The 56712-nt window shown below is 63.5% G+C and carries 51 protein-coding genes (1 of these 51 only partly in view); 25 read left to right on the top strand and 26 right to left on the bottom strand.

Annotated elements, in window-relative coordinates; translation table 11 throughout:
• The 6 genes from APH25_RS15745 to APH25_RS15720 form a co-directional block, all read right to left on the bottom strand.
• Positions 1-156, bottom strand: the 5' portion of a protein-coding gene (locus APH25_RS15745; protein ID WP_060482546.1) for an HAD family phosphatase. The gene continues 498 nt to the left of window position 1, outside the view; only the first 156 of its 654 coding nucleotides appear in the window; its start codon is at positions 154-156; its stop codon lies off the left edge, out of view.
• A 12-nt stretch (positions 157-168) separates the two neighbouring features.
• Positions 169-1158 carry an ABC transporter ATP-binding protein gene (locus tag APH25_RS15740; RefSeq protein WP_028634657.1) on the bottom strand — a complete coding sequence of 330 codons (990 nt, stop codon included), beginning with the start codon at positions 1156-1158 and terminating at the stop codon, positions 169-171.
• Position 1159: 1 nt separating this feature from the next.
• On the bottom strand, positions 1160-1954 hold the full coding sequence (locus APH25_RS15735; RefSeq protein ID WP_177331189.1) for an ABC transporter permease: 795 nt from the start codon (positions 1952-1954) through the stop codon (positions 1160-1162).
• Positions 1944-2783 carry an ABC transporter permease subunit gene (locus APH25_RS15730; protein WP_060482544.1) on the bottom strand — a complete coding sequence of 280 codons (840 nt, stop codon included), beginning with the start codon at positions 2781-2783 and terminating at the stop codon, positions 1944-1946. Before APH25_RS15730 ends, APH25_RS15735 begins: the two co-directional genes overlap by 11 nt.
• On the bottom strand, positions 2780-3586 hold the full coding sequence (locus APH25_RS15725) for an alkaline phosphatase family protein (protein WP_060482543.1): 807 nt from the start codon (positions 3584-3586) through the stop codon (positions 2780-2782). The genes APH25_RS15730 and APH25_RS15725 overlap by 4 nt, the downstream gene beginning before the upstream one ends.
• Positions 3587-3916: 330 nt before the next feature.
• Positions 3917-4978 carry an ABC transporter substrate-binding protein gene (locus APH25_RS15720; RefSeq protein ID WP_060482542.1) on the bottom strand — a complete coding sequence of 354 codons (1062 nt, stop codon included), beginning with the start codon at positions 4976-4978 and terminating at the stop codon, positions 3917-3919.
• Between the two features lie 326 nt (positions 4979-5304).
• Between APH25_RS15720 and APH25_RS15715 the strand changes: the two genes are divergently transcribed.
• Complete coding sequence (locus APH25_RS15715; protein ID WP_028634662.1) at positions 5305-6018, top strand: UTRA domain-containing protein; 714 nt, start codon at positions 5305-5307, stop codon at positions 6016-6018.
• A 26-nt stretch (positions 6019-6044) separates the two neighbouring features.
• Here the strand turns inward: APH25_RS15715 and APH25_RS15710 are convergent, their stop codons facing one another.
• From APH25_RS15710 to minC, 7 genes are all read right to left on the bottom strand, one after another.
• Complete coding sequence (locus APH25_RS15710) at positions 6045-8198, bottom strand: mechanosensitive ion channel family protein (RefSeq protein ID WP_028634663.1); 2154 nt, start codon at positions 8196-8198, stop codon at positions 6045-6047.
• 44 nt (positions 8199-8242) lie between these two features.
• Positions 8243-8410 (bottom strand): hypothetical protein, encoded by a 168-nt coding sequence (locus APH25_RS25700; protein ID WP_169338822.1) that lies wholly within the window; start codon positions 8408-8410, stop codon positions 8243-8245.
• 112 nt (positions 8411-8522) lie between these two features.
• Positions 8523-9812 carry a M18 family aminopeptidase gene (locus APH25_RS15705; protein WP_028634664.1) on the bottom strand — a complete coding sequence of 430 codons (1290 nt, stop codon included), beginning with the start codon at positions 9810-9812 and terminating at the stop codon, positions 8523-8525.
• 101 nt (positions 9813-9913) lie between these two features.
• Positions 9914-10549, bottom strand: a complete 636-nt coding sequence (locus APH25_RS15700) for an RluA family pseudouridine synthase (RefSeq protein WP_060482541.1) — start codon at positions 10547-10549, stop codon at positions 9914-9916.
• A 156-nt stretch (positions 10550-10705) separates the two neighbouring features.
• Positions 10706-10960, bottom strand: a complete 255-nt coding sequence (gene minE / locus APH25_RS15695) for a cell division topological specificity factor MinE (RefSeq protein ID WP_028634666.1) — start codon at positions 10958-10960, stop codon at positions 10706-10708.
• A 3-nt stretch (positions 10961-10963) separates the two neighbouring features.
• Complete coding sequence (minD, locus tag APH25_RS15690) at positions 10964-11776, bottom strand: septum site-determining protein MinD (RefSeq protein WP_028634667.1); 813 nt, start codon at positions 11774-11776, stop codon at positions 10964-10966.
• Between the two features lie 99 nt (positions 11777-11875).
• Positions 11876-12634 carry a septum site-determining protein MinC gene (gene minC, locus APH25_RS15685; protein ID WP_028634668.1) on the bottom strand — a complete coding sequence of 253 codons (759 nt, stop codon included), beginning with the start codon at positions 12632-12634 and terminating at the stop codon, positions 11876-11878.
• A 111-nt stretch (positions 12635-12745) separates the two neighbouring features.
• On the opposite strand from minC, the gene APH25_RS15680 reads away from it, so the two are divergent.
• Complete coding sequence (locus tag APH25_RS15680; RefSeq protein WP_028634669.1) at positions 12746-13681, top strand: lipid A biosynthesis lauroyl acyltransferase; 936 nt, start codon at positions 12746-12748, stop codon at positions 13679-13681.
• A 45-nt stretch (positions 13682-13726) separates the two neighbouring features.
• On the opposite strand, the gene APH25_RS15675 is transcribed toward APH25_RS15680, so the two are convergent.
• Positions 13727-14554 carry a VacJ family lipoprotein gene (locus tag APH25_RS15675; RefSeq protein ID WP_082428327.1) on the bottom strand — a complete coding sequence of 276 codons (828 nt, stop codon included), beginning with the start codon at positions 14552-14554 and terminating at the stop codon, positions 13727-13729.
• Entirely contained in the window at positions 14547-15845 is a 1299-nt protein-coding gene (locus APH25_RS15670) for a serine/threonine protein kinase (RefSeq protein WP_028634671.1), read from the bottom strand. The genes APH25_RS15675 and APH25_RS15670 overlap by 8 nt, the downstream gene beginning before the upstream one ends.
• 189 nt (positions 15846-16034) lie before the next feature.
• Here APH25_RS15670 and APH25_RS15665 point away from each other — a divergent pair, with 189 nt between their 5' ends.
• A complete protein-coding gene (locus APH25_RS15665) occupies positions 16035-16388 on the top strand; it encodes a hypothetical protein (RefSeq protein WP_060482540.1) in 354 nt (117 codons plus the stop codon).
• Positions 16389-16401: 13 nt separating this feature from the next.
• Here the strand turns inward: APH25_RS15665 and APH25_RS15660 are convergent, their stop codons facing one another.
• Positions 16402-17964 carry a hypothetical protein gene (locus APH25_RS15660; protein WP_060482539.1) on the bottom strand — a complete coding sequence of 521 codons (1563 nt, stop codon included), beginning with the start codon at positions 17962-17964 and terminating at the stop codon, positions 16402-16404.
• A 195-nt stretch (positions 17965-18159) separates the two neighbouring features.
• Between APH25_RS15660 and APH25_RS15655 the strand changes: the two genes are divergently transcribed.
• From APH25_RS15655 to APH25_RS15645, 3 genes are all read left to right on the top strand, one after another.
• Positions 18160-19020 carry a glycine betaine ABC transporter substrate-binding protein gene (locus tag APH25_RS15655; RefSeq protein ID WP_028634675.1) on the top strand — a complete coding sequence of 287 codons (861 nt, stop codon included), beginning with the start codon at positions 18160-18162 and terminating at the stop codon, positions 19018-19020.
• Between the two features lie 244 nt (positions 19021-19264).
• A complete protein-coding gene (locus APH25_RS15650; protein ID WP_028634676.1) occupies positions 19265-19576 on the top strand; it encodes a DUF485 domain-containing protein in 312 nt (103 codons plus the stop codon).
• Complete coding sequence (locus APH25_RS15645; RefSeq protein WP_028634677.1) at positions 19573-21237, top strand: cation acetate symporter; 1665 nt, start codon at positions 19573-19575, stop codon at positions 21235-21237. Before APH25_RS15650 ends, APH25_RS15645 begins: the two co-directional genes overlap by 4 nt.
• Before the next feature lie 52 nt (positions 21238-21289).
• On the opposite strand, the gene APH25_RS25025 is transcribed toward APH25_RS15645, so the two are convergent.
• Positions 21290-21442, bottom strand: coding sequence for a DUF3309 family protein (locus APH25_RS25025; RefSeq protein WP_009682861.1), 153 nt, complete (start codon positions 21440-21442; stop codon positions 21290-21292).
• Between the two features lie 227 nt (positions 21443-21669).
• Here APH25_RS25025 and APH25_RS15640 point away from each other — a divergent pair, with 227 nt between their 5' ends.
• The gene (locus tag APH25_RS15640) at positions 21670-22479 is read left to right on the top strand and encodes an SDR family oxidoreductase (RefSeq protein WP_060482538.1); all 810 of its coding nucleotides are present in this window, start codon (positions 21670-21672) and stop codon (positions 22477-22479) included.
• A 130-nt stretch (positions 22480-22609) separates the two neighbouring features.
• Entirely contained in the window at positions 22610-22798 is a 189-nt protein-coding gene (gene csrA, locus APH25_RS15635; RefSeq protein ID WP_028634679.1) for a carbon storage regulator CsrA, read from the top strand.
• Between the two features lie 4 nt (positions 22799-22802).
• Here csrA and APH25_RS15630 read toward each other — a convergent pair whose 3' ends face one another.
• From APH25_RS15630 to mnmC, 5 genes are all read right to left on the bottom strand, one after another.
• Entirely contained in the window at positions 22803-23030 is a 228-nt protein-coding gene (locus APH25_RS15630; RefSeq protein WP_060482537.1) for a YheU family protein, read from the bottom strand.
• Between the two features lie 116 nt (positions 23031-23146).
• Positions 23147-24328, bottom strand: a complete 1182-nt coding sequence (locus tag APH25_RS15625) for an osmoprotectant NAGGN system M42 family peptidase (RefSeq protein ID WP_028634681.1) — start codon at positions 24326-24328, stop codon at positions 23147-23149.
• A 94-nt stretch (positions 24329-24422) separates the two neighbouring features.
• On the bottom strand, positions 24423-26168 hold the full coding sequence (ngg, locus tag APH25_RS15620) for an N-acetylglutaminylglutamine synthetase (RefSeq protein ID WP_060482536.1): 1746 nt from the start codon (positions 26166-26168) through the stop codon (positions 24423-24425).
• 3 nt (positions 26169-26171) lie between these two features.
• A complete protein-coding gene (locus APH25_RS15615; RefSeq protein WP_060482535.1) occupies positions 26172-27959 on the bottom strand; it encodes an N-acetylglutaminylglutamine amidotransferase in 1788 nt (595 codons plus the stop codon).
• Between the two features lie 142 nt (positions 27960-28101).
• Positions 28102-30072 (bottom strand): bifunctional tRNA (5-methylaminomethyl-2-thiouridine)(34)-methyltransferase MnmD/FAD-dependent 5-carboxymethylaminomethyl-2-thiouridine(34) oxidoreductase MnmC, encoded by a 1971-nt coding sequence (gene mnmC, locus APH25_RS15610; protein WP_060482534.1) that lies wholly within the window; start codon positions 30070-30072, stop codon positions 28102-28104.
• Between the two features lie 184 nt (positions 30073-30256).
• Between mnmC and pap the strand changes: the two genes are divergently transcribed.
• Both pap and APH25_RS15600 read left to right on the top strand, forming a co-directional pair.
• The gene (gene pap / locus APH25_RS15605; RefSeq protein WP_028634685.1) at positions 30257-31750 is read left to right on the top strand and encodes a polyphosphate:AMP phosphotransferase; all 1494 of its coding nucleotides are present in this window, start codon (positions 30257-30259) and stop codon (positions 31748-31750) included.
• A 239-nt stretch (positions 31751-31989) separates the two neighbouring features.
• Positions 31990-32952 carry a DMT family transporter gene (locus tag APH25_RS15600; protein ID WP_060482533.1) on the top strand — a complete coding sequence of 321 codons (963 nt, stop codon included), beginning with the start codon at positions 31990-31992 and terminating at the stop codon, positions 32950-32952.
• A gap of 5 nt (positions 32953-32957) precedes the next feature.
• On the opposite strand, the gene APH25_RS15595 is transcribed toward APH25_RS15600, so the two are convergent.
• Positions 32958-34352 carry a class II fumarate hydratase gene (locus tag APH25_RS15595; protein ID WP_060482532.1) on the bottom strand — a complete coding sequence of 465 codons (1395 nt, stop codon included), beginning with the start codon at positions 34350-34352 and terminating at the stop codon, positions 32958-32960.
• Positions 34353-34506: 154 nt separating this feature from the next.
• On the opposite strand from APH25_RS15595, the gene APH25_RS15590 reads away from it, so the two are divergent.
• From APH25_RS15590 to APH25_RS15560, 7 genes are all read left to right on the top strand, one after another.
• Positions 34507-35031 (top strand): DUF2059 domain-containing protein, encoded by a 525-nt coding sequence (locus tag APH25_RS15590; RefSeq protein WP_060482531.1) that lies wholly within the window; start codon positions 34507-34509, stop codon positions 35029-35031.
• Positions 35032-35041: 10 nt separating this feature from the next.
• Positions 35042-35338 (top strand): BolA family transcriptional regulator, encoded by a 297-nt coding sequence (locus APH25_RS15585; protein ID WP_028634689.1) that lies wholly within the window; start codon positions 35042-35044, stop codon positions 35336-35338.
• Between the two features lie 120 nt (positions 35339-35458).
• Positions 35459-36391: a rhodanese-related sulfurtransferase gene (locus APH25_RS15580; RefSeq protein ID WP_028634690.1), complete on the top strand. Its 933-nt coding sequence runs from the start codon at positions 35459-35461 to the stop codon at positions 36389-36391.
• A gap of 3 nt (positions 36392-36394) precedes the next feature.
• On the top strand, positions 36395-37027 hold the full coding sequence (locus tag APH25_RS15575) for a DsbA family protein (RefSeq protein WP_060482530.1): 633 nt from the start codon (positions 36395-36397) through the stop codon (positions 37025-37027).
• A gap of 1 nt (position 37028) precedes the next feature.
• Positions 37029-38852, top strand: coding sequence for an ABC transporter ATP-binding protein (locus APH25_RS15570; RefSeq protein WP_177331190.1), 1824 nt, complete (start codon positions 37029-37031; stop codon positions 38850-38852).
• 110 nt (positions 38853-38962) lie between these two features.
• The gene (locus APH25_RS15565; RefSeq protein WP_060482528.1) at positions 38963-41419 is read left to right on the top strand and encodes an EAL domain-containing protein; all 2457 of its coding nucleotides are present in this window, start codon (positions 38963-38965) and stop codon (positions 41417-41419) included.
• Between the two features lie 30 nt (positions 41420-41449).
• A complete protein-coding gene (locus APH25_RS15560; protein WP_060482527.1) occupies positions 41450-42235 on the top strand; it encodes a TenA family transcriptional regulator in 786 nt (261 codons plus the stop codon).
• A gap of 44 nt (positions 42236-42279) precedes the next feature.
• Here the strand turns inward: APH25_RS15560 and APH25_RS15555 are convergent, their stop codons facing one another.
• From APH25_RS15555 to ubiG, 3 genes are all read right to left on the bottom strand, one after another.
• A complete protein-coding gene (locus tag APH25_RS15555; protein WP_028634694.1) occupies positions 42280-43020 on the bottom strand; it encodes a YciK family oxidoreductase in 741 nt (246 codons plus the stop codon).
• Between the two features lie 174 nt (positions 43021-43194).
• Complete coding sequence (gene mupP, locus APH25_RS15550; RefSeq protein WP_028634695.1) at positions 43195-43866, bottom strand: N-acetylmuramic acid 6-phosphate phosphatase MupP; 672 nt, start codon at positions 43864-43866, stop codon at positions 43195-43197.
• Positions 43867-43868: 2 nt separating this feature from the next.
• Positions 43869-44567 carry a bifunctional 2-polyprenyl-6-hydroxyphenol methylase/3-demethylubiquinol 3-O-methyltransferase UbiG gene (gene ubiG / locus APH25_RS15545; protein ID WP_028634696.1) on the bottom strand — a complete coding sequence of 233 codons (699 nt, stop codon included), beginning with the start codon at positions 44565-44567 and terminating at the stop codon, positions 43869-43871.
• A gap of 202 nt (positions 44568-44769) precedes the next feature.
• Between ubiG and mtnA the strand changes: the two genes are divergently transcribed.
• From mtnA to APH25_RS15505, 8 genes are all read left to right on the top strand, one after another.
• Positions 44770-45846 carry an S-methyl-5-thioribose-1-phosphate isomerase gene (mtnA, locus tag APH25_RS15540; protein ID WP_028634697.1) on the top strand — a complete coding sequence of 359 codons (1077 nt, stop codon included), beginning with the start codon at positions 44770-44772 and terminating at the stop codon, positions 45844-45846.
• Positions 45847-46117: 271 nt separating this feature from the next.
• The gene (gene gyrA / locus APH25_RS15535; RefSeq protein WP_060482526.1) at positions 46118-48883 is read left to right on the top strand and encodes a DNA gyrase subunit A; all 2766 of its coding nucleotides are present in this window, start codon (positions 46118-46120) and stop codon (positions 48881-48883) included.
• 148 nt (positions 48884-49031) lie between these two features.
• Positions 49032-50117, top strand: coding sequence for a 3-phosphoserine/phosphohydroxythreonine transaminase (serC, locus tag APH25_RS15530; RefSeq protein WP_028634699.1), 1086 nt, complete (start codon positions 49032-49034; stop codon positions 50115-50117).
• A complete protein-coding gene (gene pheA, locus APH25_RS15525) occupies positions 50117-51211 on the top strand; it encodes a prephenate dehydratase (protein WP_028634700.1) in 1095 nt (364 codons plus the stop codon). Before serC ends, pheA begins: the two co-directional genes overlap by 1 nt.
• 85 nt (positions 51212-51296) lie before the next feature.
• A complete protein-coding gene (locus tag APH25_RS15520; protein ID WP_060482525.1) occupies positions 51297-53537 on the top strand; it encodes a bifunctional prephenate dehydrogenase/3-phosphoshikimate 1-carboxyvinyltransferase in 2241 nt (746 codons plus the stop codon).
• Positions 53534-54220, top strand: a complete 687-nt coding sequence (cmk, locus tag APH25_RS15515; RefSeq protein ID WP_028634702.1) for a (d)CMP kinase — start codon at positions 53534-53536, stop codon at positions 54218-54220. The genes APH25_RS15520 and cmk overlap by 4 nt, the downstream gene beginning before the upstream one ends.
• Positions 54221-54344: 124 nt before the next feature.
• The gene (rpsA, locus tag APH25_RS15510) at positions 54345-56021 is read left to right on the top strand and encodes a 30S ribosomal protein S1 (RefSeq protein WP_003252673.1); all 1677 of its coding nucleotides are present in this window, start codon (positions 54345-54347) and stop codon (positions 56019-56021) included.
• A 208-nt stretch (positions 56022-56229) separates the two neighbouring features.
• Positions 56230-56685 carry a transposase gene (locus tag APH25_RS15505; RefSeq protein ID WP_060482524.1) on the top strand — a complete coding sequence of 152 codons (456 nt, stop codon included), beginning with the start codon at positions 56230-56232 and terminating at the stop codon, positions 56683-56685.
• Positions 56686-56712 lie beyond the last annotated feature (27 nt).

The following is a 56712-nucleotide window of genomic DNA, read 5'->3' as shown; positions in this document are numbered from 1 at the left end:
CAGGTGGCCCTTGCCGTAGGCATCCATCAGTTGCTGGTCGCGGCGCAGAAAGGCCTCGCCATCCACCCAGCCCAGGCGGGCCATCTGCTCGCTCCACAGCGACGCGCAGTCGCCATGGATGAGGGTTTCGTCCAGATCGAAAATGGCCAATGCCATGTATGAATCTCCTTAAGCCACTTCCCTAAGCGCCGTCGGGTCGATCGACACGCTCACCCGTTGGCCGTCCGCGTGCAGGTCGGCCGGTGAGCGGTTCAGCACATCGACCACCAGCTCAACCTCGCGCACTTGCACACGATAGCGGATTACGTTGCCCAGCAGGCTATGGCTGCGCACTTCGGCATCCAGCTCGCCTTGCAGGCCCAGCGTGATGGACTCGGGGCGGATCGCCAGGCGGCTGGCTACCGGGCGCTGCAGCAGGCGGCTGGCAGTGTCGGCATCAAGCAGGTTGTAGTTGCCGATAAAGCCTGCGGCAAACAGGTCGACCGGTGCGGTGTAGAGGGTTTCGGCGTCGCCGCTCTGGACGATGCGGCCCTGGTTCATCAGGAAGATGCGGTCGGACATGGTCAGCGCCTCTTCCTGGTCGTGGGTGACGAAGATGGTGGTCAGGCCAAGCTCGCGCTGGATGGCGCGAATCTGTTCGCGCAGGTGCTTGCGGATGCGCGCATCCAAGGCTGAAAGCGGTTCGTCCAGCAGCAACAGGCGCGGGCGGGTGACCAGCGAGCGGGCCAGGGCCACGCGCTGGCACTGGCCACCCGAGAGCTGATGCGGGTAGCGCCCGGCAAAACTGCCCAGCTCTACCAGCTCCAGCGCCTCACGCACACGCGCCAGGCGCTCATCGGGCTTGACCTTCTGCATGCGCAAGCCAAATGCCACGTTCTGCTCCACGGTCATGTTGGGGAACAGCGCGTAGCTCTGGAACACCATGCCGATGCCACGTTTTTGCGGGCTCAACGGCACGATATCGGTGCCATCGAGCAGGATCTGCCCGCTGTCCACTGGCGTCAGGCCGGCGATGCAGCGCAGCAAGGTCGACTTGCCGCACCCGGAGGGGCCCAGCAGGGTGACGAACTCACCCCGCTCGATGTGGCAGTCGATGTTGCTGAATACCGGGTTGCCGGCATAGCTTTTTTGCAGGTTCTGTACGCTGACGAAGCTCATGTCAGGTCTTATCCTTGTTCAGGCGGTTGGCGACCCAGGTGAGTACCAGTACGAAGGCGAAGTACGAGATCACCAGTGCGCTGTTGAAATGGCCACTGCTGTTGCGCATGTTGTTCAGGTACACCTGCAAGGTTTCGTAGCGGGTGCCCACCAGCAGGTTGGCAAACACGAACTCGCCAAACAGGAACGAGAACGACAGCAGCAGCGCCACCATCAGGCCCTTGCGCAAGTTGGGCAGTACCACCAGCAAGGCTGCCTGCCAGGTACTGGCCCCCAGCAACTGGGCGGCGTCCATCAGGTCGCGCAGGTTGATGGCCTGCAGGTTGTTGGTAATGGCGCGGTACATGAAGGGCAGGGCGATGGTGAAGTAGCAGCCGATCAGGATCCACGGCGTGCCCACCATCGCCATCGGCCCGCTGCCGTACAGGTTCAGCAGCCCCACGGATGACACCACGGGCGGCACTGCGAAGGGCAGCAGGATAAGTACGTTCATCAGCGCATCAAGCCGGGGGAAGTGGTAGTGCACCACGAACAGCAGCGGCAGGATGACCACCACCGAGAGCACCAGCGCGCCCACGCACACCAGCAGCGACTGGCCGAATGCTGCCAGAAAACGCGGTTCGCTCCACAACGCCACGTACCATTTGAAGGTGAGGCCGCTGGGCAGCAACGTGGCTGACCAACTGGTGGCCAGCGAGTAGAGCAGGGTGCCGGCCAGGGGCAGCAGCAGGATGAGGAACAGCAGGTAGACCACCGCGCGGTGGTACCACCCGGCGTTGTTGGCTTCAGCGCGCATGATAGCTCCGTTTCAACAGCCATTGATGCACCACCGTGACCACCGTCATCAGCCCCACCAGCACCATCGCCAGGGCGCTGGCCAGGTTGGGGTCCAGGCTGATGTCACCGGCCACCAAACCGGCAATGCGGATGGGCAGTACGTTGAAGTTGCCGGTGGTCAGGGCGTAGACGGTAGCGTAGGCGCCCAGGGCATTGGCCAGCAGGATCACGAAGGTGCCCAGCAGTGCCGGGGTAAGCACCGGCAGGCCGATATGCCGCCAGTACTGCCAGTGGCTGGCACCCAGCAGCGCCGCCGACTCGCGCCAGTCTTCACGCAGCGCGTCGAAGGCCGGGTACAGCAGCAGTACACCGAGGGGGATCTGGAAGTAGGTGTACACCAGGATCAACCCGCCCTTGGAATAGATGCTGAAGTCCTCCAGCAGCCCGGCCTGTTTCAGCAGCAAGGTGAGCGCGCCATTGAAGCCCAGCAGGATGATGAAGGCGAACGCCAGCGGCACGCCGGAGAAGTTGCTGGTCATGTTGGCGAAGGCGCTGACGAAATCCCGCAGCCTGGAGTCCACCTGGCGCAGTGAATACGCGCCCAAGGTGGCGATGACAATGCCGAACAGGCTCGACCAGAAGCTGATTTCCAGGCTGCGCTGCAGGGCCTGCAAGTAGAACTTGGAGGCAAACACCTTGCCGAAGTTGTCCAGGCCCCAGCCTGCATCCGACTGCAGGCTGCCGATCGCCACCCAGGCCAGCGGGGCAATCTGGAAAATGACGAAGACAATGGCGAAGGGCAGCAGGCAGAGCACGGCGAGGTAGCGACTACGGGTGCCATTGTTCACTTGAGCAGCTCCCGGCACACAGGTTTGTCGTGAGCGGCGCCAAGCAGCTCGCAGATGGTCCCGCACAGTTCGGTCTGCAGCGGCTTGGCTGCCGGGTCAAGGCTGAAGGCGTCGCCGAACACGAACAGCGGGACCTCGCGCTCTTCGGTCAGCAGCCCATTGTGTGAGCGGTCGTTGTTCATGCCATGGTCGGCGGTAACCAGCACCTGGTAACCCTCTTCGAGCCAGCCAGGCAGGTAGTCAGCCAGCAGAATGTCGACGCTGCGGGCTGCGTTGCGATACTGGCTGCTGTCCAGGCCGTGATGGTGGCCGACATCGTCGATGCTCATCGGGTGTACCAGCAGAAAGTTGGGGGCGTGGCGGCGGCGCAGGTATTCACCGTCGGCCAGCAGGTGCGAATCGGGGTAGCGGTCGTCCCAGTAGAACAGGCCATGCTGGATCGGCAGCTTGGGTGCGTGGGTATGGCGGTCGCGCTGGGGGTCGAAAGGTGAGCGGTTGTACAGCTCGCTCATCCAGTGATACGCCGCAGCCGCAGTGCCCAGGTTGGCTTCGCGGGCGTAGTGGAACACGCTGCGCTGGTTGGACAGCCGGTTGACGTTGTTGTGCACGATGCCACTGTCGATGGGGGGCACCCCGGTAAGGATGCACTCGTACAGCGGCCGGGACAGCGACGGCAGCTCGCACTCCACCCGATAGAGCGCCGCACGGTCGGCCTCGACGTAGGCGTGCAGGTGCCCCATGGCATGGCGGGCGACCTGGAAGTTCAGGCCGTCGAGCAGGACCAGGATGACGTTGCGTTGCATGGTGACTCCAAAGGTGAACCGCGTTGGCCTCTTCGCGGGTGAACCCGCTCCCACAGGATCAACACAAGGCTACGGCCTGTGGTGCTCCAGCAGGATCAACACAAGGCTACGGCCTGTGCTGCCCCAGCAGGATCAACACAAGGCTAAGGCCTGTGGAGCCCCAGCAGGATCAACACAAGGCTAAGGCCTGTGCTGCCCCAGCAGGATCAACACAAGGCTAAGGCCTGTGCTGCCCCATCAGGATCAACACAAGGCTAAAGCCGGTGTTGATCCTGTGGGAGCGGGTTTACCCGCGAAAGGGCCCGTTCAGGCGCCAGATAGCCCAGCCCCTCACTCCATCTCGATGATGACCTGCTCCTGCCACAGCTGCGGCAGCTTCTTGGAGGTGGCCTCCCAGGCATCAGCATTCTTGATCGGTTGCGCAGTCAGATACTGCTCGTTAGGCAGCAGCTTGGCCTGCACCTCAGCCGGCAGCTTCAGGTGCTCGGCGCGGATCGGCCGGGCGTAGCCGCTGGCCAGGTTGATCTGCCCGGCGTCGCTGAAGATGTACTCACGGGTCAGCTTGGCCGCATTCGGGTGCTTGGCGTACTTGTTGATGATGGTGGTGTAGCCCGAGGTGACCGAGCCATCCGCAGGGATCAGCACTTCAAAGCGCTTGGGGTCGATCTGGTCACGGTAGCTCAGGCCGTTGAAGTCCCATACCACGCCCACTTCCACTTCACCCTTCTCAAGTGTCTGGATGGTCGGGTTGGCCAGCGACAGGCGCTTCTGCTGGGCCAGCTTGGTGAACAGTTGCAGGCCAGGTGCTACGTTGCTTTCGTCGCCCTTGTAGGCAATAGCGGCCGCCAGCACGCCGTTTGCAGCCTGGGCGGCCGTACCGACGTCCCCGATGGCAACCTTGTACTTGCCTTTTTCCAGGTCGTGCCAGGTAGTGGGGCGGTCACCTTCCTTCACCAGGTCCTTGTTGATGATGAAGGCGATGGTACCGGTATAGGCCAGCGCCCAATGGCCGTCCTTGTCACGGGCCCACTCCGGGATCTGGTCCCAGGTGCTGGGCTTGTACGGCTGGCTCACGCCCTTGGCGATGGCGATGGGGCCGAAGGCGGCGCCAACGTCGCCGATATCGGCACTGGCGTTGTCCTTCTCTGCTTCAAACTTGGCAATTTCCTGCGCCGAACTCATGTCGGTGTCGCTGTGCTTGAGCCCATACTTGCTGGCCAGGTCCTGCCAGGTGCCTTTCCAATTGGCCCAGGCATCGGGCATGCCCACGCTGTTGACGGTGCCTTCCTTGCGGGCGGCTTCTTCGAGTGCCTTGAGGTCTTCTGCGGCCATGGCCGTGGTGCAGAATGCGATGGCCGAACCGAGCAGTGACGCCATGAACAACTTTTTCATCCGTAGCTCCTTGGGTGGGTGCCTGCAACCGAACGTTGTTATGAGTGAAGCCGTTGTCTGCAGCCTTTGGTCTAGGTCAGCAAACCTTGAGCCAAGGTAGGCCGCTTGCGTGACAATTTGATGTAGGGCCCGGCCTGGGTATTTGGCGGCGAACCCCTGGCACTACAGCGTAGACCAGTTCCTGCCGGCGTCCGGGCGGCCCTGGCCCGATTCTGGCAACGTCGGCGCACAGCCTGTCACAGGATGTTCATCCGCCCTGCATAGGCTTGCAGCACGTGCCAGATGCCCCGTTGTGGGGCTGGCCTAGTCCAGATAGGTAACCTTTGATGCAGCCGATGCCACCACGGGCGGTAACAGCCATCTGCCACGCCCTGCAAGAGCAGATCGAGCATGGCCTGCTGATGCCCGGCGGCAAGCTGCCGGCAGAACGCCGCCTGAGTGAGGTGTTTGCCACCACGCGCATCACCCTGCGCGAGGCCCTGGTGCAGTTGGAAGCCCGAGGGCTGATCTACCGTGAAGAACGCCGCGGCTGGTTCGTCGCCCCCCAACGCCTGACCTACGACTTGATCGAGCGCAGCCATTTTCACGCCATGGTGCGTGAACAGGGGCGGGTGGCCAGCACCGAGTTGCTGTCTGCGCGGCTGCAACCGGCTTCGGCCACCATCTGTGCGCGCCTGCAGCTGCCGCCGTTGTCCAGTGTGGTACGCATTTGCCGGCTAAGGCGGATCGACGGCAGGGCGGTACTGTATGCCGAGCACTACCTCAACCCGCAGTATTTCCCTGACGTGCTGCAGCAGGACCTGGGGCGTTCGCTAACCGAGATCTACGAGCGGGTCTACGGGCTGCGCTACGGGCAGGTGTGCTTCGAGATTCTGCCAACCGCCTTGCCCACCGAGGCGGCCGGTGCGCTGAAAGTTTCCGTGGGCAGCCCGGGCTTGCACATCACCCGGGTCAACAGCGACCAGCACGGTCACCTGATCGACTGCGACCTCGAGTACTGGCGGCACGATGCAATCCGCATCCGTGCTCAAGCCGGCTGACCCATGTGCTTGCCAGCGGCAGTACCCTAGCTGGACGCCGCCGTGTCAGCCATGGCACCGCCACCGGCCGTCACCACCTGCACCGACAACCGTGGCGTTGCCAGGTCCAGCCCAGCCTCATCCAGCTGGCGCTTGAGCGCCAGGTTGAAGGCCCGGGACACTTCCCATTGCTTGATTGGCGCAGTCTTGAAGCGCGCCCGCAAGATCGCCGACCCCGACTCGAAACTCTCCACGCCCTGCAATTCCAGCGGTGACCAGATGTTGCGGCGCATCAGCGGGTCGCTGCGCAATTTTTGCCCCACTTCGCGGATCAGCGTGATGGCCTGGTCGATGTTCATGCTGTGCGGGATGGCCACGCGGAAGATGGCGTAGCCGAACTCGCGGGAGTAGTTCTTGATGCTCTTGATTTCACTGAACGGGATGGTGTGCACAATGCCATCGATGTCCCGCAGGCGCACGGTACGGATGGTAAGGCCTTCTACCGTGCCCAGGTGGCCGCCTACATCCACGTAGTCGTCGATAGCCAAGGAGTCTTCGATGATGATGAACAGGCCCGTGATCAGGTCGGCGACCAGCGACTGGGCACCAAAACCGATCGCCAGGCCGATCACACCGGCACCGGCCAGCAGCGGGGTCACGTTCATGCCCATGTTGGCCAGGGCCACGATCACCGCGATGATGAAGATGAACACGAACATCACGTTGCGGATCAGCGGCATCATGGTTTGTGCACGGGCGTTGGCCAGGCCGCGGCGCGAGCGCACCAGGGCATGGTGCACGGCGGTGTCCGCCAGGATCCACACCAGCCAGGCCACGATCAGCGTGGTCGCCAGGCCCAGCAGGCGCAGGCTGATGTCATGGCCGTCACCTTCGGCGAAGCTGAGCATCGACAAGCCCCACACCCGCAGGCCCAGCTCGATGAACACCAGCCAGATGAACAGGTGCAACAGCAGGTAACCAAAATTGCGCAGGCGCTCGGCATACACGGCCTGGCGCTTGCTGGCACGCTTGGGGTTGGCGGCATGCCGGCGTACCAGGCCGTTGAGCACCATGCACACCACCACCAGCACCGTGCACATCAGTGACTGGCGCAATGCGGTGCTGGTGTCGCCCGCCGACACGAAGGTGGCGAACAGCGAGATGGCCACCAGGATCAGCGCGGGCACGAACCAGAAGCTGCCCAGAATCTCGATGGTGTCGCTGAGGGTGCGCCGGGTAAGGCGGCGCGACAGCGGCTGGTTGCGGATCAGGTGAGCGATAGGCCGGCGGAAACGCAGGATGAACAAGCCGGTGCATACCGCTGCCACCACGTTGGCCAGCGTGGCCACGCCATGGGCCAGGTGCGTGCCCAGTGCTGCCGTGAGCCGTGGGTCGCCCATGGCTTCGCCGAAGGCGGCAAAGCTGCCGATCATCCACAAGGGGCGGAAGGCGCGGTGCCGCAGGATGTGCAGGGCACGGTGGCGGTGCGGGCCATCCAGCAGCGAGAAGGCGATCACGCAGATCGCCGAGAAGCAGGTACCCACCACCAAGGCATAGGCCAGCACCATGGCCAGCGACTTGCCCAGTGACGGGGGCAGCACGAAGCTCAGGTACACGGTGAACACCAGTGCCACCAGCCACGGGCCAAGCTTGCGCAGGGCAAAGCGCACCAAGTCCCAGGTACGTGGGTGCTGTGGCAGTTCCTCGCTCAGCCCAAAGCGCAGGCGAACCCGGTGGCCCACCCAGTTGAAGGCGAAGGCGAGCACGCTCCACACTGCAATCACCGCAGCAAAGCCGAACAGAATGGCCGGCCATTGGTGTACCGGCACTACCAGCTCGGCCAACTCCGCCTTGGCCTGTTCGATCTCCAGGCCCCAGCGCTGGAACGGGCTGGCGTCGCCACTGAACTGCGCCTCGAAATCATGCAGGGCGCCCCCGATCAGGCCGAGCACCCCTTGCTCGACACTGGGCTGGGATTGCCGTGTGGCGTCGCGCAGCTTTTTCAGGTCGGCCAGCAGCTTGGCCCGCTGCTGGTCGTTTTCAAGGTTCTTGATCACCTCGTCCAGCGACTTGCCCAGCGGCTCGGTGGCCTGGGGTTGCGCAGGGGCGCTGCCACCGAGCAGGCCGGGCAGGCCCGCGGCGTGGGCCGGGGTGAAAGACAGCAGAAGCAACAGCAGCAGGTAACGCAGAAGGGCAGGCACTGGCAAATCGACCTCAGGTCAAACGATTGACCGAGTGTAGAGGTTTATGTCGGCAGTTTCTCCAGGATCTTCCAGCAGGTCAGGCCAAAGATGCCCAGCGTGCCCAGCCACATCATCAACACGCCAACGTTACGCTCGCGCATGCCGAAGCCGAGGGTGAGCAACAGCAGAAAAACACAGACAGGCAGGAAGAGGGACAGAAACGGTGACATGGGCGACGATCCTTGTGCAGTGAAACCTTGAAGCAAGCATAGCGCGTTACCGCCCTGGCGGGTTGACCCCGGGCATGCCCCAAGCCAAATGCCAAGGCATGCCCAGTGCAGATCAAGGCAGTTCGCGGCTGCGGTAGAACGCTGTGAGGACTTTCACCAGGTGCGCCAGGTCGTGGCTGCCGCACAGTTCCCTGATCGAGTGCATGGCGAAGGTCGGCAGCCCGATGTCCACCGTGCGCACGCCCAGGTGGCTGGCTGCAATCGGCCCGATGGTAGAGCCGCAGCCCATGTCGCTGCGCACCACGAAGCTTTGCACCGGCACTTCCTCGGCCATGCACAGGTGGCGGAAGAACCCGGCGGTTTCGCTGTTGGTGGCGTAGCGCTGGTTGTTGTTCACCTTGATCACCGGCCCGGCGTTCAGCTTGGGGCCGTGATTGCCGTCGTGCTTGTCGGCATAGTTGGGGTGTACGCCGTGGGCGTTGTCGGCCGACACCATCAGCGAGCGCTGGATGGTGCGCACATAGGCGTCGCCGTCAGGCAGCAGGCGCTGCAGGGTCTGCTCCAGCATCGGGCCGTCGGCGCCACAGGCCGAGCTGCTGCCCACCTCTTCGTGGTCATTGCACACCAGCACGCAGGTTTCATCGCTGTCGGCGGCCAGCAGCGCCTGTAGCCCGGCGTAGCACGACAACAGGTTGTCCAGCCGTGCGCCGGCAATGAAATCACCCTGCAACCCCACCTGGGCGGCGGCCTGGGTGTCGTAGAAGCTCAGCTCGTAGTCCAGCACCACATCCGCGTTCAGTTGGTGTTCGCGGGCCAGTTGCTCGGTGAGCACGGCGCGGAAATCGAGGCGCTCATCGCCGGCCACCTGGGCCAGGATCGGTGGCAGCTCGTTCTGCGGGTTGATGGCCCAGCCTTCATTGGCCCCACGGTTAAGGTGAATGGCCAGGTTGGGGATCACCGCAATCGGCAGCGCGAAGTCGATCAGCTGGCTTTCGACCTTGCCGTCACGGCGATAGGTAACGCGCCCGGCCAGCGACAGGTCGCGGTCGAACCACGGCGCCAGCAGGGCACCGCCGTACACCTCCACACCCAGTTGCAAAAAGCCCTGGCGTTGCAGCTCTGGCTGCGGCTTTACCCGCAGGCAGGGGCTGTCAGTGTGGGCGCCGACCATGCGGATACCGTTGAGCAGCGGCGACTGTTTGCCCAGCTGGATGGCGATGATCGACGAGTCGTTGCGGGTGACGTAGTAGCGCCCACCGGGTACCACCGCCCAGCTGTCGCGCTCATCCAGGCGCTGATAGCCGCCCGCCTCAAGGCGCTGGGCCAGGCTGGCAGTGGCATGGAATGGGGTAGGGGAGGCCTTCAGAAATTCGATAAGGCCTGAGTTCAGTACATCGCGCATGGCTTACTCCGGGTCAAGCGGCTGGCAGCAAGCTGCAAGCTTCAATAAAAACCCGCTCAGGGGCAAGCCCCAGGCGGCCTGCCTGTGTGTTCACCGGCCGTTCAGAAAGGGGCGGGGCACTCGAATTTCAACCGCTGCCCGGATACCGGGTGCGTAAAGCTCAGCATCGAGGCGTGCAGGCACAGCCGCGGGTGGGCTGCCAGGGCTTCGGGGTTGGCGTACAGGCGGTCGCCCAGCAGCGGGTGGCCGATAGACAGCATATGCACCCGCAACTGGTGGGAGCGGCCGGTGATGGGCGTCAGCTCCACGCGGCAGTGGTCGCCGCAGCGTTCGAGGATGCGCCAGAACGTCAGGGCATGCTTGCCCTGCTCATGGTCGACCACATGGCGGGGCTTGGTAGGCGGGTCGTAGCGCAGCGGCAGGTCGATGCTGCCGCTGTCCAGTGTCGGCTGGCCCCAGCACAGTGCGGTGTAGGCTTTTTCGGTTTCCCGGTCATGGAACTGACGCGACAGCTCGCGGTGGCTGTCAGCATCGCGGGCCAGCAGGATGATGCCGGAGGTTTCCCAGTCCAGGCGGTGCACGATCAGCGCATCGGGGTAGCCGTTTTCCTGCAGGCGGGTGATCAGGCAATCCTTGTTGTCATCCGCCCGGCCGGGCACGGACAGCAGCAGGGTGGGTTTGTTGATCACCAGGATGGCGGCGTCTTCGTGCAGGATCTGGATAGTGGACAGCGGCATTGCGTGGTCTCGGTTGAGTCGGTGAAAAGCAGTGGGGCCGCTGTGCAGCCCATCGCCGGCAAACTGAGCCCCGCAGGCATGTGCATGACCTGCAAGAGCCGGTTTACCGGCGACGGGCTGCAAAGCAGCCCCAATAACCCACTCGTGCTCGCGGTATCAGCGATCAGGCAGGGTGATGTTCAGCTCCAGAATCGAGCAACTTCCCTGGTTTTCCAATTCGATGTGCACGTCATCGTTGCCGATGTTCACGTACTTGCGAATGACTTCCAGCAGTTCTCTTTGCAACTCCGGCAGGTAGTCCGGTTCGCTGCGTTGGCCGCGCTCGTGCGCCACGATGATCTGTAGACGCTCTTTCGCCACCGACGCGCTGGTCTGTTTTTGTCTGCCACGAAAGAAGTCAAAAAGGTTCATGGTTTATTTGCTCCCGAAAATGCGCTCGAAGAATCCCTTCTTCTGTACATCGATGAAGCGCATCGGCTTCTCTTTGCCCAGCAGGCGGTCTACCGCGTCGCTGTAGGCCTGGCCGGCATCGCTCTGGTCGTCGAGAATGACCGGGATACCTTGGTTGGATGCCTTGAGCACCGCCTGCGATTCCGGGATCACGCCCTTGAGCTTGATCGACAGGATTTCTTCGACGTCGGCCACGCTCAGCATCTCCCCCTTTACCACGCGCTCTGGGTGGTAACGGGTGATCAGCAGGTGTTCCTTGATCGGCTCTTCGCCGTTTTCGGAGCGGCGCGACTTGCTCGACAGAATACCCAGCATGCGGTCGGAGTCACGTACCGAAGACACCTCAGGGTTGGTGACCACAATGGCTTCATCGGCGAAGTACATGGCCAGGTGGGCACCTTTCTCGATGCCGGCCGGCGAATCGCAAATTACGTACTCGAACTGTTCTTTCAGTTCCATCAGTACCTTTTCAACGCCTTCCTGGGTGAGGGCGTCCTTGTCACGCGTCTGGCTGGCGGCCAGTACGTACAGGTTCTCCAGGCGCTTGTCCTTGATCAGGGCTTGCTGCAGGTTGGCTTCGCCGTTGACGACGTTGACGAAGTCGTACACCACGCGGCGTTCACAGCCCATGATCAGGTCGAGGTTACGCAGCCCCACGTCGAAGTCGACGATGACGGTCTTGTGGCCACGCAGTGCGAGGCCGGTACCAATGGCGGCGCTGGTGGTGGTCTTGCCCACACCCCCTTTGCCGGAAGTAACCACGAGAATTTTGGCCAAGGTGTTTCACCCCTAAAATGATCGGGACGCAAGTCCCTGCAAATAACTGAAGTAACGGCAACGGTAAAAAGTTGCGCTAAAAATGCTGGCAAGTATCCGTTAAAGACGGGTGATGTTCAACACGTCGCCAGACAGGCTGATTTGCACGCCGGTGCCCCACAGCGGGTCGCGGCGCAAGTCTTCGCAGACTTTGTACTGGCCGGCAATGGAAACCATCTCGGCGGTCATTTGCTGGCAGAAGATACGCGCCTTGGTATTGCCCTTGATGCCGGCCAGGGCCCGGCCGCGCATGGCGCCGTACACATGGATGTTGCCATCGGCCAGAAGTTCCGCACCCGGGCTGACCGAGGTGGTCACTACCAGGTCGCCGCCCTGGGCGTAGATCTGCTGGCCGCCGCGCACCGGCGAGGTGATGATGCGGGTGGGCCGCACCTCAGGCTCCACCACCGGTGGCGGGGTGGGCGCAGGCTCTGGCTTGCGCACTTCCGGCTCAGGCTCCAGTGGCCGTTCGCGGGCACCGGACGGCGGCAGCACAGGCAGGTCAATGGCAATGGCGGCCGCAATGTCCTCGATGCGATTGGCGCGGATGGCCAAGGTACGCAGGCCGTGATGACGGCAGATCCGCATCAAGCCGGGCAGGTCGATTGCGCCTTCGCCAGCCGGCAGCTTGTCCAGCGCCAGCACCAGCGGCGTGTTGCTGAAGAAGTTGGGTGCCTGGGCGACCTTGGCTGCCAGTTGGCGGTCAAGGGCTTCAAGGTCATTGCGCGCCAGTTCCAGTACGGTGATGGCGAGCATGCTGCCCTTGAGCTGGAACACGGAGGCGGTGTCGGGTGTGTGGTTTTGGCTCATGGTCTGCATAGACGGCTTGTTGCGGAAAAAGTGCCCTGACTTATAACGATAAGACCGGTTGCCCGCAACTTGTGCTGATCCGTTGTAGAATGCGCGGCCTTTGTCTTACCGGAAGCTTCAATGGAACGCCCGCGTTTTCGCCCCTATTTCCTTCACCCCAAGTTCTGGGGCCTGTGGCTGGGCCTGGGCCTGTTGTGGCTGGTGGTTCAGTTACCGTACAAGGTGCTGCTCAAGCTGGGTGCCGCGCTGGGTGCGGTCATGTATCGCTTTGCCGGCGAACGCCGCCGCATCGCCGCGCGCAACCTGGAGTTGTGTTTCCCCGAGCTGTCGGCTGACGAACGGCAGCGCTTGCTCAAGGCCAATTTCGCCTCCACCGGCATTGCCTTCTTCGAAATGGCCATGAGCTGGTGGTGGCCCAAGGCCAGGCTGGCGCGCCTGGCCCACGTCGAGGGCCTTGAGCACTTGCAGGCGGCGCAACAGGCCGGCCAGGGCGCCATCTTGATGGCGGTGCATTTCACCACCCTGGAAATCGGCGCGGCGCTGCTGGGCCAGCAGCACACCATCGATGGCATGTACCGCGAGCACGGCAATGCGCTGTTCGACTTCATCCAGCGCAGCGGCCGTGAGCGCCACAACCTCGATTCGCTGGCCGTTGAGCGCGAAGACGTGCGCGGCATGCTCAAACTGCTGCGGGCAGGCCGCGCCATCTGGTACGCACCTGACCAGGACTATGGCGCCAAGCAAAGTGTTTTCGTGCCGCTGTTCGGCATACCGGCCGCCACGGTGACCGCCACCACCAAGTTCGCCCGCCTGGGCAGGGCGCAGGTGATTCCGTTCACGCAAAAACGCCTGGAGGACGGCAGTGGTTACCGCCTGGTGATCCACCCGCCGCTGGCAGGCTTCCCGGGTGAAAGCGAAGAGGCCGACTGCCTGCGCATCAACCAGTGGGTGGAGGGGGTGTTGCGCGAGTGCCCGGAGCAGTACCTGTGGGCACACCGCCGGTTCAAGTCACGCCCGGAAGGGGCGCCCCGGCTGTACGACAAGAAAAGCCGTTGACCGGTATTGCGCCACTGCCCAGCGGGTGGCAGTGGCGCAGCGGTTTCAGTCGGCGATCTGCAGCTTGCGCGACTGGGTATACACGTAGCGAACTTTCTCGTATTCGAACGGCGAGTTCAGCTGGCCATAGCGGAAGTTGGTGGTGTAGCGCTTGTCCACCACGCGCAAGGCGAAGATTTCCGGGTGCTTCTTGCTGGTATCGGCCACGTCCAGGTAGTTGACGGCCTGTTCGCCGGCATAGTCCACCACCAGCCCGGTGGTATCCCGCAGGTTGGACGGGCCCAGCAGTGGCAGCACCAGGTACGGGCCTTCCGGCACGCCGTAGAAGCCCAGCGTCTGGCCAAAGTCTTCGCTCTGGCGCGGTAACCCCATGCGGGTGGCCGGGTCCCACAGCCCGCCCACGCCAATGATGGTGTTGAACATCAGGCGGGCGGTGATTTCTGCCGAGCGCTTGGCCTTCAACTGCAGCACGCTGTTGAACAGGTTGGGTACATCGCCCAGGTTGTTGAAGAAGTTGGTCACGCCACTGCGCACGAAGCGCGGGGTGATGTACTGGTAACCGTTGACCAGCGGCAGCAGCACCCATTGGTCCAGCCGGTAGTTGAAGTGGTACACGCGCCGGTTCACCGATTCCAGCGGGTCGTATACGTTCAATGCCTCCAGGGTGGAGCGCTCGAACTCGCGCTGGTCCAGCCCCGGGTTGAATTTCAGCTCGCGCAGCGGGTCGAGAAAGCCGTCTGCCTCTGGGACCAGGGGCGCGGTGCCGATCACCTGCGGGTCGCCCTCGACCACGCTGGCCCGTGGGGCGGTTTCTGCGGCCAGGGTATGGCCTGCGGCCAGTAGCGCCGCGGCAAAGAGGAGTTTGTTAACCACGGAAGAACTCCAGCATGGCGTCACTGTTGACGCGATAGTTGAGGTTGCCGCAATGGCCGCCATGGGGGTAGAGGGTCAGGCGGTCGCCGAACACCTTGCGCAGGAAGCCGATGTCGCCTGGGCCCAGGATGACGTCGTCGGCGTTGTGCATCACGGCGATCTTCTTGCTGTTTTGCAGGTAGTCCTTGAGCGCGTACAGGCTCACCTGGTTGGTCAGTTCCAGAATGGTGCCGCCACCGGTGCGCGCCCGCCACATGGGGATGACCTGCTCGGTCATGTAGCAGTCGAAGTCACATTGCAGGGCCCGCTTGAAATAGGGCGTGAGGCTGGTGCCTTCGGTGATCGGCTGCTTGGGCGGGATGATCAGGCCGCGGCGGTTGATCAGGTCGGAGGTAAAGGCGATGTCGGCCGCCGAGAACCGGAACGAAGTACCGATCAACATGGCCATCTGTTCGTTGGACAGGTGCTGACGGGACTGCTGGAAGTCGTACAGCAAGGCCTCGTTGAGGTCGATATAGCCTTTTTCCTGGAAGTAGCGGGTCAGTTTTTCCAGCATCAGCTCGTAGAAGGTGGTGCTGCGGTCAATGCCTTTCACCTGGGTCTGCACCAGTTTGTCCAGGTTGTTGATGGACGTGTACAGGTTCACCGGCGGGTTCAGCAGCAGCACGCGCTTGAAGTTGAAGCTGCGGCGGGTTTCGTCCAGGTGGCTGACGAACGCGGCATCCAGCGCACCGAGGCTGTACCCCGTGAGGTAGAAGTCGGTGACCGGCAGCCGTGCATGCTGGGCCCGAACCGCCTGCATCACGCGGTACATGTCCTGGGCATCATCCTGGCTGATGCCGGGGGTGGCGAAGCGCGAGGCAGCGCTGATGAAGTCGAAGCTGGTGGGCGACGACAGCTGCACCACGTGGAAACCGGCCTGGTAGAACAGCTTCTTGAGGTATTCGTTGATGCTGCTGCTGTAGGAGGCCCCGGTGCCGGCGATGATGAAGATCAGCGGCGCGGCGTGGTCCTGGCGAGCCAGGCGGTATTTGAGCTTTTTCACCGCCCAGAAGTTGTCGGGCAGGGTGAATTCGCGCTCTGGGCGCAGGGTGAGGCTGTAGTCGGACTGGTCGATTTCATCGTCGCTGGGCAGCATTGGGCGCTGGTCTGGCGGCGTGGTGGCGATGGTCGCCTCGAACGGGTTGGTCAAGGGGTAGCCATAGCTCGCGGCGTCGATATCCCGCGCAGAAGCGGCCACAGCCATGAGCAAGCTGCCGAGAACGGCAGCGAGGCGCATAAATCGAAGCATGTAATCCCCCAAAAGAACGCAAGGTGGCGCGTGTGCAGGCTAGGACCACGGCGCCCCAGGCAAAGTTGCCGGGCGTGATGGCCTTTGGTGTACCTGTTATCTGCAACATAGCTGCAGGCCTGGCATTTTGCCTTGAAATGGGCCCTGCGCCATCATGCGCGTTTTCTATGACCACTGCTGGAGAGATGGATGACGCGTACATGGCCGGCTGTATTGACGGTGTTGTTTGTCGGGCTGTGGCTTGCGGCCAGCTATGGCGTGCGCTACGGGCTGATGGAGGACGGGCAGTGGGTGGGCCTGTGCACGCAGCCTGCGGCGTACTGGCAATGTGAGGTGCGCGCGTTGCTGGGGCTGGGCATTCACTATCAGGTACTGGCCTGGTGTGGGTTGGCGTTGGCGCTGCTGGGGCTGGTGGTGCGCGGGCGTGCCGGCGCGTGGCTGGCCGGCTTGGCCTTGGTGTTCGCAGTGCCGGCGTTGGTGCTGTATACCGCCAGCATGGCGGTGTTCGCGTTGGTGCTGGCGGGGTTGCGGTTGGTGCGTTAGCGAGCCTGGGCGGTTACCGGGCGAGACGCAGGCTGCGCCACAGGGCCGCCGTCATCACCACGCTCACGGCCGCCCAAACCCAGGCTTGCTGGTTGTGAGCGCCCTCGATGAACAGTTGTGGCACTACGCCAGCACCGACGATGCACGCCAGCAGCGTCACTTCGCGGCGCCGCACCGGCACCGGCCGCAGCACATAAACCAGCGCCGGGAGCGCCAGTGCGGCGCTGGGGAAGCTGCGGTAGCGCGGGTCGAACACCATCGCCAGCATGCTCACCGCTGCCGCAACGCCGGCCACCAGCAGCACCCTGCCTGCCTGCGCCTGCAACCCGGCGAACAGCCGCTGGCGCCAGCCGGCCCGTTGCGCCAGTGCCAGGGCCCCGTGTGCCAGCACCACAAGGTTCAGCCCCGCCAGCAGCACGGCCCACACCCATTCCGAAGCGAACCGCGCATGGGTGCGCATCAGCTCACCCCACAGCCCCAGGCAACCCGCGCCGAATGCGGCCAGCAACGGCAGCGCGACGGCGGCCTGTGTGCCGCCGGGCCGCCCGGCCAGCAGCAACATCAGACCCATCAGCACGGCGCTGGCCACCCACCATTGGGGCCAATCGGGCAGGTTGCTGACTGGCCCCTCCAGCACGCCCTTATCCAGGCGGTTGGCGTCATACAGCCCCCAGTAGCCGCCAACAGCGCCTTCGTTGGCGCGCTTCCAGGGCTGATCGAACGCTTCGATCAGGTTGTATTGCCAGCCGTTCTGCTCGGCCATGGCAACGAACCCGCGGATGAAACGGGCCTCGTTGACTCGGCTGGGCACTGCGGTTTCGCGCTGGCGCCCCTCGCTGGGCCAGCCGGTTTCACCAATCAGGATGCCCTTCGGCGCGAAGCGCAGGCCAAATTGCCGGCGTACGTCGGCCACATGGGCCAAGGCATCATCAATGCCACGGGGTTTATCTTCCCAATAGGGCAGCAGGTGAATGGTAAGAAAGTCCACCACCGGTGCCACTTCAGGGTGCTGTAACCAGAAATCCCAGACATCGGCATAGGTAACAGGCACCTGCACCCGGCTTTTAACCCGGGTGATCAATTCTGCCAGCCGTGTGCCGGTGATCTCCTTGCGCAGCAGGGTCTCGTTGCCCACGATCACCGCGCTCACTACATCCGGGTTGGCATTGGCGGCGGCGATCAGCAGTGCGATCTCCTTGTCGGTGTCGGCGGGGTGGGCGTTGACCCAGGCACCCAGCATCACCTTGAGCCCATGCTTGCGCGCCAGCGCCGGGATGGCTTCAAGACCGCTCATGGAATAGGTGCGGATGCACTGAAAACGCTCAGCCAGCAGCGCCAGGTCCGCGTCCATGCGTGCCGGGCGCAGGCGAAACGGCTGGTCGTAGGGCGACTGGTCTTTGTCGAAAGGGGTATAGGAGGCGCACTGCAACTTGTGCGCAGGGCCGGCAGCGTCAGGTAACTGCACAGGCTTGCCCAGCCCGTACCAGAGCCCGCCCAGCCCGGCCAGGCCCAGCAGGCAGGCGAGCAGGTAAAGTGGCATCAGCAAGCGGGTGGTACTGGGCATCGGGCAGTCCATGTCGGGTGCAAAGGGGAGGATAGTAGCCCGGCGCCAACACTTTGGCATGCAAGTATCGCGCAGGCAGCAGCACGCCCATGCCGCTAATGGCACAGTGCTGTCGCAGATGGGCGCCTGGGGGTCGCAGATGGATCAGGTCCGGCCGCCATGCAGGCAGATGATGGAATCTCCAAGACCTGACGAGGGAATGCTTTGATGGCTACTCTAACAAAAATGCGACGTGTCCTGGGTGTGGGCGCCGCCCTGGCACTGGCCATGAGCGGTACACAGGCCATGGCCAAAGAAGTAAGCATTGGCTACGTGGATGGTTGGGCTGACAGCGTGGCCACCACCAACGTGGCAGCCGAAGTAATCAAGCAAAAGCTCGGCTATGACGTGAAGCTGCAGGCCGTGGCCACGGGCATCATGTGGCAGGGCGTGGCCACCGGCAAGCTCGACGCCATGTTGTCTGCCTGGCTGCCCGTTACCCACGGTGAGTACTGGGCCAAGAACAAGGACAACGTGGTCGACTACGGCGCCAACTTCAAGGATGCCAAGATTGGCCTGATCGTGCCTGAGTACGTCAAGGCCGTCAGCATCGGTGACCTCAAGACCGATGACACCTTCAAGCAGAAAATCGTCGGTATCGATGCCGGCTCGGGTGTGATGATCAAGACTGAGCAGGCCATCAAGGATTATGACCTGACCGGTTACAAACTGCAGGCAAGTTCCGGTGCGGCGATGACGGCCGAACTGGGCCGCGCGTATGCCAAGCAGCAGTCCATCGCAGTGACCGGCTGGGTGCCGCACTGGATGTTCGCCAAATGGAAACTGAAGTTCCTCGAAGACCCGAAAGGCGTCTATGGCGCGGCTGAAACCGTGAACAGCATCGGTAGCAAGGAACTGGCCACCAAGGCCCCTGAAGTGGCCGACTTCCTGAAGAAGTTCAGCTGGCAGTCCAAGGATGAGATCGGCGAAGTCATGCTGGCTATCCAGGAAGGTGCCAAGCCTGAAGCCGCTGCCAAGGACTGGGTTGCCAAGCACCCTGACCGTGTGAAGGAGTGGACGGGTAAGTGATTTAGGCGCTGGCCGAAATTTCTTTAGCGCCTGTTAGACCGAGCGCCGCGCGGGCGGCGCTCGATTTGCGCACCACCGCGTAACCCAAGGCAAGCCCCTCCCAGCCCCAACTCTCTAGCTATTTGTTACGCAACCGGTAAAACACCGTTGCATCTAAGACTAAGGTCGTCTGGTTGGCGTCCAACAGCCGCATAAAGTAAGGGTGTGGGTTGCATTCCCTCTTTGTGCTGCTAGGACAACAACAATGAACGACAGCATTTACCTCTCGATACAAAACAGCCCCCGTTTCAAGGAGCTGGTCAGCAAACGCGAACGGTTCGCCTGGGTTCTCTCGGCGATCATGCTCGGCCTCTACTGCGCTTTCATCCTCCTGATCGCCTACGGTCCTCAGATTCTGGGCACCAAGCTCAGCCCTGGGTCATCGATTACCTGGGGTATTCCCCTGGGCGTCGGCCTGATCGTTTCGGCATTTGTCCTTACCGCCATCTACGTGCGCCGCGCCAACGGCGAATTCGATGAGCTGAACAAGGCCATCCTGAAGGAGGCGCAACAATGATTCGTCACGCCAAAGCCTTGGCCATACTGGCCTGCGGAGCCTTCGCACCCGCTGTGTGGGCAGCCGATGCCCTGACCGGCGAGGTGCAGAAACAACCCCTGAATGTGTCGGCGATTGCCATGTTCGTGGCCTTTGTCGCCTTTACCCTTGGCATTACCTACTGGGCGTCCAAACGCAACAAGTCGGCGGCCGACTACTACGCGGCCGGCGGCAAGATCACCGGCTTCCAGAACGGCCTGGCGATTGCCGGCGACTACATGTCGGCGGCCTCGTTCCTGGGTATTTCCGCACTGGTGTTCACCTCCGGCTACGACGGCCTGATCTACTCCATCGGCTTTCTGGTCGGCTGGCCGATCATTCTGTTCCTGATCGCCGAGCGCCTGCGCAACCTGGGCAAGTACACCTTCGCCGACGTGGCCTCCTACCGCCTGGGGCAAAAGGAAATCCGCACCTTGTCCGCCTCCGGTTCGCTGGTGGTGGTGGCGTTCTACCTGATCGCGCAGATGGTAGGTGCCGGCAAGCTGATCGAGCTGCTGTTCGGCCTCGACTACCACGTGGCGGTGATCCTGGTGGGCATCCTGATGTGCCTGTACGTGCTGTTCGGCGGCATGCTGGCCACCACCTGGGTACAGATCATCAAGGCGGTGCTGCTGCTGTCCGGTGCCAGCTTCATGGCACTGATGGTCATGAAGCACGTAGGCTTCGATTTCAACACCCTGTTCTCCGAAGCGATCAAGGTGCACGCCAAGGGTGAGGCCATCATGAGCCCAGGCGGCCTGGTTAAGGACCCGATCTCGGCGTTCTCCCTGGGCCTGGCGCTGATGTTCGGCACGGCCGGCCTGCCGCACATCCTGATGCGCTTCTTCACCGTCAGTGACGCCAAGGAAGCGCGCAAGAGCGTGCTGTACGCCACGGGCTTCATCGGCTACTTCTACATCCTCACCTTCATCATCGGTTTTGGCGCCATTCTGCTGGTCAGCACCAACCCTGACTTCAAGGACGCTACCGGTGCCTTGCTGGGTGGCAACAACATGGCGGCGGTGCACCTGGCCAATGCCGTGGGTGGCAGCGTGTTCCTCGGCTTTATCTCGGCAGTGGCCTTCGCCACCATCCTGGCGGTCGTCGCGGGCCTGACCTTGGCCGGTGCCTCGGCGGTGTCCCACGACCTGTACGCCAGCGTGTGGCGCAAGGGCAAGGCCAACGACAAGGACGAGATCCGCGTGTCGAAGATCACCACGGTCGCCCTGGGCGTGCTGGCGATCGGCCTGGGCATTCTGTTCGAGAAGCAGAACATCGCCTTCATGGTGGGCCTGGCGTTCTCCATTGCGGCCAGCTGCAACTTCCCGGTGCTGTTGCTTTCGATGTACTGGAAGAAGCTGACCACCCGCGGTGCCATGATCGGCGGCTGGCTGGGCCTGATCAGTGCGGTAACGCTGATGGTGCTCGGCCCGACCATCTGGGTGCAGATCCTCGGCCACGAGAAACCGATCTACCCGTACGAATACCCGGCACTGTTCTCCATGCTGATTGCCTTTGGCGGTATCTGGTTCTTCTCGATCACCGACAAGTCCAAGGCTGCTGAGAACGAACGCGCGCTGTTCTTCCCGCAGTTCGTGCGCTCGCAAACGGGCCTGGGTGCATCAGGGGCTGTCTCGCACTGATCTTCAGGTATAAAAAAACCGCGCCTAGGCGCGGTTTTTTTGTGTGTCTGCGTCAGATCCTGCCGAGTAGCAACAACACCAGCAAGACCACCAGCACCACACCGACGATACCGGACGGGCCATAGCCCCAGCTACGCGAGTGAGGGAAGACGGGCAGGCCGCCAATCAGCAGGAGGATCAGGATGATGATCAGAATCGTGGTCATGTAGGAGTCCTTGCGTGGTGGAGGGTCAAGGGCCTCGGGTTGCCGGCCTCTTGTAAATTCGGACCGGTGCCGTTTGTGAAAGATTCCATCGGCGTGTAGGCCGGTTCGACATCTTTTTGTGCAACCGCTTGTTCATGGCCGCTCATTCACTCGCCTGATAAGCCCTGCCAGCCCCTGTGGGCTTGATTAAACTCGCTGCATCCACCCTCACCACAAGGCTTGCAGCCATGCACAACCGCATCATGATCACGGGCGCCGGGTCGGGCCTTGGGCGCGAAATTGCCCTGCGCTGGGCCCGCGAAGGCTGGCAGCTGGCGCTGGCCGACGTGAACCCGGCAGGCCTGCGCGAAACCTTGGAGCAAGTGAAGGCCGCTGGTGGCTCGGGCTTCGCCCAGCACTGCGATGTGCGCGACTACAGCCAGCTGACCGCCATGGCCCAGGCCTGCGACGAGCAGTTCGGGGGCGTGGACGTCATCGTCAACAATGCGGGCGTGGCTTCGGGCGGGTTCTTCGCCGAGCTGTCGCTGGAAGACTGGGACTGGCAGATCTCGGTCAACCTGATGGGCGTGGTCAAGGGCTGCAAGGCGTTTTTGCCGCTGCTGGAGCGCAGCAAGGGCCGCATCATCAATGTCGCCTCCATGGCCGCGCTGATGCAGGGCCCGGGCATGAGCAACTACAACGTGGCCAAGGCCGGGGTGCTGGCATTGTCCGAGAGCCTGCTGGTTGAACTGCGTGAGCTGGAAGTGGCGGTGCACGTGGTGTGCCCGTCCTTTTTCCAGACCAACCTGCTGGACTCGTTCCGCGGGCCGGACCCGGCCATGAAAGCCCAGGTGGGCAAGCTGCTGGAAAGCTCGCCCATCAGCGCGGCCGACATAGCCGAGTGCATCTTCGAGCAGGTGGCAGCCGGGCAGTTTCTCATCCTGCCCCACGAGGCGGGCAGGCAAGCCTGGGCCATGAAGTGCCAGGCCCCTCAGCGGCTGTACGACGAAATGGCGGAAATGGCGATGAAGATGCGAGCCAAGGCGCGTTCAGGCTGACGGATTAGGTGAAATCTGTAGGGCAAATTACCTTAGCTTGTCGGCAACTTCTGAATAGCGGGGGAAGTCTTGTGTAGCTGAACAGCTACGATGCACCCTCCGGTTTTCCCTTTCGCAGGAGGACCGGAACATGTTGGTGATAGGACGCGAAGTGGGTGAAGTAATCGTGATTGGCGACGACATCCGCATCATGGTGGTCGAAACCCGGGACGGCATGGTGCGCTTTGGTGTGGATGCACCGCGTGAAGTGCCAGTGCACCGTGCCGAGGTGTATCGGCGCATCAAGGAGGCGCAGCAGGCCAAGGCGGGCAGGGCGTGATCGGCTAGTCGAGCAGTTCGGGCGGCACGTCGTGCTTGGCCAGCAATTGGCATTGCTGGCTCTCGGGGTCGAACAGGATGAACGCCTGGCCTTTGACCAATGCCTGGCGCACCCGCAGCACCCGCGTTTCCAGCGGGGTGTCGTCACCGTTGTCGGTACCGTCGCGGGTCACGAAGTCTTCGATCAGACGGGTGAGGGTGTCGGTTTGCAGGTGTTCGTAGGGTATCAGCATGGTGAGAGGTGTCTGAGAGCGGTGTAGGCATGCTACGCGAAACGGGCGGTTGTGGGGGAGGTTAGCCGGAGGTGCTCGCCTTAATAGGGGGGCACCCCCCGCCCCCACAGCCAACCTTATTTATTGCCCACCAAACTGTCCACCGCCGGCACCCGCGTGTCGCTCTCCATCTGCGCATCATGTTCCAGCTGGTGGCTGAACCGCTCCAGTGAAGCATTGGCCGGCTGGGAATCGCTGGCAAACACGGGCGGGCTCAGCAAGTAGGCCGACAGCAACTGGCTCAACGCCGCCAGGCTATCGATGTGGGTACGCTCATACCCATGTGTGGCATCGCAGCCAAAGGCCACCAGTGCCGTACGAATGTCGTGCCCCGCCGTCACCGCCGAATGAGCATCGCTGAAGTAATAGCGGAACAGGTCGCGCCGCACCGGCAGCTCGTGATCACCGGCCAGTTTCAGCAGGTGGCGGGACAAATGGTAATCGTAGGGCCCCGACGAATCCTGCATCGCCACACTCACCGCATGCTCGCTGGAGGCCTGCCCCGGGGCCACAGGGGCGATATCGATACCCACGAACTCACTGACGTCCCAGGGTAGGGCGCCAGCAGCACCGGAGCCGGTTTCCTCGGTGATGGTGAACAGTGGGTGGCAGTCGATCAGCGGCTGGCGGCCACTTTCCACCACGGCCTTGAGTGCAGCCAGCAATGCCGCCACACCGGCCTTGTCGTCCAGGTGGCGGGCGCTGATGTGGCCGCTTTCGGTGAATTCGGGCAACGGGTCGAAGGCCACGAAGTCGCCAATGTTCACGCCCAGGGCCTCGCAATCTGCCCGTGTGGTGCAATAGGCATCCAGCCGTACTTCTACGTGCTCCCAACTCACCGGCATCTGGTCGATGGCAGTGTTGAACGCATGCCCGCTGGCCATCAGCGGCAGTACGCTGCCACGGAACACACCGGTGTCGGTAAACACACTCACCCTGCTGCCTTCGGCAAAACGGCTGGACCAGCAGCCCACCGGTGCCAGCGCCAGCCGGCCATTGTCCTGCAGTTGGCGCACGCTGGCGCCGATGGTGTCCAGGTGCGCGGAAACCGCACGGTCTGGCGAACTCTGGCGGCCCTTGAGGGTGGCGCGGATGGTGCCGCGCCGGGTCAGCTCGAAGGGGATGCCCAGCTCGTCAAGGCGTTCGGCCACGTAACGCACGATGGTGTCGGTAAAGCCGGTAGGGCTGGGGATGGCAAGCATCTCCAGCAGTACACGCTTAAGGTATTCGAGATCGGGTTCGGGATGTCGCTCAGACATGTCCTGGCCTCCAGTCGTGGTCTTGAAAAGTGGTCAGCGTTCGTGCAGCGGCGGCCGGTTTCGGGCCGCCACTCACGGCGCTGGGTATCGTGTGTCAGCCCAAAGGCCGGCTGTGGGGGAACAGCAGATCGATGAAACGCTCTGCGGTGGGCTGCGGCTCATGGTTGGCCAGCCCGGCCCGTTCGTTGGCCTCGATGATCACGTAGTCCGGCTGGGCGGCATCGCGCACCATGAAATCCAGGCCGACCACGGGAATTTCCAACGCCCGGGCAGCCTTGACGGCCGCCTCTGCAAGCACGGGGTGCAGCGTTGCCGTCACATCCTCCAGGGTGCCGCCCGTGTGCAGGTTGGCAGTGCGACGCACGGCCAGCTGCTGGCCGGCGGGCAGAATGTGGTCATAGCCATAGCCTGCCGCTATCAGCGTGCGTTCGGTTTCATCGTCCAGCGGAATGCGGCTTTCACCACCGGTCGCGGCCTGGCGCCGGCGGCTCTGGGCTTCGATCAATGCGCGGATGCTGTGCGTGCCATCGCCGGTTACCTGCGCCGGGTGGCGAATGGCGGCTGCAACCACCTCGTAACCGATCACCAGAATGCGCAGGTCGTGGCCAGCGTGGAAGCTTTCCAGCAGCACGCGGCTGTCGAACTGGCGCGCCTGCTCGACGGCGTGGGCGATGTCTTCGAAGGTGGTGAGGTTGACCGCTACCCCCTGGCCTTGCTCGCCATCTACCGGCTTTACCACCACCGCGCCGTGTTCTTCGAGAAACGCGAGGTTTTCATCGGCGTTACCGGCCAACTGCTGCGCCGGCACTTGCAAGCCTGCGTTACCCAATGCCCGCTGAGTCAGGCGCTTGTCCTGGCACAGGGTCATGGTCACGGCGCTGGTCAGGTCGCTGAGCGATTCCCGGCAGCGGATGCGCCGGCCACCCAGGCTCAAGGTGAACAGGCCCGACGCTGCGTCATCGACCTGCACCTCCACGCCCCGGCGCAGCGCCTCGTCGACGATGATGCGCGCATAGGGGTTGAGGTCGGCTTGCGGGCCAGGGCCCAGAAACAGCCGCTCGTTGATGCCATTCTTGCGCTTGACGGCGAAGGTGGGCAGGTTGCGAAACCCCAGCTTTTCGTACAGGCGCTTGGCCTGGCGGTTATCGTGCAGCACCGACAGGTCCAAGTAGGCCAGGCCCCGGCTCATGAAGTGTTCGATCAGGTGACGCACCAGCACTTCGCCCACCCCGGGGCGGGTGCAGTGGGGGTCGACGGCCAGGCACCACAGGCTGCTGCCGTTTTCCGGGTCGTCGAAGGCCTTGGCGTGGTTCAGGCCCATCACGCTGCCAATGATCGCACCACTGTCTTCATCCTCGGCCAGCCAGTACACCGGGCCGCCCAGGTGGCGGGGGGTGAGCAGTTCAGGGTCGACGGGCAGCATGCCGCGGGCCTGGTACAGGGTATTGATGGCCTGCCAGTCGCCGTCATTCTGCGCCCGGCGCACGCGAAAGCCGCGGAACACCCGTTGCGCCGGGCGGTAGTCGGTAAACCACAGGCGCAGGGTATCGGAAGGGTCAAGAAACAGCTGCTGCGGGGCATGGGCCAGCACCTGCTGGGGGGCTGCCACGTACAGCGCAATGTCACGCTCGCCACGGCATTCGCCTAGCAGATCTTCTGCGAGCTTGGCCGGGTCGGCGTAGGTGTGGCCGATCAGTAGCCGGCCCCAGCCGCAGTGCAGGGCACGGGGCTGGTGTTGAGGCTCGCTGCCATCGCCCGCCAGGCGTGCCTGCAGGCGCTCATACGAGGGCGCCTGGCCGCGCAGCAGGCGCTGGCCATAGGCAGTTTCGTGGGCTTTCATGGGTCAGAGTCCTTGTTCGGTCAGCCACAGGTTCAGCGCGGCCAGCTGCCAGAGCTTGGAGCCGCGTAACGGGGTCAGCTGGCCGTGGGGGTTGCTCAGCAAACGGTCGATCATGGCCGGGTTGAACAACCCCCGGTCCTGGCTGGGGTCGGTGAGCAATTCGCGTACCCAACCCAGCGTGGCGCCTTCCAGGTGCTTCAGGCCAGGCACGGGGAAGTAGCCTTTCTTGCGGTCGATCACCTCATGAGGGATCACACGGCGGGCCGCCTGCTTGAGCACATGCTTGCCGCCATCGGGCAGCTTGAAACGCCCGGGAATGCGGGCCGACAGCTCTGCCAGGCGGTAGTCCAGGAACGGGGTGCGCGCCTCCAGCCCCCAGGCCATGGTCATGTTGTCCACCCGCTTGACCGGGTCGTCCACCAGCATCACGGTGCTGTCCAGGCGCAGGGCCTTGTCCACGGCAGCGCTGGCACCGGGGCGGGCAAAATGCTCACGCACGAAGTCACCGGCCGCGTCGTTGTCCAACTGCCAGGGCGCCTGCACCGTGTCACGGTACTCGGCATGGCTGCGGTCGAAGAACGCCTCGCGGTAAGCCGTGAAAGCGTCATCGGCGCCATGCACCTTGGGGTACCAGTGGTAGCCGGCAAACAGCTCATCGGCGCCCTGGCCGCTTTGCACGCCCTTGCAGTGTTTTGCCACTTCCCGGGACAACAGGTAGAACGCGATGCAGTCATGGCTGACCATCGGCTCGCTCATGGCGCGGAAGGCCGCTGGCAGCTGGTCGATGATTTCGTGTTCGGCAATGCGCAACTGGTGGTGGCGGGTGCCATAGTGCTTGGCGATCAGGTCGGAATACTGGAACTCGTCACCGCGCTCGCCACCGGCATCTTCGAAGCCGATAGAGAAGGTGGACAAGTCCTCCACGCCCACTTCACGCAGCAGGCCCACCAGCAGGCTGGAGTCGACGCCGCCAGACAACAGCACGCCGACGTCCACCGCAGCGCGCTGGCGGATGGCCACGGCATCGCGGGTCGCGTCCAGCACGCGAGTGGTCCAGCCTTCCAGGTCCAGGTCACGCTCGTCGGGGTTGGGGCCGTATTGCAGCTGCCACCAGGTCTGGCGTTCTACCTCACCGTGGCGGTCGACGCGCATCCAGGTCCCTGGCTCCAGCTTCTGCACGTTGGCCAGCAACGTGCGCGGTGCCGGTACCACGGCATGGAAGTTCAGGTAGTGGTTGAGGGCGACCGGGTCGAGCATCGGGTCGATATCGCCACCTTTGAGCAGCGCCGGCAGGGTAGAGGCAAAACGCAGGCGCTCGCCGTTACGCGACAGGTACAGGGGTTTCACACCCAGGCGGTCACGGGCCAGGAATAGGCGCTGGTTGTCGCGCTCCCAGATGGCCAGGGCGAACATGCCGTTGAGTTTTGGCAGCAGGGCCGCGCCCCAGGCGTGGTAGCCCTTGAGCAACACCTCGGTGTCGCCGTCGGACCAGAAGCTGTAGCCCAGGTCCAGCAGCTCCTGGCGCAGCTCCGGGAAGTTGTAGATGGCGCCGTTGAAAGCCAAGGACAGGCCCAGGGTGTTGTCCACCATCGGCTGGGCAGACCCGTCGGACAAGTCCATGATTTTCAGGCGACGGTGGCCAAGGGCAATCGGCCCCTGGCTATGAAAGCCCCACGCATCCGGGCCGCGTGGCGCCAGGTGATGGGTGATGCGCTCTACAGCAGCCAGGTCGGCTGGGCGAGGGGCTTGGCCGAGGGGGGTGAAACGCAGTTCTCCAGCTAATCCGCACATAAGTCCTTACCGGTTTTTCCGTTGGGGAGGGGGTGCCCCGGATTAGGGCACCTTCTGGAACTGACCCATGTGCTTTGTGAGAGTTTTAGAACGATCGGTTATAAGGCTGGGTGTGTCGGTAGGCGCATAACCCACACTTTGGTCACTTACCGCGGATCAATTTGCGCAGCGCAAAGCGGTTTGGGTGGCAGGCCTCGGCCACGGTTCGCGGTAAGGGCAGTGGCTCCCCGCACACCCAGGCGGCCACCAGTTCGCCGCTCAACGGTGCGGTTATCAGCCCGCGAGATCCGTGGCCGCTATTCACGTAGAGGCCGTTTAGCCAGGGGCAGGGCACTTGGGGCTGCTGCCGGGCATCGCGTGCCAGCACGGCATAGGCGTCGGCGAAAGCCTCGGGGTCGGCCAGGGGGCCGACGATCGGCAGGTAATCGGCGCTGGTGCAGCGGAAGGCCGCGCGCCCCTGTAGTTGCGCTGCATCCAGGGTGTGGGCGCCCAGCCGCTCGGCCAGGTCGGTGGAGATCTCGTCCAGCAGCTTCAGGTTACCCTGGTGTTCTTCCAGGGTAGGTGCCACGTCCTGGCTGTGGAAATCGAAGCTGGCGCCCAAGGTGTGTTCATCACCGCGTGGCGGCGCTACATAGCCTTCTGCACACAGCACCGTGCCCAGTGCACGGCTGGTTGGCGTGGCCGGCAGCCGGGTAACCTGGCCGCGAATGCGCTTGAGCGGCAGGCCTGCACAGGGCGCGAAGTGGCGTACGTCCGCGGCACCTGCCAGTACCACCACCGGGGCGCTTGCCAGCAACCCCTCACCGCCCCAGGCCTGCCACAGCCCATCGACCTTGCGCAGCTCGGCCACCTCCTGGTGGGTGATGGTGCGGATGCGCGGGTGTTGCAGCTGCTGCGTGCATAACGCCGGCGGGTGCACCCAGCCGCCTTCAGGGTAGAACAAGCCGCCTGCCGGCAGCGTTACCCCGGCAATGGCCTGGGCCTGGTCTTGCGACAGTGGTTGCAGCAGGCCCGTGTCGAAGGCAGCCGCCAGTTTGCGCTGGCGCTCGGCCTCCTGGGCGTCGAATGCCAGTTGCAGCACCCCGCAGGCGTCCCAATCCTGGCCGCGCTGCAGGTGCTCCAGTTGACGACGGGTGTAGCCGAAACCGGCCACGATCATTTGTGAAAGCGCGGTGCCGTGGGCCGACAGCTTGAGGTACAGCACCCCTTGCGGGTTGCCCGAGGCTTCCTGCGCAGGTGCGGCATGACGCTCCAGCACCGTGACGTGCCAGCCGCGCCGGGCCAGGCTGGCCGCCGTGCTGCTGCCCGCCAGCCCGGCGCCGATCACCAGCGCCTGCCTGGGGCCTGGGGCAGAGGCCGGGCGGCGGTACCAAGGTGCCGTGCTGTCGGCCTCCGGCCCTACATAGGCGCCACTCATCACCTCCCACTTCTTGCCAATGCCGGGCACTTTCTTCATGGCAAACCCGGCCTCCACCAGGCTGCGCCGAACCCACCCGGTGGTGGTGAAGGTGCCCAGCACCGTGCCGGGGTGTGAAAGCCGGGCCAACTGGGCGAACAGCTCAGGCGTCCACATGTCGGGGTTCTTGGCCGGGGCGAAACCGTCGAGGAACCACACATCGACCTGGGCATCGAGCTGCGGCAGTTGTTCAAGCACATCCCCCACCAGCAAGGTGAGGGTCACCCGGCCTTCAGCGAAGGTGAACTGCTGGTAACCCGGGTGTACGGCCACGTACTGCGCCAGCAGCGGCTCGCCAAAGGCTGCCAGTTCTGGCCACAGCCTGACCGCGCGGGCCATGTCGTGGTGGCTGAGCGGGTACTTTTCGACACTGACGAAGTGCAGGCGGGCGCCTGCCGTGGCGTGCTGTTCGAACAACTGCCAGGCGCAATAGAAGTTCATGCCGGTGCCAAAGCCGGTTTCGCCGATTACCAGGCACTCATGGGCGGCCAAGGCAGTGAAACGTTCAGCCAGGCGCGTTTGTCCGAGAAACACGTGTCGCGTTTCATCAACACCTTCGTTAACGGCAAAGTACACATCGTCGTACTGCCGCGAATGCGGGCGGCCCTGGTCATCCCAGTCAATCTGGGCGTGCTGAAGGAGGGTAGTTCCGGTCATGTCTGGGTGAGCGGCAAGCTGCAAGAGAAGTGCAGATGTTCGCATGACCAAGCTTTTCTTGCAGCTAACCCCCGCAGCTTGCAGCCAATCGCTTGCAGCTTGCAGCTTGCAGCTTGCAGCTTGCCGCTGACCTTCTGCCGCCTGATTTCCGCTAATCTTGGTTATCCATCAAAGGAGCCCATGCATGTTCGAATCCGCCGAAATCGGCCACAGTATCGACAAGGAAACGTACGACGCCGAGGTGCCCGCCTTGCGCGAGGCCCTGCTAGAAGCCCAGTACGAACTCAAGCAGCAGGCGCGCTTCCCGGTCATCGTGCTGATCAATGGCGTGGAGGGCGCCGGCAAGGGCGAGACGGTCAAGCTGCTGAACGAGTGGATGGACCCGCGCATGATCGATGTGCTCACCTTCGACCAGCAAACCGACGAAGAGCTGGCGCGGCCACCGGCCTGGCGCTACTGGCGGGCCTTGCCACCCAAGGGGCGCATGGGGGTGTTTTTCGGCAACTGGTACAGCCAGATGCTGCAGGGCCGTGTGCATGGGGTGTTCAAGGACGCCGTGCTGGACCAGGCCATCACGGGCGCTGAGCACCTGGAGCAGATGCTGTGCGATGAAGGCGCGCTGATCATCAAGTTCTGGTTCCACCTGTCCAAGAAGCAGATGAAGGCGCGGTTGAAATCACTGAAGGACGACCCGTTGCACAGCTGGAAGATCAGCCCGCTGGACTGGCAGCAGTCGCACACCTATGACCGCTTCGTGCGGTTTGGCGAGCGTGTGCTGCGCCGCACCAGCCGCGACTACGCGCCATGGCACATCGTCGAGGGCGTAGACCCCCACTACCGCAGCCTGGCGGTGGGGCGCATTCTGCTCGAAAGCCTGCAGGCCGCCCTGGCCAACAACCCCAAGGGCAAGCATCAGGGCAACGTCGCGCCCCTGGGCCGCAGCATCGATGAGCGCAGCTTGCTGGGCGCCCTGGACCTGACCCTGCGCCTGGACAAAGCGGACTACCAGGAGCAGCTGGTGACCGAGCAGGCGCGCCTGGCCGGCCTGCTGCGCGACAAGCGCATGCGCCGGCACGCGCTGGTAGCCGCCTTCGAGGGCAACGATGCCGCCGGCAAGGGTGGCGCCATCCGCCGCCTGGCAGCCGCGCTGGACCCGCGCCAATACCGCATCGTACCCATCGCCGCACCCACTGAAGAAGAGCGCGCCCAGCCTTATCTGTGGCGCTTCTGGCGGCACATCCCGGCCCGGGGCAAGTTCACCATCTTCGACCGCTCCTGGTACGGCCGGGTGCTGGTCGAGCGGGTGGAAGGCTTCTGCAGCCCGGCCGACTGGATGCGTGCCTACAGCGAGATCAACGACTTCGAAGAGCAGTTGGTGAATGCCGGCGTGGTGGTGGTGAAGTTCTGGCTGGCAATCGACCCCCAGACACAGCTGGAGCGCTTCGAGGAACGTGAACAGACCCCGTTCAAGCGCTACAAGATCACCGAGGATGACTGGCGCAACCGTGACAAGTGGGACGATTACAGCCAGGCCGTGGGCGACATGGTGGACCGCACCAGCAGCGAGATCGCGCCCTGGACGCTGATCGAGGCCAACGACAAGCGCTGGGCTCGGGTGAAGGTGCTGCGCACCGTCAATGAAGCGCTCGAAGCCGCGTTCGCCAAGCACAAGAAGTAGCTCGCTGCTCGCTCTCACAGGGTGTTGGTCCCGCCCACACCCCCTGTAGGAGCGGCTTCAGCCGCGAACACCGGCGCAGCCGGTGCCATACCGACAGTGCGCTGCCTGCCTGGCGGGCACCGCACATCATGCCGCCACAGAATGACCAGATGAATTCTTTTCTCGACGCACGCCGCCGTAGCGGCCCGCCAAGCCCTTAGAATCCCCATACCCGCACCACGGACATCATCGAGGACATCATGCATATCACTTCCGGCCGCTGGGGCTATGGCCTGTTCCTGGCGCTGCTGACCGCGTTGCTGTGGGGCATCTTGCCCATCAAGCTCAAGCAGGTGCTGCAAGTGATGGACCCGCTGACCGTGACCTGGTACCGCCTGCTGGTCTCCGGTGGCCTGCTGTGCGCGTGGCTGTCGGCCCGCCGCCGCCTGCCATCGCTCGGCAAACTCAGCCGCAAAGGCCGGGGGCTGGTGGTGGTGGCGGTATTCGGGTTGATGGGCAACTACGTGCTGTACCTCATCGGGCTGAAACTGCTAAGCCCAGGCACTGCGCAACTGGTGGTGCAGCTTGGGCCGGTGCTGCTGCTGGTGGCCAGCGTGTTCGTGTTCCGCGAGCGTTTCAGCCTGGGGCAGGGCATGGGGCTGCTGATTCTGCTGGCGGGTTTCGGGTTGTTCTTCAACCAGCGGCTCGATGAACTGCTGACGTCGCTGGGCACCTACACCACCGGTGTACTTACCATCGTGCTGGCTACGAGCATCTGGGTGTTCTATGCGTTGAGCCAGAAGCAGCTGCTTGCAACCTGGAACTCACAGCAGGTGATGATGGTGATCTACCTCAGTTGCGCTGCATTGCTCACGCCCTGGGTTCACCCGCTGGAGGCCCTGCAGTTGAGCCCGGTGCAGGGCTGGTTGCTGCTGGCCTGTTGCCTTAACACGTTGGTGGCCTACGGCGCGTTTGCCGAAGCGCTGGCCCACTGGGAGGCATCGCGGGTGAGCGCCACCCTGGCCCTCACCCCGCTGGTCACCTTTGTTGCCGTGGCGGTTGCGGCGTTGTTATGGCCTGCGTACGTGCAGGCCGAAGACATCAACGCCCTCGGTTACGTAGGCGCAGTGGTGGTGGTGCTGGGCTCGGCCCTGGTCGCGCTGGGCCCTTCCCTGGTAGCGGGCTGGCGGGCCCGCAGGCTGGCCCCCCACCACCCCCGCTAGGCGCGTCAGCCCCGGCCGCCCGGTGCCAGCATGTTTTCTGGCCTTACCCACTGGTCGAACTGCTCGTTGGTCAGGTACTTCAGCTCCAGCGCCGCTTCCCGCAGCGTCTTGCCCTCGTTGTAGGCCTTCTTGGCAATTTCTGCAGCCTTGTCGTAGCCAATGTGCGGGTTGAGCGCCGTGACCAGCATCAAGCCCCGCTCCAGGTGCGCAGCCATCTGCTCGGCATCTGGCTCGATACCGGCCACACAATGCTGCTGGAAGTTGCGACAGCCATCGGCCAGCAGCTCGATCGACTGCAGCAGGTTGTGGATGATCACCGGTTTGAACACATTCAACTGCAGGTGGCCCTGGCTGGCGGCAAAACCGATGGTGGCGTCGTTGCCCAGCACCTGGCAGGCCAGCATTGACAGGGCCTCGCATTGGGTCGGGTTGACCTTGCCGGGCATGATCGAGCTGCCCGGCTCGTTGGCCGGCAGGCGCACTTCCGCCAGCCCCGCCCGTGGGCCTGAACCCAGCAGGCGCAGGTCGTTGGCGATTTTCATCAGTGCCACTGCCAGGGTTTTCAGGCTGCCGGCCAGGCTGGTCAGCGGCTCGTGCCCGGCCAGGGCGGCGAATTTGTTCGGCGCGGTCACGAACGGCAACCCGGACAGCGCAGCCAGTTCGGCGGCAACGGCTTCGGCGAACCCGTGCGGCGCGTTCAACCCGGTGCCCACCGCCGTGCCGCCCTGGGCCAGTTCATAAACCGCTGGCAGGGTGGCACGGATGGCGCGTTGGGCATAATCGAGCTGGGCAACGAACGCCGACACTTCCTGGCCAAAGGTAATGGGGGTGGCGTCCATCATGTGCGTGCGGCCGGTCTTCACCAGCTGGTGGTGGCGCGCTGAAAGCTCCGCCAGCCCCGAAGACAGCTCGGCTACAGCCGGCAGCAGCTTGTCGTGCACCGCCTGGGCCGCCGCAATGTGCATGGCCGTCGGGAAGCAGTCGTTGGAGCTTTGCGAGCGGTTGACGTGGTCGTTGGGGTGCACCGGCGCCTTGCCGCCGCGGCCCTGGCCCGCCAGCTCGTTGGCACGCCCGGCAATCACCTCGTTCACGTTCATGTTGCTCTGGGTGCCGCTGCCGGTCTGCCACACCACCAGCGGGAACTGATCATCGTGTTCGCCGCCCAGCACTTCGTCGGCGGCCTGCTCGATCAGGCGCGCGATATCACCGGGCAGGTCGCCATTGCGATCATTCACCCGCGCGGCCGCTTTCTTGACCAATGCCAGGGCGTGCAGCACTGCCAGCGGCATGCGCTCCTGGCCAATGGCGAAGTTGATCAGCGAGCGTTGGGTCTGGGCGCCCCAGTAGGCGTCCTCAGGAACTTCGACCGGGCCCAGGCTGTCTGTCTCGATACGGCTCATGCTGCATTCACTCCCTTGTCAGTCAGAATCAGCAGTTTAGGCCCTCATGCGACCGGGCGGTTCAATCGTCTGTCGTGCCCCTTGAGCAGCGTGCCGTCACGGGCGCAGAATGCTCTACTCTGAGGTACCGCCTCCCCCTCCTGAAGGAAATGCAATGACCCGTCTTCGTGTCCTCTGTGCTGCCGTTGCCCTGGCCTGTGCCAGCGGCCAGGTACTTGCCGCCACTGCCAGCCACAACGCGGCTGCCGAGAAGTTCCTGACCCTGGCCAATGCCGACAAGCTTGGTACCCCGGTGTACATGCAGGTACAGCAGATGTTCGCCCAGCGCTTCGCCCAGACCAAGGCACCGGCTGCCAAGCAATCGGTACTGGAAAGCTACCAGGCCAAGGCCAACGCCGCGCTCAACAGCGCCATCGGCTGGAACAAGCTCAAGCCTAAAATGGTTGACCTGTACACCAGGACCTTCACCGAGCAAGAGCTGAAAGACCTGGTCAAGTTTTACGAATCGCCACTGGGCAAGAAAGTACTGCGTGAAATGCCCAAGGTCACCCAGGAGTCGGCCCAGCTGACCCAGCAGAGCCTGGAGCCTGCGGTGCCGGTGGTGAACAAGCTGCTTGAAGACATGACCAAGGAGCTGGACCCGAACTTCGGCAAGGCAGCCGCCCCAGCCAAGAAGTGAGCCGTACGCGATGAGCATGCAACAGCGTATCGAACAGCAGTTGGCCGCCCTGGCGCCGCAGCACCTGCAGGTGCTGGATGAAAGCCACATGCACAGCCGTGGCCAGCAGACGCACTACAAGGCCGTGATCGTCAGCGAGCAGTTCGCTGGCCTGAACAGCGTCAAGCGCCACCAGAAGGTGTACGCCACCATGGGTGAGCTGATGGGCCAGATTCATGCCCTGGCCATTCATACCTACACCGGCGAGGAGTGGGCCAAGGTCGGCGCTGCCCCGGCTTCGCCCGTGTGCGCCGGCGGCGGGCACTGAAACCCTGAAGGGGTTCTGGTAGAATCCGCTTCATCCCCACAGGGGCCGCTCAGCGGCCCCTTTTACATTGTGTAACCCGGTCCGCCCCTTACGAGGGCAACCACCTGGAGAACCTGCTTCATGTCACAACCGATCGTCGTCGCGGCGCTGTACAAGTTCGTCACCCTGCAGGACTACGTCGAACTGCGCGAACCGCTGCTCAAGACCATGCTCGACAACGACGTCAAAGGCACCTTGCTGCTGGCCAACGAAGGCATCAATGGCACCGTGTCCGGCACCCGCCAGGGCATCGACGGCCTGCTGGCCTGGCTGCGCAACGACCCGCGGCTGGTGGATGTCGACCATAAAGAGTCGTACTGCGACGAACAGCCGTTCTACCGCACCAAGGTCAAGCTCAAGAAAGAGATCGTCACCCTCGGCGTGCCGGGCGTAGACCCCAACCAGGCGGTGGGCACCTATGTGGAGCCCAAGGACTGGAACGCCCTGATCAGCGACCCGGAAGTGCTGCTGATCGACACCCGCAACGACTATGAAGTGGCCATCGGCACTTTCAAGGGCGCCGTCGACCCCAAGACCGAAACCTTCCGCGAGTTCCCCGAGTACATCAAGGCCAACTTCGACCCCGCCAGGCACAAGAAGGTGGCCATGTTCTGCACCGGTGGCATCCGTTGCGAAAAAGCCTCCAGCTACATGCTCGGTGAAGGCTTCGAGGCGGTCTATCATCTGAAAGGCGGCATCCTGAAGTACTTCGAGGAAGTGCCCCAGGAACAGAGCCTGTGGGACGGCGATTGTTTCGTGTTCGACAACCGGGTCACGGTACGCCACGACCTGAGCGAAGGCGACTACGACCAGTGCCACGCCTGCCGGCACCCGATCAACGCCCAGGAGCGCGAGTCTGAGCATTATTCGCCAGGTATCAGCTGCCCACACTGCTGGGACACCCTGAGCGAGAAGACCCGGCGCAGCGCCATCGACCGGCAGAAGCAGATCGAACTGGCCAAGGCCCGCAACCTGCCGCACCCGATTGGTTACAACTACAAAGCCGAGGCCTGAGGCATGTCTGCACGCCTGATCTACGTGATGGACCCGATGTGCTCCTGGTGCTGGGGCTTCGCACCCGTTGCCGCGGCGCTGATCATCCAGGCGCAGCAGGCCGGCGTGCCCACCCACCTGGTACCTGGGGGGTTGCGTACCGGTGGCAGCGCGCTGGACACCTCAACGCGCAAGTACATCCTGGAGCATTGGCAGGCCGTGGCCGACGCTACCGGGCAGCCGTTCCGTTTCGAAGGCGCCATGCCCGATGGCTTCGTCTACGACACAGAACCTGCCTGCCGCGCCCTGGTCACCGCCCGCGAACTGGAGGCCGAGCGTGTGTGGCCACTATTGGCGTCCATCCAGCAGGCGTTCTACCAGCAGGGGGTAGACGTGACCACGGCCCCGCAACTGGTAGAGCTGGCCGAGCAGGCCGGCTTCGACCGCGCGGTGTTCGCCGAGGCCTTCGCCCGTGCCGATACCCGCAGCGCCACGGCCGCCGATTTCACCTGGGCGCAGGACCTGGGCATTGCGGGCTTTCCCACCTTGCTTGCCGAGCGCAATGGCCAGCTGGCCTTGCTGACCAACGGCTACCAGCCACTGGAGCGCCTGCAGCCTCTGCTCGGCCGCTGGCTGCAGCAGGCCGCCAGTGCTTGATATGCCCGGGTCGCCCGACCCGGTGCCGGGTAAACCCCAGGCCGTGGCTGACCGGTTGAGCTGGGCAGAGATTCGCCGCCTGGCCCTGCACCACAAAAAGCAGCTCTGGTCTGCCAACCTGATTGCGGTGCTGGCGGCTTGCTGCAGCGTGCCCATCCCGTTGCTGCTGCCGCTGCTGGTGGATGAAGTGCTGCTGGGCCATGGCGATGCCGCGCTGAAGTGGATGAACCAGCTGCTGCCCCAAGGCTGGCAGGTGGCCGCGGGCTATATCGGCCTGATGCTGGTGCTTACCTTGTGCCTGCGCCTGTTTGCGCTGGCATTCAATGTGGTTCAGGCCAAACTGTTCGCCGGGCTGGCCAAGGACATCGTCTACCGGTTGCGCATTCGGCTCATCGAGCGCCTGAAGCGTATTTCGCTGAAGGAGTACGAAAGCCTGGGCAGTGGCACGGTCACCACCCACCTGGTCACCGACTTGGACACCCTCGACAAGTTCGTGGGCGAAACCCTCAGCCGCTTTCTGGTCGCCATGCTCACCCTCACCGGCACAGCGGCCATTCTTATCTGGATGCACTGGCAGCTGGCGTTGCTGATCCTGCTGTTCAACCCGCTGGTCATCTACTTCACCGTGCAGTTGGGCAAGCGCGTGAAGCACCTCAAGAAACTGGAAAACGACAGCACGGCCCGTTTTACCCAAGCCCTTACCGAAACCCTGGACGCCATCCAGGAAATCCGTGCCGGCAACCGCCAGGGTTACTTCCTCGGGCGCCTGGGCGTGCGCGCCCGCGAAGTGCGTGATTACGCGGTGGAATCCCAGTGGAAGAGTGATGCCAGTGGCCGCGCCAGTGGCTTGTTGTTCCAGTTCGGCATCGATATTTTCCGTGCCGCCGCGATGCTCACCGTGCTGTTTTCGGACCTGTCCATTGGCCAGATGCTGGCGGTGTTCAGCTACCTGTGGTTCATGATTGGCCCTGTGGAGCAGCTGCTCAACCTGCAATACGCCTACTACGCCGCAGGTGGCGCCCTGAACCGCCTCAACGAGCTGCTGGCACGCGCCGACGAGCCCCAGTACCCCGGCGCCAGCCACCCCTTCGCCGGCCACGCCACGGTAGGCATCGAGGTGCGCGACCTGAGCTTCGCCTACGGTGATGAGCCGGTACTGGAGCACCTCGACCTGGCCATTGCCCCCGGTGAAAAGGTGGCGATCGTCGGTGCCAGTGGCGGCGGCAAGAGCACCCTGGTGCAGCTGCTGCTGGGGTTGTACAGCGCCCAGGCCGGTAGCATCCGTTTTGGCGGTGCCACTTTGCAGGAGATTGGCCTGGACACCCTGCGCGAGCATGTCGCGGTGGTGCTGCAGCACCCTTCGCTGTTCAACGACACCGTACGCGCCAACCTGACCATGGGGCGCGACTGCACCGATGACGCCTGCTGGCAGGCACTGGCCATTGCCCAGCTCGACAGCACCATCGCCGCCTTGCCCCAGGGCCTGAACAGCGTGGTGGGGCGGTCCGGGGTGCGGCTGTCCGGTGGGCAGCGCCAGCGGCTGGCCATCGCCCGCATGGTGCTGGCCGAGCCCAAGGTGGTGATCCTCGACGAGGCCACCTCGGCGCTGGACGCCGCCACCGAGTACAACCTGCACCAGGCACTGGCACGGTTTTTAACCGGTCGCACCACCCTGATCATCGCCCACCGCCTGTCGGCTGTTAAGCAGGCTGACCGTGTGCTGGTGTTCGATGGCGGGCGTGTGGCAGAGGACGGCGACCACCAGCAACTGATCGCCGAGGGCGGCTTGTACGCCAAGCTGTACGGGCACTTGCAGCAGCGCTAGGTGCAGCACGCCGGTCACTGCTGAAATTTCCATCGCGTTACTGGCAAATGGCCTACGCTGTGCTTTGTCTGGGTCGATTCTCGCCTTATCAGCTCGGTGACAGGGAATCCATGAAGGGACATCGCACTCAAGAGGCGCCCAAGCTGCTCGGCATCACCTGGCCCTTCATCGCCGTGGTGGTGTTCCAGGTCGCCTTGGGCAGCCTCAGCCTGTACACGCTTTCAGCCGTGCGTGCCTACGTCGCGGGGGAGAGCCTATGGTCCAAGGCTCAGAAAGATGCCATCTACTACCTCAACCTGTACGCAGATACGCGCGACGAGGACACCTACCAGCGCTACCGCCAGGCCATCATCGTGCCCCAGGGCGACCACCGCGTGCGCAAGGTGCTGGACAAACCGGACCCTGACCTGCAGGCCGCCCGCGAGGCCGTGCTCCAGGGCGGCAACCACCTGGACGATGTTGAGCGCATCATCTGGTTCTACCGCCATTTCCGCGGCATCAGCTACATGCAGACGGCGGTGAACTACTGGGACATGGGTGACGACTACCTGGCCAAGCTGGACGTGCTGGCGGGCGAGATGCACCAGCGCTTCGCCAATGGGCCGGTGGCTGAGGCCACGGTAGAGGCCTGGAAGGCACGTATCGCCATCATCAACGAGGGTGTCACCCCCGCCGCCAAGGCGTTCAGCGATGCCTTGGGCGAGGGCTCGCGGGTACTGCTGAGGGTGCTGCTGATTACCAACCTGGTGACCGCGCTCATCCTCATTACCATCGCCTGGCGCCGCTCAAGCAAGCTGCTGGCCCAGCGCCAGGCGTTCGCCAGCGCCTTGCAGGAAGAAAAAGAGCGCGCGCAAATCACCCTGCAAGCCATTGGCGACGCGGTGATCACCACCGATGTGGAAGGCTGTATCGGCTACATGAACCCTGCGGCCGAGCAGCTCACCCACTGGCAAGCTGCCCAGGCCCTGGGCTTGCCGCTGTCGGCGCTGTTCACCCTGGTGGACGAGCACGACATGGACGAAGGCCGCAGCCTGGTGGACCAGGTGCTCAGCGGCAGCCTCAAGGGCGGTGCCGAACATGCGCGGCTGATTCAGCGGCTGGACGGCAGCACTGTGTCGATCAACCTGGTGGGCTCGTCCATCGTCAACGAAGGGCAGGTCAGCGGCATTGTGCTGGTGCTGCACGACATGACGCAGGAGCGCCAGTACATCGCCAACCTGTCCTGGCAGGCCACCCACGATGCCCTCACGGGCCTGGCCAACCGGCGTGAATTCGAATACCGCCTGGAGCAGGCGCTCAATGCCCTGGCGCGCCAGCCGGGCCGGCATTCGCTGATGTTCCTGGACCTGGACCAGTTCAAGCTGGTGAACGATACCTGCGGGCATGCGGCGGGCGACGAATTGCTGCGGCACATCTGCGCGGTGCTGCAATCGGGCCTGCGCGAAGGCGACACCCTGGCGCGGCTGGGGGGCGACGAGTTTGGCGTGCTGCTGGAAAACTGCCCGCCCGAGCAGGCCGAGCGCATTGCCGAACAACTGCGCCAGATGGTGCAGAGCCTGCACTTCGTGTGGAAGGGCAGGCCGTTCGTGACCACGGTAAGCGTAGGGCTGGTGCACATCGCCCAGGCGCCCGGCACCCTGGAAACGTCGCTGCGTGCGGCCGACATGGCCTGCTACATGGCCAAGGAAAAGGGCCGTAACCGTGTGCAGGTGTACCATGCCGACGACAGCGAGCTGTCTATCCGTTTCGGCGAAATGGCCTGGATCCAGCGCTTGCACGTGGCCCTGGAAGAAAACCGCTTTTGCCTGTACGCCCAGGAAATTGCGCCCCTCAAGGCCTTCGATGGCCCTGGCCATATCGAGATTCTGTTGCGCCTGCACGATGAAAGCGGGCGCACCATCCTCCCCAACAGCTTTATCCCAGCCGCCGAACGCTACGGGCTGATCACCGCACTGGACCGCTGGGTGGTGCGCAACGTGTTCATGATCATCCGCCAGTGCCTGGACGCCGGCCACAAAGGGCCACTGGCCACCTGTGCCATCAACCTGTCGGGCTCGAGCATCGGTGATGACAAATTCCTGGAGTACCTGCAACGCCTGTTCGTGGATTACGCCATTCCGCCGCGCATGATCTGCTTCGAGATCACCGAGACCAGCGCCATCGCCAACCTGGGCAGCGCGATCCGCTTCATCAATGAACTCAAGGGCCTGGGTTGCCGGTTTTCCCTCGATGACTTCTGTGCCGGCATGTCATCGTTTGCCTACCTCAAGCATTTGCCCGTAGATTTCCTCAAGATCGACGGCAGTTTCGTCAAGGACATGCTCGACGACCCGGTCAACCGGGCCATGGTCGAGGTCATCAACCACATCGGCCACGTGATGGGTAAACGTACCATCGCCGAATTTGTCGAGACCCCGTTGATCGAGCAGGCCCTGCAGGAAATTGGTGTGGATTACGCCCAGGGCTACCTGATAGAACGCCCGCAGGTGTTCACCTGTGACAGTTTGCACCGCCAGCGGGTGGCCGACCGGCCCCTGTTGCAGCGGGCGCCTGGCACGTTTCGCTAGCTAGAAATCACAAGGATCAAGGAGCAGAAAGTGATTGATGCATTCGTCCGTATCGGGCCATTGATGGACCCGGCCAGCTACCCTAAGTGGGCCCAGCAACTGATCGAGGATTGCAGTGAGAGCAAGCGCCGTGTGGTGGAGCACGAGCTGTATGCGCGCCTGCGCGACGGCACCCTCAAGCAGTCCACCATTCGCCAGTACCTGATTGGCGGCTGGCCGGTGGTGGAGCAGTTCTCGCTGTACATGGCGCACAACCTCACCAAGACCCGCTACGGCCGCCATCAGGGCGAGGACATGGCGCGGCGCTGGCTGATGCGCAACATTCGCGTGGAACTGAACCACGCCGATTATTGGGTGAACTGGGCCCAGGCCCATGGCGTGAACCTGCACGACCTGCAGGCCCAGGATGTACCGCCCGAACTCAACGGCCTGAACGACTGGTGCTGGCGGGTGTGCGCCACCGAGAACCTGGCGGTGTCGATGGCGGCCACCAACTATGCCATCGAAGGGGCGACCGGGGAGTGGTCGGCAGTGGTGTGCTCCACCGATACCTACGCCATGGGCTTCCCGGAAGACCAGCGCAAGCGCGCCATGAAGTGGCTGAAGATGCATGCCCAGTATGACGACACCCACCCGTGGGAGGCGCTGGAGATCATCTGCACCCTGGCGGGCGAGAACCCGAGCATGAGCCTGCGTACCGAGCTGCGCCGGGCGATCTGCAAGAGCTACGACTGCATGTTCCTGTTCTTGGAGCGCTGCATGCAGCTCGAGGGGCGCCAGCAAGGCCGGGTAAGCCCGGCGCTGGCTGCTGGCTGACCCCGGTTGCCGGGTGACTCAGGAGGCCGCCCGGCCTCTTGGGCTTACTGGGCGTTGAACGCCTGCCCATTCACGCCTTTGCTGTCTGGCCCCATCAGGTACAGGTACACCGGCATGATTTCTTCGGGCAGGGGGTTGTTCTGCGGGTTCTCGCTTGGGTAGGCCTGGGCACGCATGGCGGTGCGCGTGGCGCCCGGGTTGATGCTGTTGGCACGTACCGGTGCCACGCCTTCCAGTTCGTCGGCCAGGGTCTGCATCATGCCTTCGGTGGCGAACTTAGAGATCCCGTAGGCGCCCCAGTAGGCGCGGCCCTTGCGCCCCACGCTGCTGCTGGTGAACACCACCGAAGCGTCCTCGGACAGCTTCAGCAATGGCAGCAGGGTGCTGGTGAGCATGAAGGTGGCATCCACGTTCACATGCATCACGCGCATGAAGTTGTCACCCGACAACTGCTCCATGGGCGTGCGTGGGCCGATGATCGAGGCGTTGTTGAGCAGCCCGTCCAGGCGCCCGAACTGGTCTTCGATCATCACCGCCAGTTCGTCGTACTGGTGGGGCAGGGCGGTTTCCAGGTTGAACGGTATAACCACCGGCTGTGGGTGGCCAGCCGCTTCGATTTCATCGTACAGCGCGTTCAGGTTGGCTTCGGTCTTGCCCAGCAGCAGCACCGTAGCACCCAGCGCGGCGTAAGCCTTGGCAGCGGCAGCGCCGATACCACGGCCGGCGCCGGTTACCAGGATGACCCGGCCTTTGAGCAGATCCGCACGAGCGGCGTAGTCGAACATGTTTGAGTCCTTTAAATGCTTGAACACACCCTGTGAGCGGGCAACTGAACCTGTGGGAGCGGGTTTACCCGCGAAGCAGGCGGCGCGGTGCATGGCACCGGCTGCGCCGGTGTTCGCGGCTGAAGCCGCTCCTACAGGGCCCTGCTCGACAGGTTATGCGCAGTGCCACAATGTTCAGCAGCCACACAGCGCGCTGTCGATGACCTTGCGCAGGTCCAGCGGGTGGTCGACCACCACGTCGGCGCCCCAGTGGTTCGGGTTGTCATCCGGGTGAATGTAGCCAAAGCGTACCGCTGCAGTGCGGGTACCGGCGTCGCGGCCCGACTCGATGTCACGCAAGTCGTCCCCCACGAACAGCACGCTGGCCGGGTCCAGGTTCAGCGTCTTGCAGGCCAGTATCAGCGGCTCTGGGTCTGGTTTGCTGCGCGTCACGTGGTCTGGGCAGATCAGCAGTGCCGAGCGTTCGGCCAGGCCCAGGCGCTGCATGATGGGCTCGGCGAAACGCACCGGCTTGTTGGTGACCACCCCCCACAGCAGCTTGCCTTTCTCGATGTCCGCCAGCAGCTCGGCCATGCCATCGAACAACCGGGTGTGCACGGCGCAGTCGCGCTGGTAACGCTCCAGAAACTCCAGGCGCAGGGCCTCGAAGCCCTCGGCCTCCGGGTCCATGGCAAAGGTGGCGGCGACCATGGCCCGGGCGCCGCCAGAGATCACCCCGCGGATCAGGGCGTCGTCCACCGGCGGCAGGCCACGGTCGGCGAGCATGGCCTGGCAGATGGCGATGAAGTCCGGCGCCGTGTCCAGCAAGGTGCCGTCCATGTCGAACAGTACAGCTCGCAGGCGCATGCTCATTCCTCGCGCAGGGTCTGGATCATGTAGTTGACGTCAACGTCGCTGCTGAGCTTGTAGTGCTTGGTCAGCGGGTTGTAGGTCAGGCCGATGATGTCCTTCACTTCAAGGCCGGCAACGCGGCTCCAGGCGCCAAGCTCCGACGGGCGGATGAATTTCTTGAAGTCGTGGGTGCCGCGCGGCAGCATCTTGAGGATGTACTCGGCACCGACAATGGCCAGCAGGTACGCCTTGGGGTTGCGGTTGATGGTGGAGAAGAACACCTGGCCGCCAGGCTTGACCATGCGGTAGCAGGCGCGGATGACCGAGGACGGGTCGGGCACATGCTCGAGCATCTCCAGGCAGGTGACCACATCGAATGCGCCGGGCATTTCTTCGGCCAGGGCTTCGGCGGTGATCTGCCGGTATTCCACCTGCACGCCGGACTCCAGCTGGTGCAGCCGGGCGACGGCCAGGGGCGCTTCGCCCATGTCGATGCCGGTGACCGTGGCGCCGCGCTGGGCCATGGCTTCGCTGAGGATGCCGCCGCCGCAGCCCACGTCCAGCACCTTCTTGCCGGCCAGGCTGGCGCGCTCGTCGATCCAGTTGACCCGCAGCGGGTTGATTTCGTGCAGCGGCTTGAACTCGCTCTCACGGTCCCACCAGCGGTGGGCCAGCGCTTCGAACTTGGCAATTTCGGCGCGGTCGACGTTGCTCATTGAACAGTCCTCTGGAACTTGGGTGTCAGCTTCAAGCGGCAAGCCGGCAACTGCGGGCCAGGGCCAGCCTGGGTGTGGCGGGCAGTGGTTGCAGCGCATGGCCTGGAGCTTGCGCTCGAAAAGGCCGAAGTATACCCGAGCGCTTGGCCACCAGGCTCGCTATAATCGCCGGCTTTTGATGGGCGAACCACGGGGAGAGGTGATGCGCGAGCGACTTTTGGCGGCGGAGAAGGTGACCGGGATCCGCTGGCAGGGCGGCGTCCTGCACCTGCTCGACCAGCGCCTGCTGCCCTCGAAAGAACAATGGCTGGCCTGCGACAATGTTGCGCAGGTGGCAGCGGCCATCCGCGACATGGCGGTGCGCGGTGCATCGGCGATCGGCATCGTGGCCGCCTACGGGCTGGTATTGGCCGTGGAAGAGCGGCTGGCCGAGGGCGGCGACTGGGAAACGGACCTGGAAGAAGACTTCCTGGTGCTGGCCGAGGCGCGCCCCACGGCGGCCAACCTGTTCTGGGCGCTGAACCGCATGCGCGAGCGCCTGCAGCGTCTGCGCCCCGCCGAAGACGTGCTGGCCGCCGTGGAAGCTGAAGCCCGCCTGATTCACGAGAGTGACCGCGAGGCCAACCTGACCATGGCCCAGTACGGCACCGAGCTGATCCGCCGCCACCAGGGCAATGCCCAGACCCTGCTCACCTACGGCAATGCCGGCGCCCTCGCCAGCGGTGGCTTCGGCACCGCCCTGGGGGTGATCCGCGCCGGTTACCTTGAGGGCATGGTGGAGCGGGTGTACGCCGGTGAAACCCGGCCGTGGCTGCAGGGCTCGCGGCTGACGGCGTGGGAGCTGGCCAACGAAGGCCTGCCGGTGACATTGTGTGCCGATTCCGCCCTGGCCCACCTGATGAAGACCAAGGGCATCACCTGGGTGGTGGTGGGCGCAGACTGCATCGCTGCCAACGGCGATGTGGCCAGCAAGATCGGCACCTATCAACTGGCCGTCAATGCCATGCACCACGGCGTGCGCTTCATGGTGGTGGCGCCGAGCACCAGCATCGACCTCAACCTGGCCACCGGCGAAGACATTCCGCTGGAAGAGCGCGAGGCCGGTGAGCTGCTGGATTACGCCGGTACCCGGGTTGCGCCGGATGTCGAGGTGTTCAACCCGGTGTTCGACGTGACCCCGGCAGACCTGATCGACGTGATCGTGACCGAACGGGGCATCATCGAGCGCCCGGACACCGCCAAGCTGGCGCAACTGATGTGTCGCAAGCGGTTGCACTGATTCGGCCCTAAGCAACTGCAGCGCTCGAACTCTCCGGCGCTGCACATTCACCGGCAAGCCCCCGGTGCACATCTCCCCACTACCCCCGCCATTGTGGTAACATCCGGCAGTTTCCAAGCCCGCCCATACCGGCGGTCTTCACTGCGCAGATCCATGGCACAACTCGTTGATTTGTCGTAAGTCGTCGCATGCTGATGCGCTGCGGCGGCGAGCTTCGTTCGGCCCTTGATGGAGCTGCGAAGTTTCACCAGAAAAAGGAATCAGGCTTCTCATGGGCGAACTGGCCAAAGAAATCCTCCCGGTCAATATCGAAGACGAACTGAGACAGTCTTACCTCGACTACGCGATGAGCGTGATTGTCGGGCGAGCGCTGCCCGATGCGCGTGACGGCTTGAAGCCCGTGCATCGTCGCGTTCTCTTTGCGATGAGCGAACTGGGCAACGACTGGAACAAGCCGTACAAGAAATCCGCCCGCGTGGTCGGTGACGTGATCGGTAAGTACCACCCGCACGGCGACATTGCGGTCTATGACACCATCGTGCGTATGGCCCAGCCGTTCTCGCTGCGCTACCTGCTGGTCGACGGTCAGGGCAACTTCGGTTCCGTGGACGGCGACAACGCCGCTGCCATGCGATACACCGAAGTGCGTATGGCCAAGCTGGCCCACGAGCTGCTGGCCGACCTGCACAAAGAAACCGTCGACTGGGTGCCCAACTACGACGGCACCGAACAGATCCCGGCGGTGATGCCCACCCGTATCCCCAACCTGCTGGTCAACGGTTCCAGCGGTATCGCCGTGGGCATGGCCACCAACATCCCGCCGCATAACCTGGGCGAGGTTATCGACGGCTGCCTGGCACTCATCGACAACCCCGAAGTCACCATCGATGAGCTGATGCAGCACATTCCGGGCCCGGACTTCCCCACGGCCGGCCTGATCAACGGCCGTCAGGGCATCATCGAGGCCTACCGTACCGGCCGTGGCCGCATCTACATGCGCGCCCGCTCCGAAATCGAAGACATCGACAAGGTAGGCGGCCGCCAGCAGATCGTTGTGACCGAGCTGCCTTACCAGCTCAACAAGGCCCGCCTGATCGAGAAAATCGCCGAGCTGGTCAAAGAGAAGAAGATCGAAGGCATCACCGAGCTGCGCGACGAGTCCGACAAGGACGGCATGCGCATCGTCATCGAGCTGCGTCGCGGCGAGGTGCCGGAGGTGGTGCTCAACAACCTGTATTCGCAAACCCAGCTGCAGAGCGTGTTCGGCATCAACGTGGTGGCGCTGGTCGACGGCCGCCCGCGCTTGCTCAACCTCAAGGACCTGCTCGAAGCCTTCGTGCGCCACCGCCGTGAGGTGGTCACCCGCCGCACCGTGTTCGAGCTGCGCAAGGCTCGCGAGCGCGGCCATATCCTCGAAGGCCAGGCCGTTGCGCTGTCCAACATCGACCCGGTCATTGCCCTGATCAAGGCCTCGCCAACGCCGTCCGAAGCCAAGGAAGCGCTGATTTCCACGCCATGGGAATCCAGTGCCGTGCAGGTGATGGTCGAGCGCGCCGGTGCCGATTCCTGCCGCCCCGAAGACCTGCCAGAGCAATTTGGCCTGCGCGACGGCAAGTACTACCTTTCGCCAGAGCAGGCCCAGGCCATCCTGGACCTGCGCCTGCACCGCCTGACCGGCCTCGAGCACGAGAAGCTGCTGGCCGAGTACCAGGAAATCCTGGAGCAGATCGGCGAGCTGATCCGCATCCTCAGCAGCGCCGAGCGCCTGATGGAAGTGATCCGCGAAGAACTCGAAGCGATCCGCGCCGAATACGGCGATGCCCGCCGTACCGAGATCCTGAACGCCAGCCACGACCTCAACTACGGCGACATGATCCCGGAAGAAGAGCGCGTAGTGACCATCTCCCACGGTGGCTATGCCAAGACCCAGCCGTTGTCCGCCTACCAGGCCCAGCGCCGCGGCGGCAAGGGCAAGTCGGCCACCGGCGTGAAGGACGAGGACTACATTGAGCACCTGTTGGTGGCCAACAGCCACGCCACCCTGCTGTTGTTCTCCAGCAAGGGCAAGGTGTACTGGAAGAAAACCTACGAAATCCCCGAAGCCTCGCGTGCTGCCCGTGGCCGCCCGCTGGTCAACCTGCTGCCGCTGGAAGAAGGTGAGCGCATCACCGCCATGCTGCAGATCGACCTGGAGGCCCTGCAGCAGAGCGCCGGTGCCGACGAAGAGCTGGAGGACGCGGATGACACCGTGCTCGAAGGTGAAGTGGTCGAGGTGGAGGAAGCCGACGAAGAAGACGGCGATACCCCTGAGTGGGCAGCCGAACCTACTGGCGCCTACATCTTCATGGCCACCGCGTCGGGCACCGTGAAGAAGACCCCGCTGGTGCAGTTCGCCCGTCCGCGTAGCAACGGCCTGATCGCCCTGAAGCTGAAAGAAGGCGACACCCTGATTGCGGCGGCCATCACCGACGGCGCCAAGGAAGTGATGATGTTCTCCGATGCGGGCAAGGTGATCCGCTTCGCCGAGAGCGTGGTGCGCGAAATGGGCCGTACCGCCCGTGGCGTGCGCGGCATGAAGCTGGGCAAGGGGCAGGAGATCATCTCCATGCTCATTCCAGAGTCCGGTGCGCAGATCCTCACGGCGTCCGAGCGAGGCTTCGGCAAGCGTACCCCGCTGTCCAAGTTCCCGCGTCGCGGCCGTGGTGGCCAGGGCGTCATTGCCATGGGCACCAAGGGGCGCAACGGCTTGCTGATCGGCGCCATTCAGGTGCAGGAAGGCGAGGAGATCATGCTGATTTCCGACCAGGGCACGCTGGTACGTACCCGGGTGGGCGAAGTGTCCAGCCTTAGCCGCAACACCCAGGGCGTCACCCTGATCAAGCTGGCCAGCGACGAGACGCTGGTGGGCCTGGAGCGTATCCAGGAGCCGTCTGCAGAAGAGCTCGATGATGTGATCGAGTTGGACGAGGAGGGTGTTGAGGCCCAGGCGCCCGACAATGACGACGCTGCGGACGCCGAAGAGGCACCGCAGGACTAAGCAGGCGTTACACCCGAACGGGGCGACCAAGGTCGCCCCGTTTGACTGTGTAGGAGCGAGCGTAGCTCGCGATGTGGGCACCTCGGTTCCTGCAAGTTAAGTACTGACCGATCAAGATTTTGTTCTATTTGGCAGAGCGAGAGTGGATGTGAGCAAACGAGCCTTTAACTTCTGCGCGGGCCCTGCCGCGCTTCCGGATGCCGTGCTGCAGCGCGCCCAGGCAGAAATGCTGGACTGGCGTGGCAAGGGCCTGTCGGTGATGGAAATGAGCCACCGCAGCGACGACTATGTGGCCATCGCCGAGAAGGCCGAACAGGACCTGCGTGACCTGCTGTCCATCCCCTCGAATTACAAGGTGCTGTTCCTGCAGGGCGGCGCCAGCCAGCAGTTTGCCGAAATCCCGCTGAACCTGCTGCCGGAAAACGGCACCGCCGACTACATCGAAACTGGCATCTGGTCGAAAAAGGCCATCGAAGAAGCGCGCCGTTTCGGTCATGTAAACGTGGCTGCCAGTGCCAAGCCCTACGATTACTTGGCCATTCCCGGCCAGAACGAGTGGAACCTCACCCCGAACGCTGCCTACGTGCACTATGCGTCCAACGAGACCATCGGCGGGCTGGAGTTCGACTGGGTGCCGCAGACCGGTGATGTACCGCTGGTGGTGGACATGTCTTCCGACATCCTCTCGCGCCCCATCGATGTGTCGCAGTTCGGCCTGATTTACGCCGGCGCCCAGAAGAACATCGGCCCCAGCGGCCTGGTGGTGGTCATCGTGCGTGAAGACCTGCTGGGCCATGCCCGCAGCAGCTGCCCGACCATGCTCAACTACAAGGTGTCGGCCGACAACGGCTCCATGTACAACACCCCGGCCACCTATTCCTGGTACCTCTCGGGCCTGGTGTTCGAGTGGCTGAAAGAGCAGGGCGGTGTCGATGCCATGGAGCAGCGCAACCGGGCCAAGAAAGACCGCTTGTATGGCTTTATCGATGCCAGCGAGTTCTACACCAACCCGATCAGCCACAACGCCCGTTCGTGGATGAACGTGCCGTTCCGCCTGGCGGACGAGCGCCTGGACAAAGCCTTCCTGGCCGGTGCCGACGCCCGCGGCCTGCTCAACCTCAAGGGCCACCGCTCGGTGGGCGGCATGCGCGCCTCCATCTACAACGCCTTGGGCCTAGACGCCGTCGAAGCCCTGGTGGCCTACATGGCTGAATTCGAGAAGGAGCACGGCTGATGTCCGAGCACGAACTCACCGCCCTGCGGGTGCGCATCGACAGCCTCGACGAGAAAATCCTCGAGCTGATCAGTGAGCGCGCCCGTTGCGCCCAGGAAGTGGCCAAGGTCAAGACGGCCTCGCTGCCCGAGGGTGAAAAACCGGTGTTCTACCGCCCTGAGCGCGAAGCTGCCGTGCTCAAGCGGGTGATGGAGCGCAACCAGGGCCCACTGGGCAACGAAGAGATGGCGCGGTTGTTCCGCGAAATCATGTCCTCGTGCCTCGCCTTGGAAGAGCCGCTGAAAATCGCCTACCTGGGCCCGGAAGGCACCTTCACCCAGGCCGCTGCCATGAAGCATTTCGGCCATGCTGTGATCAGCCGGCCAATGGCAGCCATCGACGAAGTGTTCCGTGAGGTGGCCGCTGGCGCCGTCAACTTCGGCGTGGTGCCCGTGGAAAACTCCACCGAAGGGGCTGTCAGCCATACCCTGGACAGCTTCCTTGAGCACGACATGGTGATCTGCGGTGAGGTGGAGCTGCGTATCCACCACCACCTGCTGGTGGGCGAGAGCACCAAGACCGGCAGCATCACCCGCATCTACTCCCACGCCCAGTCCCTGGCCCAGTGCCGCAAGTGGCTGGACGCGCACTACCCGAATGTGGAACGTGTGGCGGTGTCGAGCAACGCCGAGGCGGCCAAGCGCGTCAAGGGCGAATGGAATTCTGCGGCAATTGCCGGCGATATGGCGGCCAACCTGTATGGCCTGACCCGCCTGGCCGAGAAGATCGAGGACCGCCCCGATAACTCCACGCGCTTCCTGATGATCGGCAGCCAGGAAGTGCCGCCGACCGGCGACGACAAGACCTCGATCATCGTTTCGATGAGCAACAAGCCAGGAGCCCTGCACGAGCTGCTGGTGCCTTTCCATCAGAACGGCATCGACCTGACCCGCATCGAAACCCGCCCGTCGCGCAGCGGCAAGTGGACGTATGTGTTCTTCATCGACTTCGTCGGCCACCACCGCGACCCGCTGATCAAGGCCGTGCTCGAGCAGATCAGCCAGGAAGCCGTGGCACTGAAGGTGCTGGGTTCGTATCCAAAGGCAGTGCTTTGATTCCGAACCGCCGCCTGTAGCCGCTCGCGATCGGGGTGCCTGGCACCCCCGGCACCCAACACAACGCCATACAAGGTTCACACCCGTGGTAAATGCAGCAACAACCCAACCCGCGCCGATCATCAACCGCCTGGTGGTGGTCGGCCTGGGCCTGATCGGCGGCTCCTTCGCCAAGGGCTTGCGTGAAAGCGGCCTGTGCCGCGAAGTGGTCGGCGTCGACCTGGATGCCCCGTCGCGCAAGCAGGCGGTGGCCCTGGGCGTGGTCGACCGCTGCGAAGACGACCTGGCTGCGGCCTGCCAGGGCGCCGATGTCATCCAGCTTGCCGTGCCCATCCTGGCCATGGAGAAGCTGCTGGGGCTTCTGGCTGGGCTGGACCTCGGCCAGGCCGTGATCACCGACGTGGGCAGCGCCAAGGGCAATGTGGTGCGGGCTGCCCGGGCAGCCCTGGGCGAGCGTGTGGCGCGCTTCGTGCCTGGCCACCCGATTGCCGGGTCCGAGCAAAGCGGTGTGGAGGCCTCCAACGCCGCCTTGTTCCGCCGGCACAAGGTCATCCTTACCCCGCTCGCCGAAACCGACCGCGCCGCCCTGGCCGTCGTCGACCGCCTGTGGCGGGCTCTGGACGCTGACGTTGAGCACATGCCCGTCGAGCGCCATGACGAGGTGCTGGCTGCCACCAGCCACCTGCCGCACCTGCTGGCCTTCGGTTTGGTCGATTCGTTGGCCAAGCGCGATGAAAACCTTGAAATCTTCCGGTACGCTGCGGGTGGCTTTCGCGATTTCACAAGAATCGCCGGCAGCGACCCGACCATGTGGCATGACATCTTCCTTGCCAACCGCGACGCTGTGCTGCGCACGCTTGATACATATCGCAGCGATCTCGACGCCTTGCGCGACGCGATCGCTGATGGGGACGGGCACCAGTTGCTGGGTGTGTTCACCCGCGCTCGGGTTGCCCGCGAGCATTTCAGTAAAATCCTGGCCCGCCGGGCCTATGTGGACGCTATGAACGCCAACGATCTGATTTTCCTGGCCCAACCCGGTGGCCGCCTGACCGGGCGAATCCGCGTACCGGGCGACAAGTCGATTTCCCACCGCTCGATCATGCTCGGCTCGCTGGCCGAAGGCACCACCGAGGTCGAGGGCTTCCTCGAGGGTGAGGACGCCCTGGCGACCCTGCAGGCATTCCGTGACATGGGGGTGGTCATCGAAGGCCCCAACCACGGTCGCGTGACCATTCACGGTGTGGGCCTGCATGGCCTCAAGCCGCCACCCGGGCCGCTGTACGTCGGCAACTCGGGCACCTCCATGCGCCTGCTGTCCGGCCTGCTGGCCGGGCAGGCGTTCGACGTCACCATGACGGGCGATGCGTCGCTGTCCAAGCGCCCGATGAACCGTGTGGCCAACCCGCTGCGCGAAATGGGCGCGGTGGTTGAAACCGGGCCGGAAGGCCGCCCACCGCTGACCATCCGCGGCGGCCACCCGCTCAAGGGCCTGACCTACACGCTGCCGATGGCCAGTGCGCAGGTCAAATCCTGCCTGCTGCTGGCGGGCCTGTACGCCGAAGGCAGGACCACCGTCACCGAGCCTGCGCCTACCCGTGACCACACCGAGCGCATGCTGCGCGGCTTTGGCTACAGCGTGGACACCAACGGGCCGGTGGCGTCGCTGCAGGCTGGCGGCAAACTCACTGCCACCCGTATCGAAGTGCCGGCCGACATCTCGTCGGCGGCGTTCTTCCTGGTGGCGGCCTCGATTGCCGAAGGTTCCGAGCTGGTGCTGGAGCATGTGGGCATCAACCCCACCCGTACCGGTGTCATCGACATCCTGCGCCTGATGGGCGGCGACATCACCCTGGAAAACCAGCGTGAAGTGGGTGGCGAGCCGGTGGCCGACCTGCGCGTGCGCGGCGCACGCCTGAAGGGTATCGACATCCCTGAAGCCCTGGTGCCGCTGGCCATCGACGAGTTCCCGGTGCTGTTCGTGGCCGCGGCTTGCGCCGAGGGGCGTACCGTGTTGCGGGGCGCCGAAGAGCTGCGGGTCAAAGAGTCCGACCGTATCCAAGTGATGGCCGACGGCCTGATCACCCTGGGTATCCAGTGCGAACCCACCCCTGACGGCATCATCATCGAAGGCGGCCAGCTGGGCGGCGGCGAAGTGCACGGCCACGGCGACCACCGCATTGCCATGGCCTTCAGCGTGGCATCGCTGCGCGCCAGCGCGCCTATCCGCATCCACGACTGCGCCAACGTTGCCACGTCGTTCCCCAACTTCCTGGCGCTGTGCGCCGAGGTGGGCATCCGCGTGGCGGAAGAGGGCAAGCCGTGAACGCGCCTACGCCAGTCATCACCATCGACGGGCCGAGCGGCTCGGGCAAGGGCACCGTTGCCGGGCTGCTGGCCCGGGAGCTGGGCTGGCGGCTGCTGGATTCCGGCGCGCTGTACCGTCTGCTGGCGTTCAACGCCAGCAACCATGGCGTGGACCTCACCAACGAAGAGCTGCTGACCCGCCTGGCCGCTCATCTGGATGTGCAGTTCATTGCCGCCCAGCCCGGTAAGCTTCAGCAGATCATTCTTGAGGGTGAGGATGTCAGCAACGTCATCCGTACCGAAACTGTCGGCGCGGGTGCCTCCCGGGTGGCCTCGCTGCCGGCCGTGCGTGACGCACTGCTGGTGCGCCAGCGCGCCTTCCGCGAGGCGCCTGGCCTGATTGCGGATGGCCGTGACATGGGCACCGTGGTGTTTCCCGACGCGCCATTGAAAGTGTTCCTCACCGCCAGTGCCGAGGAGCGGGCCCGCCGCCGTTACCTGCAGTTGAAGGGCAAGGGTGAAGATGTTAGTCTGTCGAGTCTGCTAGATGACATTCGTGCGCGCGATGAGCGCGATACCCAACGTGCAGTGGCCCCGCTGAAACCAGCTGCAGACGCCATTCAGCTGGATTCCACCGAATTGTCCATCGATCAGGTGTTGCAACGTATCAGGAGCGAGCTCGCACTGCGCGATCTCCTCTGATAACCAGGAAGGCAGGCAGGTGCACCAGTCATCGTCCTGCGGGCTTTCCTTTACTTAAAACGAACCCACATTGTCTGGAATGTGGTGATGGGCGTCTGTTTCGCCCGAATCTACAGGAATTAAAATGAGCGAAAGCTTTGCAGAACTCTTTGAAGAAAGCCTGAAAACCCTCAATCTTCAGCCGGGTGCCATCATCACCGGTATCGTTGTCGACATCGACGGCGACTGGGTTACCGTACACGCTGGCCTGAAGTCCGAGGGCGTCATCCCGCTCGAGCAGTTCTACAACGAAGCTGGCGAGCTGACCATCAAGGTCGGTGACGAAGTGCACGTTGCGCTGGACGCGGTCGAAGACGGCTTTGGCGAAACCAAACTGTCCCGTGAAAAAGCCAAGCGCGCCGAGTGCTGGATTGTTCTGGAAGCAGCTTTCGCCGCCGAAGAAGTGGTCAAGGGCGTTATCAACGGTAAGGTTAAAGGCGGCTTCACTGTCGACGTTAACGGCATCCGTGCGTTCCTGCCGGGCTCCCTGGTTGATGTCCGCCCAGTGCGCGACACCACCCACCTGGAAGGCAAAGAGCTGGAATTCAAGGTCATCAAGCTGGACCAGAAGCGCAACAACGTTGTTGTTTCGCGTCGCAGCGTGCTGGAAGCCGAGAACTCCGCCGAGCGCGAAGCCCTGCTGGAAACCCTGCAGGAAGGCCAGCAAGTCAAAGGTATCGTCAAGAACCTCACCGACTACGGCGCATTCGTGGACCTGGGCGGTATCGACGGCCTGCTGCACATCACCGACATGGCTTGGAAGCGCATCAAGCACCCATCGGAAATCGTTAACGTTGGCGACGAAGTCGACGTACGCGTTCTGAAGTTCGACCGTGAGCGCAACCGCGTTTCGCTGGGTCTGAAGCAGATGGGCGAAGATCCGTGGGTTGCTATCACTGCCCGTTACCCAGAAGGTACTCGCGTACAAGCGCGCGTTACCAACCTGACCGACTACGGCTGCTTCGCTGAGCTGGAAGAAGGCGTTGAAGGTCTGGTACACGTTTCCGAAATGGACTGGACCAACAAGAACATCCACCCGTCGAAAGTCGTTCAGGTTGGCGACGAAGTGGAAGTCATGGTTCTGGACATCGACGAAGAGCGTCGTCGTATCTCCCTGGGCATCAAGCAGTGCAAGTCCAACCCATGGGAAGACTTCTCCGGCCAGTTCAACAAGGGTGACAAGATCACCGGTACCATCAAGTCGATCACCGACTTCGGTATCTTCATTGGCCTGGACGGCGGCATCGACGGCCTGGTTCACCTGTCCGACATCTCCTGGAACGAAACCGGCGAAGAAGCCGTGCGTCGTTTCAAGAAGGGCGACGAGCTGGAAACCGTCATCCTGTCGGTCGACCCAGAGCGCGAGCGCATCTCCCTGGGCATCAAGCAGCTGGAAGACGATCCGTTCTCCAACTTCGTTGCTGTCAATGACAAGGGCGCTATCGTCAAGGGCATCGTGAAAGAAGTTGACGCCAAAGGCGCCATCGTCACCCTGGCCGACGACATCGAAGCCACTCTGAAAGCTTCCGAAATCAGCCGTGACCGCGTTGAAGACGCGCGTAACGTTCTGAAGGAAGGCGAAGAGATCGAAGCCAAGATCATCAGCGTTGACCGCAAATCCCGCGTTATCAGCCTGTCGATCAAATCGAAAGACGACGCTGAAGAGCGTGAAGCCATCCAGAGCCTGAAAAACGCTCCGGAAGCGGCTGCCGACACCACCATGGCTGCGCTGCTGCGCGAAGCAATGGCCAAGCAGAACTGAGTTCTGTTTGATCGGTAAAAAGGGCGACCCTTGGGTCGCCCTTTTTTTCGCCTGGAATTTGTAGTGGGGGCGTAAGTTTTGTGGTGGTGCCTAGGTTCAGCGCCGCCTGCGCCGGGTATCCAGTCACATGCTGCAACCGTGATTACCGCTTTCATCCTTGCACCGCAGCTAGGCTGTACCAGCACGCACATTTTCAAGGATGAGCACAATGACCAACCCTCATGGCTGTCGATTACGCCGTGCCCGCTGCTCGGTTCCGGGCAGGCTTTATATGCTGACCACTGTTACCCACCGCCGTCGGCCATTATTCGATAATTTCCAGTACGCCCGCCTGGCCGTCCACAACATGCGTCATGCACAACATAAACATCACTGCCACTCATTAGCCTGGGTTGTGATGCCAGACCATGTGCACTGGCTGCTCGAATTGAAGCACGCGACGCTGAGCATGCTGATGCAACGCTTCAAGTGCCAGACCAGCAATGCATTGCGCAAGGCCGGGGTAAAGGCCTCGCCGATCTGGCAGGCAGGGTATTACGACCGAGCCCTGCGCCGCGATGAGGACGTTGTGAGATTAGCGAGATACATAGTGGCCAATCCGATTCGGGCGGGGTTGGTTACCAGGGCGGGTGATTATCCGCACTGGGATGCGGTTTGGCTTTGAGCGGGTGCCGAGCGTGCCGCGCATCGC

It is taken from the genome of Pseudomonas sp. NBRC 111119, assembly GCF_001320125.1.
GTDB classification, from domain to species: Bacteria; Pseudomonadota; Gammaproteobacteria; order Pseudomonadales; family Pseudomonadaceae; genus Aquipseudomonas; species Aquipseudomonas parafulva.
The sequence above is the reverse complement of the archived record's forward strand: the minus strand, read 5'-3'. Positions and strand labels throughout refer to the sequence as shown.

What these genes read in the sequence shown, in the direction of transcription:
- APH25_RS15740 (WP_028634657.1), bottom strand. Translation starts at nt 1,158, where the DNA reads ATGAGCTTCGTCAGCGTACAGAACCTGCAAAAAAGCTATGCCGGCAAC.
- csrA (WP_028634679.1), top strand. Translation starts at nt 22,610, where the DNA reads ATGTTGGTGATAGGACGCGAAGTGGGTGAAGTAATCGTGATTGGCGAC.
- APH25_RS15680 (WP_028634669.1), top strand. Translation starts at nt 12,746, where the DNA reads ATGGAACGCCCGCGTTTTCGCCCCTATTTCCTTCACCCCAAGTTCTGG.
- rpsA (WP_003252673.1), top strand. Translation starts at nt 54,345, where the DNA reads ATGAGCGAAAGCTTTGCAGAACTCTTTGAAGAAAGCCTGAAAACCCTC.
- APH25_RS15720 (WP_060482542.1), bottom strand. Translation starts at nt 4,978, where the DNA reads ATGAAAAAGTTGTTCATGGCGTCACTGCTCGGTTCGGCCATCGCATTC.
- APH25_RS15735 (WP_177331189.1), bottom strand. Translation starts at nt 1,954, where the DNA reads ATGCGCGCTGAAGCCAACAACGCCGGGTGGTACCACCGCGCGGTGGTC.
- APH25_RS15565 (WP_060482528.1), top strand. Translation starts at nt 38,963, where the DNA reads ATGAAGGGACATCGCACTCAAGAGGCGCCCAAGCTGCTCGGCATCACC.
- APH25_RS15660 (WP_060482539.1), bottom strand. Translation starts at nt 17,964, where the DNA reads ATGGACTGCCCGATGCCCAGTACCACCCGCTTGCTGATGCCACTTTAC.
- APH25_RS25025 (WP_009682861.1), bottom strand. Translation starts at nt 21,442, where the DNA reads ATGACCACGATTCTGATCATCATCCTGATCCTCCTGCTGATTGGCGGC.
- mtnA (WP_028634697.1), top strand. Translation starts at nt 44,770, where the DNA reads ATGCGCGAGCGACTTTTGGCGGCGGAGAAGGTGACCGGGATCCGCTGG.
- APH25_RS15670 (WP_028634671.1), bottom strand. Translation starts at nt 15,845, where the DNA reads ATGCTTCGATTTATGCGCCTCGCTGCCGTTCTCGGCAGCTTGCTCATG.
- APH25_RS15725 (WP_060482543.1), bottom strand. Translation starts at nt 3,586, where the DNA reads ATGCAACGCAACGTCATCCTGGTCCTGCTCGACGGCCTGAACTTCCAG.
- mnmC (WP_060482534.1), bottom strand. Translation starts at nt 30,072, where the DNA reads ATGACCGGAACTACCCTCCTTCAGCACGCCCAGATTGACTGGGATGAC.
- APH25_RS15580 (WP_028634690.1), top strand. Translation starts at nt 35,459, where the DNA reads ATGTCACAACCGATCGTCGTCGCGGCGCTGTACAAGTTCGTCACCCTG.
- APH25_RS15585 (WP_028634689.1), top strand. Translation starts at nt 35,042, where the DNA reads ATGAGCATGCAACAGCGTATCGAACAGCAGTTGGCCGCCCTGGCGCCG.
- APH25_RS15665 (WP_060482540.1), top strand. Translation starts at nt 16,035, where the DNA reads ATGACGCGTACATGGCCGGCTGTATTGACGGTGTTGTTTGTCGGGCTG.
- APH25_RS15505 (WP_060482524.1), top strand. Translation starts at nt 56,230, where the DNA reads ATGACCAACCCTCATGGCTGTCGATTACGCCGTGCCCGCTGCTCGGTT.
- APH25_RS15615 (WP_060482535.1), bottom strand. Translation starts at nt 27,959, where the DNA reads ATGTGCGGATTAGCTGGAGAACTGCGTTTCACCCCCCTCGGCCAAGCC.
- APH25_RS15570 (WP_177331190.1), top strand. Translation starts at nt 37,029, where the DNA reads ATGCCCGGGTCGCCCGACCCGGTGCCGGGTAAACCCCAGGCCGTGGCT.
- gyrA (WP_060482526.1), top strand. Translation starts at nt 46,118, where the DNA reads ATGGGCGAACTGGCCAAAGAAATCCTCCCGGTCAATATCGAAGACGAA.
- APH25_RS15645 (WP_028634677.1), top strand. Translation starts at nt 19,573, where the DNA reads ATGATTCGTCACGCCAAAGCCTTGGCCATACTGGCCTGCGGAGCCTTC.
- APH25_RS15715 (WP_028634662.1), top strand. Translation starts at nt 5,305, where the DNA reads ATGCAGCCGATGCCACCACGGGCGGTAACAGCCATCTGCCACGCCCTG.
- APH25_RS25700 (WP_169338822.1), bottom strand. Translation starts at nt 8,410, where the DNA reads ATGTCACCGTTTCTGTCCCTCTTCCTGCCTGTCTGTGTTTTTCTGCTG.
- APH25_RS15625 (WP_028634681.1), bottom strand. Translation starts at nt 24,328, where the DNA reads ATGTCTGAGCGACATCCCGAACCCGATCTCGAATACCTTAAGCGTGTA.
- ngg (WP_060482536.1), bottom strand. Translation starts at nt 26,168, where the DNA reads ATGAAAGCCCACGAAACTGCCTATGGCCAGCGCCTGCTGCGCGGCCAG.
- pap (WP_028634685.1), top strand. Translation starts at nt 30,257, where the DNA reads ATGTTCGAATCCGCCGAAATCGGCCACAGTATCGACAAGGAAACGTAC.
- APH25_RS15595 (WP_060482532.1), bottom strand. Translation starts at nt 34,352, where the DNA reads ATGAGCCGTATCGAGACAGACAGCCTGGGCCCGGTCGAAGTTCCTGAG.
- APH25_RS15640 (WP_060482538.1), top strand. Translation starts at nt 21,670, where the DNA reads ATGCACAACCGCATCATGATCACGGGCGCCGGGTCGGGCCTTGGGCGC.
- APH25_RS15575 (WP_060482530.1), top strand. Translation starts at nt 36,395, where the DNA reads ATGTCTGCACGCCTGATCTACGTGATGGACCCGATGTGCTCCTGGTGC.
- APH25_RS15650 (WP_028634676.1), top strand. Translation starts at nt 19,265, where the DNA reads ATGAACGACAGCATTTACCTCTCGATACAAAACAGCCCCCGTTTCAAG.
- APH25_RS15630 (WP_060482537.1), bottom strand. Translation starts at nt 23,030, where the DNA reads ATGCTGATACCCTACGAACACCTGCAAACCGACACCCTCACCCGTCTG.
- APH25_RS15555 (WP_028634694.1), bottom strand. Translation starts at nt 43,020, where the DNA reads ATGTTCGACTACGCCGCTCGTGCGGATCTGCTCAAAGGCCGGGTCATC.
- APH25_RS15600 (WP_060482533.1), top strand. Translation starts at nt 31,990, where the DNA reads ATGCATATCACTTCCGGCCGCTGGGGCTATGGCCTGTTCCTGGCGCTG.
- minC (WP_028634668.1), bottom strand. Translation starts at nt 12,634, where the DNA reads ATGCAGACCATGAGCCAAAACCACACACCCGACACCGCCTCCGTGTTC.
- mupP (WP_028634695.1), bottom strand. Translation starts at nt 43,866, where the DNA reads ATGCGCCTGCGAGCTGTACTGTTCGACATGGACGGCACCTTGCTGGAC.
- ubiG (WP_028634696.1), bottom strand. Translation starts at nt 44,567, where the DNA reads ATGAGCAACGTCGACCGCGCCGAAATTGCCAAGTTCGAAGCGCTGGCC.
- pheA (WP_028634700.1), top strand. Translation starts at nt 50,117, where the DNA reads ATGTCCGAGCACGAACTCACCGCCCTGCGGGTGCGCATCGACAGCCTC.
- minE (WP_028634666.1), bottom strand. Translation starts at nt 10,960, where the DNA reads ATGAACCTTTTTGACTTCTTTCGTGGCAGACAAAAACAGACCAGCGCG.
- APH25_RS15590 (WP_060482531.1), top strand. Translation starts at nt 34,507, where the DNA reads ATGACCCGTCTTCGTGTCCTCTGTGCTGCCGTTGCCCTGGCCTGTGCC.
- APH25_RS15655 (WP_028634675.1), top strand. Translation starts at nt 18,160, where the DNA reads ATGGCTACTCTAACAAAAATGCGACGTGTCCTGGGTGTGGGCGCCGCC.
- APH25_RS15700 (WP_060482541.1), bottom strand. Translation starts at nt 10,549, where the DNA reads ATGCCGCTGTCCACTATCCAGATCCTGCACGAAGACGCCGCCATCCTG.
- APH25_RS15705 (WP_028634664.1), bottom strand. Translation starts at nt 9,812, where the DNA reads ATGCGCGATGTACTGAACTCAGGCCTTATCGAATTTCTGAAGGCCTCC.